Source organism: Roseivivax sp. THAF197b (assembly GCF_009363255.1).
Taxonomy (GTDB): Bacteria; Pseudomonadota; Alphaproteobacteria; order Rhodobacterales; family Rhodobacteraceae; genus Roseivivax.
This window is the reverse complement of the sequence record NZ_CP045318.1, coordinates 3,396,372-3,452,125: the sequence shown is the minus strand read 5'-3', so window position 1 is coordinate 3,452,125 and position 55,754 is coordinate 3,396,372. Positions and strand designations below refer to the sequence as shown.

54 protein-coding genes (1 of these 54 only partly in view) are annotated in these 55,754 nt (G+C 66.0%); 27 read left to right on the top strand and 27 right to left on the bottom strand.

The window, feature by feature from the left end; all coding sequences use genetic code 11:
* The 3 genes in view from FIV09_RS16605 to dxs are tightly spaced (at most 48 nt apart) and all read left to right on the top strand, a layout consistent with a single transcriptional unit that may run on beyond the window.
* A protein-coding gene (locus tag FIV09_RS16605; RefSeq protein ID WP_152451692.1) for an exodeoxyribonuclease VII small subunit crosses the window boundary here: on the top strand, positions 1-21 show its 3' portion. The gene continues 228 nt to the left of window position 1, outside the view; 21 of the gene's 249 nt are visible here — the last part of the coding sequence; the start codon falls outside the window, past its left edge; the stop codon is at positions 19-21.
* A gap of 6 nt (positions 22-27) precedes the next feature.
* Entirely contained in the window at positions 28-891 is an 864-nt protein-coding gene (locus FIV09_RS16600) for a polyprenyl synthetase family protein (protein WP_152451690.1), read from the top strand.
* Between the two features lie 48 nt (positions 892-939).
* Complete coding sequence (gene dxs, locus FIV09_RS16595; RefSeq protein WP_152451688.1) at positions 940-2,865, top strand: 1-deoxy-D-xylulose-5-phosphate synthase; 1,926 nt, start codon at positions 940-942, stop codon at positions 2,863-2,865.
* 244 nt (positions 2,866-3,109) lie between these two features.
* Here the strand turns inward: dxs and FIV09_RS16590 are convergent, their stop codons facing one another.
* Positions 3,110-3,973, bottom strand: coding sequence for an SDR family oxidoreductase (locus FIV09_RS16590; RefSeq protein WP_152451686.1), 864 nt, complete (start codon positions 3,971-3,973; stop codon positions 3,110-3,112).
* A 228-nt stretch (positions 3,974-4,201) separates the two neighbouring features.
* Here FIV09_RS16590 and FIV09_RS16585 point away from each other — a divergent pair, with 228 nt between their 5' ends.
* Positions 4,202-4,621, top strand: coding sequence for a lytic transglycosylase domain-containing protein (locus FIV09_RS16585; protein ID WP_254702362.1), 420 nt, complete (start codon positions 4,202-4,204; stop codon positions 4,619-4,621).
* Between the two features lie 3 nt (positions 4,622-4,624).
* On the opposite strand, the gene FIV09_RS16580 is transcribed toward FIV09_RS16585, so the two are convergent.
* Positions 4,625-5,380: a class II aldolase and adducin N-terminal domain-containing protein gene (locus tag FIV09_RS16580; RefSeq protein ID WP_152451684.1), complete on the bottom strand. Its 756-nt coding sequence runs from the start codon at positions 5,378-5,380 to the stop codon at positions 4,625-4,627.
* On the bottom strand, positions 5,377-6,603 hold the full coding sequence (locus FIV09_RS16575; protein WP_152451682.1) for a UbiH/UbiF/VisC/COQ6 family ubiquinone biosynthesis hydroxylase: 1,227 nt from the start codon (positions 6,601-6,603) through the stop codon (positions 5,377-5,379). Before FIV09_RS16575 ends, FIV09_RS16580 begins: the two co-directional genes overlap by 4 nt.
* A gap of 83 nt (positions 6,604-6,686) precedes the next feature.
* Between FIV09_RS16575 and FIV09_RS16570 the strand changes: the two genes are divergently transcribed.
* The 4 genes from FIV09_RS16570 (at position 6,687) to FIV09_RS16555 (ending at position 13,434) form a co-directional block, all read left to right on the top strand.
* Positions 6,687-8,018: an amidase gene (locus FIV09_RS16570; protein WP_152451680.1), complete on the top strand. Its 1,332-nt coding sequence runs from the start codon at positions 6,687-6,689 to the stop codon at positions 8,016-8,018.
* 150 nt (positions 8,019-8,168) lie between these two features.
* The gene (locus FIV09_RS16565; RefSeq protein ID WP_152452689.1) at positions 8,169-9,383 is read left to right on the top strand and encodes an aminotransferase class I/II-fold pyridoxal phosphate-dependent enzyme; all 1,215 of its coding nucleotides are present in this window, start codon (positions 8,169-8,171) and stop codon (positions 9,381-9,383) included.
* A gap of 37 nt (positions 9,384-9,420) precedes the next feature.
* Entirely contained in the window at positions 9,421-12,621 is a 3,201-nt protein-coding gene (locus FIV09_RS16560; RefSeq protein WP_152451678.1) for a DNA translocase FtsK, read from the top strand.
* Between the two features lie 219 nt (positions 12,622-12,840).
* On the top strand, positions 12,841-13,434 hold the full coding sequence (locus tag FIV09_RS16555) for an outer membrane lipoprotein carrier protein LolA (RefSeq protein ID WP_152451676.1): 594 nt from the start codon (positions 12,841-12,843) through the stop codon (positions 13,432-13,434).
* Positions 13,435-13,588: 154 nt separating this feature from the next.
* Here the strand turns inward: FIV09_RS16555 and FIV09_RS16550 are convergent, their stop codons facing one another.
* Positions 13,589-14,182 carry a lytic transglycosylase gene (locus tag FIV09_RS16550; RefSeq protein WP_152451674.1) on the bottom strand — a complete coding sequence of 198 codons (594 nt, stop codon included), beginning with the start codon at positions 14,180-14,182 and terminating at the stop codon, positions 13,589-13,591.
* 260 nt (positions 14,183-14,442) lie between these two features.
* Here FIV09_RS16550 and hspQ point away from each other — a divergent pair, with 260 nt between their 5' ends.
* Entirely contained in the window at positions 14,443-14,769 is a 327-nt protein-coding gene (gene hspQ, locus FIV09_RS16545) for a heat shock protein HspQ (protein WP_152451672.1), read from the top strand.
* Positions 14,770-14,896: 127 nt separating this feature from the next.
* On the opposite strand, the gene FIV09_RS16540 is transcribed toward hspQ, so the two are convergent.
* From FIV09_RS16540 to FIV09_RS16500, 9 genes are all read right to left on the bottom strand, one after another.
* Positions 14,897-15,940: a low specificity L-threonine aldolase gene (locus tag FIV09_RS16540; RefSeq protein WP_152451671.1), complete on the bottom strand. Its 1,044-nt coding sequence runs from the start codon at positions 15,938-15,940 to the stop codon at positions 14,897-14,899.
* Positions 15,941-15,972: 32 nt separating this feature from the next.
* On the bottom strand, positions 15,973-16,446 hold the full coding sequence (locus FIV09_RS16535) for a YcgN family cysteine cluster protein (protein WP_152451670.1): 474 nt from the start codon (positions 16,444-16,446) through the stop codon (positions 15,973-15,975).
* Positions 16,447-16,453: 7 nt separating this feature from the next.
* The gene (locus FIV09_RS16530) at positions 16,454-17,386 is read right to left on the bottom strand and encodes a bifunctional riboflavin kinase/FAD synthetase (protein WP_152451669.1); all 933 of its coding nucleotides are present in this window, start codon (positions 17,384-17,386) and stop codon (positions 16,454-16,456) included.
* 68 nt (positions 17,387-17,454) lie between these two features.
* The gene (locus tag FIV09_RS16525; protein WP_152451667.1) at positions 17,455-17,898 is read right to left on the bottom strand and encodes a MaoC family dehydratase; all 444 of its coding nucleotides are present in this window, start codon (positions 17,896-17,898) and stop codon (positions 17,455-17,457) included.
* 155 nt (positions 17,899-18,053) lie between these two features.
* A complete protein-coding gene (locus FIV09_RS16520) occupies positions 18,054-18,926 on the bottom strand; it encodes a TIGR01459 family HAD-type hydrolase (RefSeq protein ID WP_152451666.1) in 873 nt (290 codons plus the stop codon).
* Positions 18,927-19,367: 441 nt separating this feature from the next.
* Positions 19,368-20,288, bottom strand: a complete 921-nt coding sequence (locus FIV09_RS16515; RefSeq protein WP_152451665.1) for a manganese-dependent inorganic pyrophosphatase — start codon at positions 20,286-20,288, stop codon at positions 19,368-19,370.
* Positions 20,289-20,404: 116 nt separating this feature from the next.
* Positions 20,405-21,058 carry a YggS family pyridoxal phosphate-dependent enzyme gene (locus FIV09_RS16510; protein WP_152451663.1) on the bottom strand — a complete coding sequence of 218 codons (654 nt, stop codon included), beginning with the start codon at positions 21,056-21,058 and terminating at the stop codon, positions 20,405-20,407.
* Complete coding sequence (locus FIV09_RS16505; protein WP_152451658.1) at positions 21,049-22,536, bottom strand: sulfotransferase; 1,488 nt, start codon at positions 22,534-22,536, stop codon at positions 21,049-21,051. The genes FIV09_RS16510 and FIV09_RS16505 overlap by 10 nt, the downstream gene beginning before the upstream one ends.
* A gap of 80 nt (positions 22,537-22,616) precedes the next feature.
* Positions 22,617-23,672, bottom strand: a complete 1,056-nt coding sequence (locus FIV09_RS16500; protein WP_152451656.1) for a porin — start codon at positions 23,670-23,672, stop codon at positions 22,617-22,619.
* A 299-nt stretch (positions 23,673-23,971) separates the two neighbouring features.
* Here FIV09_RS16500 and FIV09_RS16495 point away from each other — a divergent pair, with 299 nt between their 5' ends.
* Positions 23,972-24,478, top strand: coding sequence for a DUF3576 domain-containing protein (locus FIV09_RS16495; protein WP_152451654.1), 507 nt, complete (start codon positions 23,972-23,974; stop codon positions 24,476-24,478).
* Positions 24,479-24,545: 67 nt separating this feature from the next.
* Here FIV09_RS16495 and FIV09_RS16490 read toward each other — a convergent pair whose 3' ends face one another.
* Positions 24,546-25,805, bottom strand: a complete 1,260-nt coding sequence (locus tag FIV09_RS16490) for a glycosyltransferase (RefSeq protein ID WP_152451652.1) — start codon at positions 25,803-25,805, stop codon at positions 24,546-24,548.
* A 183-nt stretch (positions 25,806-25,988) separates the two neighbouring features.
* On the opposite strand from FIV09_RS16490, the gene leuS reads away from it, so the two are divergent.
* The 4 genes from leuS (at position 25,989) to FIV09_RS16470 (ending at position 30,755) form a co-directional block, all read left to right on the top strand.
* Positions 25,989-28,577, top strand: a complete 2,589-nt coding sequence (gene leuS / locus FIV09_RS16485; RefSeq protein ID WP_152451650.1) for a leucine--tRNA ligase — start codon at positions 25,989-25,991, stop codon at positions 28,575-28,577.
* A complete protein-coding gene (lptE, locus tag FIV09_RS16480) occupies positions 28,564-29,070 on the top strand; it encodes an LPS assembly lipoprotein LptE (RefSeq protein ID WP_152451648.1) in 507 nt (168 codons plus the stop codon). Before leuS ends, lptE begins: the two co-directional genes overlap by 14 nt.
* Complete coding sequence (gene holA / locus FIV09_RS16475; RefSeq protein ID WP_152451646.1) at positions 29,067-30,092, top strand: DNA polymerase III subunit delta; 1,026 nt, start codon at positions 29,067-29,069, stop codon at positions 30,090-30,092. Before lptE ends, holA begins: the two co-directional genes overlap by 4 nt.
* Before the next feature lie 72 nt (positions 30,093-30,164).
* Positions 30,165-30,755, top strand: coding sequence for a glutathione S-transferase family protein (locus FIV09_RS16470; RefSeq protein WP_152451644.1), 591 nt, complete (start codon positions 30,165-30,167; stop codon positions 30,753-30,755).
* On the opposite strand, the gene FIV09_RS16465 is transcribed toward FIV09_RS16470, so the two are convergent.
* Positions 30,731-31,936: a TIGR03862 family flavoprotein gene (locus FIV09_RS16465; RefSeq protein ID WP_152451642.1), complete on the bottom strand. Its 1,206-nt coding sequence runs from the start codon at positions 31,934-31,936 to the stop codon at positions 30,731-30,733. The genes FIV09_RS16470 and FIV09_RS16465 overlap by 25 nt on opposite strands.
* A 62-nt stretch (positions 31,937-31,998) precedes the next feature.
* Here FIV09_RS16465 and FIV09_RS16460 point away from each other — a divergent pair, with 62 nt between their 5' ends.
* Positions 31,999-32,292, top strand: a complete 294-nt coding sequence (locus FIV09_RS16460) for an HNH endonuclease (protein WP_152451640.1) — start codon at positions 31,999-32,001, stop codon at positions 32,290-32,292.
* Positions 32,293-32,544: 252 nt separating this feature from the next.
* Here FIV09_RS16460 and FIV09_RS16455 read toward each other — a convergent pair whose 3' ends face one another.
* From FIV09_RS16455 to ubiA, 3 genes are read right to left on the bottom strand one after another with little or no spacing between them, the layout of a single operon-like run.
* On the bottom strand, positions 32,545-32,874 hold the full coding sequence (locus tag FIV09_RS16455) for a hypothetical protein (RefSeq protein ID WP_152451638.1): 330 nt from the start codon (positions 32,872-32,874) through the stop codon (positions 32,545-32,547).
* Positions 32,871-34,784 (bottom strand): OmpA family protein, encoded by a 1,914-nt coding sequence (locus FIV09_RS16450; protein WP_152451636.1) that lies wholly within the window; start codon positions 34,782-34,784, stop codon positions 32,871-32,873. The genes FIV09_RS16455 and FIV09_RS16450 overlap by 4 nt, the downstream gene beginning before the upstream one ends.
* A gap of 60 nt (positions 34,785-34,844) precedes the next feature.
* The gene (gene ubiA / locus FIV09_RS16445) at positions 34,845-35,804 is read right to left on the bottom strand and encodes a 4-hydroxybenzoate octaprenyltransferase (RefSeq protein ID WP_152451634.1); all 960 of its coding nucleotides are present in this window, start codon (positions 35,802-35,804) and stop codon (positions 34,845-34,847) included.
* 11 nt (positions 35,805-35,815) lie between these two features.
* Here ubiA and FIV09_RS16440 point away from each other — a divergent pair, with 11 nt between their 5' ends.
* The 3 genes from FIV09_RS16440 to FIV09_RS16430 all read left to right on the top strand — a co-directional run bounded on the left by FIV09_RS16440 (position 35,816) and on the right by FIV09_RS16430 (position 38,551).
* Entirely contained in the window at positions 35,816-36,559 is a 744-nt protein-coding gene (locus tag FIV09_RS16440) for a 16S rRNA (uracil(1498)-N(3))-methyltransferase (RefSeq protein WP_152451632.1), read from the top strand.
* Positions 36,556-37,089 (top strand): hypothetical protein, encoded by a 534-nt coding sequence (locus tag FIV09_RS16435; protein WP_152451630.1) that lies wholly within the window; start codon positions 36,556-36,558, stop codon positions 37,087-37,089. Before FIV09_RS16440 ends, FIV09_RS16435 begins: the two co-directional genes overlap by 4 nt.
* 91 nt (positions 37,090-37,180) lie before the next feature.
* Positions 37,181-38,551 carry a glutamate--cysteine ligase gene (locus FIV09_RS16430; RefSeq protein ID WP_152451628.1) on the top strand — a complete coding sequence of 457 codons (1,371 nt, stop codon included), beginning with the start codon at positions 37,181-37,183 and terminating at the stop codon, positions 38,549-38,551.
* A 72-nt stretch (positions 38,552-38,623) separates the two neighbouring features.
* Here the strand turns inward: FIV09_RS16430 and FIV09_RS16425 are convergent, their stop codons facing one another.
* The 4 genes from FIV09_RS16425 to FIV09_RS16410 form a co-directional block, all read right to left on the bottom strand.
* Complete coding sequence (locus FIV09_RS16425) at positions 38,624-40,198, bottom strand: gamma-glutamyltransferase family protein (protein ID WP_152451626.1); 1,575 nt, start codon at positions 40,196-40,198, stop codon at positions 38,624-38,626.
* Between the two features lie 227 nt (positions 40,199-40,425).
* The gene (locus FIV09_RS16420; protein ID WP_172975756.1) at positions 40,426-40,869 is read right to left on the bottom strand and encodes an ATP-binding protein; all 444 of its coding nucleotides are present in this window, start codon (positions 40,867-40,869) and stop codon (positions 40,426-40,428) included.
* Between the two features lie 49 nt (positions 40,870-40,918).
* Positions 40,919-41,257 (bottom strand): STAS domain-containing protein, encoded by a 339-nt coding sequence (locus FIV09_RS16415; RefSeq protein ID WP_152452687.1) that lies wholly within the window; start codon positions 41,255-41,257, stop codon positions 40,919-40,921.
* Positions 41,258-41,403: 146 nt separating this feature from the next.
* A complete protein-coding gene (locus FIV09_RS16410; protein ID WP_152451622.1) occupies positions 41,404-42,282 on the bottom strand; it encodes a zinc-ribbon domain-containing protein in 879 nt (292 codons plus the stop codon).
* Positions 42,283-42,437: 155 nt separating this feature from the next.
* Between FIV09_RS16410 and FIV09_RS16405 the strand changes: the two genes are divergently transcribed.
* From FIV09_RS16405 to FIV09_RS16370, 8 genes are all read left to right on the top strand, one after another.
* Positions 42,438-43,115 carry a cell division ATP-binding protein FtsE gene (locus FIV09_RS16405; protein WP_152451620.1) on the top strand — a complete coding sequence of 226 codons (678 nt, stop codon included), beginning with the start codon at positions 42,438-42,440 and terminating at the stop codon, positions 43,113-43,115.
* Positions 43,112-44,017 (top strand): ABC transporter permease, encoded by a 906-nt coding sequence (locus FIV09_RS16400; RefSeq protein ID WP_152451618.1) that lies wholly within the window; start codon positions 43,112-43,114, stop codon positions 44,015-44,017. Before FIV09_RS16405 ends, FIV09_RS16400 begins: the two co-directional genes overlap by 4 nt.
* A complete protein-coding gene (locus tag FIV09_RS16395; protein WP_152451616.1) occupies positions 44,017-44,754 on the top strand; it encodes a 1-acyl-sn-glycerol-3-phosphate acyltransferase in 738 nt (245 codons plus the stop codon). The genes FIV09_RS16400 and FIV09_RS16395 overlap by 1 nt, the downstream gene beginning before the upstream one ends.
* A complete protein-coding gene (locus FIV09_RS16390; RefSeq protein ID WP_152451614.1) occupies positions 44,741-45,343 on the top strand; it encodes a pyridoxamine 5'-phosphate oxidase family protein in 603 nt (200 codons plus the stop codon). The genes FIV09_RS16395 and FIV09_RS16390 overlap by 14 nt, the downstream gene beginning before the upstream one ends.
* A 273-nt stretch (positions 45,344-45,616) precedes the next feature.
* Positions 45,617-47,380: a dihydroxy-acid dehydratase gene (ilvD, locus tag FIV09_RS16385; RefSeq protein ID WP_152451612.1), complete on the top strand. Its 1,764-nt coding sequence runs from the start codon at positions 45,617-45,619 to the stop codon at positions 47,378-47,380.
* The gene (locus FIV09_RS16380; RefSeq protein WP_152451610.1) at positions 47,380-48,087 is read left to right on the top strand and encodes a dihydroxy-acid dehydratase; all 708 of its coding nucleotides are present in this window, start codon (positions 47,380-47,382) and stop codon (positions 48,085-48,087) included. Before ilvD ends, FIV09_RS16380 begins: the two co-directional genes overlap by 1 nt.
* Before the next feature lie 60 nt (positions 48,088-48,147).
* The gene (locus FIV09_RS16375) at positions 48,148-48,945 is read left to right on the top strand and encodes a DUF6478 family protein (RefSeq protein WP_254702257.1); all 798 of its coding nucleotides are present in this window, start codon (positions 48,148-48,150) and stop codon (positions 48,943-48,945) included.
* A gap of 10 nt (positions 48,946-48,955) precedes the next feature.
* Positions 48,956-49,333 carry a hypothetical protein gene (locus FIV09_RS16370; RefSeq protein ID WP_152451608.1) on the top strand — a complete coding sequence of 126 codons (378 nt, stop codon included), beginning with the start codon at positions 48,956-48,958 and terminating at the stop codon, positions 49,331-49,333.
* Positions 49,334-49,541: 208 nt separating this feature from the next.
* Here the strand turns inward: FIV09_RS16370 and FIV09_RS16365 are convergent, their stop codons facing one another.
* From FIV09_RS16365 to FIV09_RS16345, 5 genes are all read right to left on the bottom strand, one after another.
* On the bottom strand, positions 49,542-50,861 hold the full coding sequence (locus tag FIV09_RS16365) for an FAD-binding oxidoreductase (protein ID WP_152451606.1): 1,320 nt from the start codon (positions 50,859-50,861) through the stop codon (positions 49,542-49,544).
* Complete coding sequence (locus FIV09_RS16360) at positions 50,861-51,679, bottom strand: ABC transporter permease (protein WP_152451604.1); 819 nt, start codon at positions 51,677-51,679, stop codon at positions 50,861-50,863. Before FIV09_RS16360 ends, FIV09_RS16365 begins: the two co-directional genes overlap by 1 nt.
* Positions 51,680-51,737: 58 nt before the next feature.
* Positions 51,738-52,628 carry an ABC transporter permease subunit gene (locus FIV09_RS16355; RefSeq protein WP_152451602.1) on the bottom strand — a complete coding sequence of 297 codons (891 nt, stop codon included), beginning with the start codon at positions 52,626-52,628 and terminating at the stop codon, positions 51,738-51,740.
* 3 nt (positions 52,629-52,631) lie between these two features.
* Positions 52,632-53,753 carry an ABC transporter ATP-binding protein gene (locus FIV09_RS16350; RefSeq protein ID WP_152451600.1) on the bottom strand — a complete coding sequence of 374 codons (1,122 nt, stop codon included), beginning with the start codon at positions 53,751-53,753 and terminating at the stop codon, positions 52,632-52,634.
* A gap of 71 nt (positions 53,754-53,824) precedes the next feature.
* Entirely contained in the window at positions 53,825-54,910 is a 1,086-nt protein-coding gene (locus FIV09_RS16345) for a polyamine ABC transporter substrate-binding protein (protein WP_152451598.1), read from the bottom strand.
* 145 nt (positions 54,911-55,055) lie between these two features.
* Between FIV09_RS16345 and FIV09_RS16340 the strand changes: the two genes are divergently transcribed.
* Positions 55,056-55,754 carry a GntR family transcriptional regulator gene (locus FIV09_RS16340; protein WP_254702256.1) on the top strand — a complete coding sequence of 233 codons (699 nt, stop codon included), beginning with the start codon at positions 55,056-55,058 and terminating at the stop codon, positions 55,752-55,754.

Here is a 55,754-nt window from a genome sequence, read left to right as displayed (position 1 = left end):
AAGCCCGTCGATCCGCAGTAATCCGCGATGTTCGAGGCCGGGCTGAAGCAGGCACAGGCCCGGATCGAGGCCGGGTTCGACGCATGGGCCGCGCGCGCGCCGCGCCTGCCCGTGACCGATGCCATGCGCTATGCGGTACGAGGCGGAAAACGTCTGCGTGGCTATCTGGCCCTGGAAAGCGCGCGCTTGCACGGGATCGAGGGAGGCCTGAACCCCGCGCTCGCGATCGAGGCCATCCATGCCTACAGCCTCGTACACGACGATCTGCCCTGCATGGATGACGACGATCTGCGTCGCGGTCAGCCGACCGTGCATCGCAAATGGGACGAAGCGACCGCCGTGCTGGTGGGCGACGCGCTTCAGAGTCTGGGCTTCGAGATGTGTCTTTCGCCTGAATGCCATGCGGATGCGGCTGTGCGTGCCGATCTGGCGCTGAGCCTCGCGCGCGCCGCGGGGGCCGAGGGCATGGTGCTGGGGCAGGCCCTCGATATCGCGGCGGAAAGTGCGGCAACGCCACTGACGCTGGACGAGATCACCGCCTTGCAGGCAGGCAAGACCGGGGCGCTGATCGTCTGGCCCGCGGAGGCAGGCGCGCGGCTTGCGGGCGCGAACCCCGCGCCAATGCGCGCCTATGCCGAGGCGCTGGGACTCGCTTTCCAGATCGCCGACGATATCCTCGATGTCGAGGGCGACGCGCAGGCCATGGGAAAGGCCGCGGGCAAGGATGCGGCGCGCGGCAAGGCCACCTTCGTGTCGCATCTGGGGCTTGATGGGGCAAAAACGCGCGCATCCGAGCTGGTGGACAGCGCTTGTGACGCCCTATCTCCTTACGGGGCAGAGGCGCGCGGCTTGATTGACGCGGCACGCTTCGTTATCGCCCGCAAGACCTGAGACCGCGTCCGCCGCACAGGGCGCGACGCCAAGGAGAGCCGAACGCCCATGTCCGACCGACCGCAAACGCCGCTGCTTGACCGGGTCCAGGTGCCTGCCGATCTCAAGGGGTTCTCCGACCGCGAATTGCGCCAGGTGGCCGACGAGCTGCGGTCAGAGACGATTTCGGCGGTGTCGGAAACGGGCGGCCATCTGGGCGCAGGGCTCGGCGTGATCGAGTTGACCGTCGCACTCCATGCGGTCTGGGACGCGCCGCGCGACAAGATCATCTGGGATGTGTCGCATCAAAGCTACCCGCACAAGATCCTGACCGGCCGCCGTGACCGCATCCGCACGATCCGCCAGCAGGACGGCTTGTCGGGCTTCACAAAGCGCTCCGAAAGCCCCTATGACCCGTTCGGTGCGGCGCATAGCTCCACCTCGATCTCGGCGGCGCTGGGCTTTGCTGCTGCGCGCGATCTGGGCGGTGCGTCAGAGACCGGGCATGGCGATGCGATCGCCGTGATCGGGGATGGCGCCATGTCGGCGGGCATGGCCTACGAGGCGATGAACCATGCAGGTCATCTGGGCAAGCGGCTGATCGTGATCCTCAACGACAACGAGATGTCCATCGCGCCGCCGGTGGGGGCGATGTCCTCCTACCTGTCGCAGCTTTACGCGGAGGCGCCGTTCCAGTCGCTGAAGGATGCCGCCAAGGGGGCGGTGTCGCTGTTGCCGGAGCCCTTCCGCGAAGGCGCCAAGCGGGCGCGGGACATGGTCAAGGGCATGGCCGTGGGCGGCACCTTGTTCGAAGCGCTCGGGTTTTCCTATCTCGGCCCGATCGACGGGCATGACATGGACAGCCTGCTGCCGGTCCTGCGCACCGTGAAGGCGCGGGCGCATGGCCCGATCCTCATTCACGTGGTGACCCAGAAGGGCAAGGGCTACGCGCCCGCAGAGGGTCGGCCCGATCGCGGGCATGCCACCGCGAAATTCGACGTCATCTCGGGCGAGCAGAAGAAAGCGCCGTCGAACGCGCCGTCCTATACCAAGGTCTTCGGGGAAACGCTGGTGCAGCTGGCCTCCGAGGACAGCCGCATCTGCGCGGTGACGGCGGCGATGCCGGACGGCACGGGGCTGAACCTGATGGCCGAGCGCTACCCGTCGCGCACCTTCGATGTGGGAATCGCGGAGCAGCATGGCGTGACTTTCGCCGCGGGCCTCGCGGCGGGGGGCATGCGGCCCTTCGCGGCGATCTATTCGACCTTCCTGCAGCGCGGTTATGACCAAGTCGTGCATGACGTGGCGATCCAGCGCCTTCCGGTGCGGTTCGCCATTGACCGTGCGGGACTCGTGGGTGCGGATGGCGCGACCCATGCGGGATCCTTCGACACGGCGTTTCTTGCGAACCTTCCGGGCTTTGTCGTGATGGCGGCGGCCGACGAGGCGGAGCTGAAGCACATGGTCGCCACGGCGGCGGCGCATGACGACGGGCCCATCGCCTTCCGGTATCCGCGTGGCGAGGGCGTCGGTGTCGAGATGCCTGAACGCGGCGAGGTGCTGAAGATCGGAAAGGGCCGCATGATCCGGGAGGGCAGCCGGGTGGCGCTTCTGTCCTTCGGGGCGCGGCTCAAGGAAGTGACAGAGGCGGCAGAGGCGCTCGAGGCGCGGGGTATCAGCCCCAGCGTGGCCGATGCGCGCTTCGCAAAGCCGCTCGACCGGGATCTGATCCTGAAACTCGCCGCAGAGCATGAGGCGTTGATCTGCATCGAGGAAGGCGCCGTCGGCGGCTTCGGCAGCCATGTCGCGCAGCTTCTGGCCGAGGCGGGTGTCTTCGATACCGGGCTCAAGTACCGCTCCATGGTGCTGCCGGATATCTTCATCGACCAGGCGAGCCCTGCGGATATGTACCACGTGGCCGGGCTCAATGCGGCGGATATCGAGGCCAAGGTGCTCGAGACGCTGGGTGTCGCCCAGATGGGGCGGCGCGCCTGATCGCCTGATCCGCTGGGTCACTTATCCGACTGTTTCTTATCTGAATGTGCGCGTGCCGCGCGCATTTCTGGCCCGCTGATCGTGCCGATCATCGGGCGGTCAGAGGGGCCTTGCCCCTCTCTTGGCGGCAGGCCGCCAATTCACACCCCGCGCGTTTCTTCGGAAAGGTGAAGATGCCACGAGTTTGGTCGGGGCCGGACAGGGCGCGCCCGGCACGGGCACCGGCGGGAGCCGATGCGGCAAATTAGGGCGCCCCGTCTTCGCCCTTCAGGAGAGCGGCGAGGCCTGCGCGGTAATCGGGATAGAGAAGCCGGAAGTCGAGATCGCCCTTGATCTTCGCATTCGAGACGCGCTTGTTATCGGCATAGAAGCTGCGCGCCATGTCGGACATCTCGGCCTCGGCGAAGGGCACTTCAGGGGGCACGGGCAACCCCAGCAGCTTGGCTGCATGGGCGATGACGTCTTGCGGCGGGGCGGGTTCGTCGTCGCAGAGATTGTAGACCGCGCCGGGATCGGGCGCTTCGATCGATGCGTGAAGCGCGCGGGCGATATCCTCCACATGGATGCGGCTGAAGACCTGACCGGGTTTCACGATGCGCTGCGCGCGCCCCGCGCGGACCTTGGCAAAGGGGCCACGGCCTGGCCCATAGATGCCCGCGAGGCGGAAAATATGCATGGGCAGGTCCGGGATCGCGGACCAGGCGGCTTCGGCTTCGACGCGGGCCTGCCCGCGCGCGCCGGTGGGCGCGAGAGGGGCGGTTTCGTCGATCCATGCGCCATCCGCATCGCCGTAGACGCCGGTGGTCGACAGGTAGCCCGCCCAGTCGAGATGGGGCGCGCGCTGCGCGATCGCGTCATGGGCGAGCTGCAGGGCGGGATCACCATCCTCTCCGGGTGCGGCGGAGATCAGCAGATGAGTCGCGCGGAGCAGGGCCGCTTCGATGGCATCCTTCTCCCACAGGATCGGGGTGATGCCGGTGGCGCGCAGACCATCCATCTTGGCGGGATCGCGGGTCGTGCCGATCACCTCCCAGCCCTGGGGCAGAAGGCGCCGTGCAAGGGCCCGCGCGGAATAGCCGTGACCGAGGGAAAGCAAAATCTGTGTCATGGGCGCGACCCTGCGCGGATCGGCGCCGCTTGGCAAGCGATTGGGCAAGGGCCCGCCGAGGCCGCATCTCCGTCCTTTTCAAGCGGCACCGCCCTGCGCAAAGGTCGGCCTGTCTTCACCACCTGGAGTGCGCCGATGCGCCGATCTGCCCCCTGTCTTCTGACCGCGTTTCTGCTGTCCGCCTGTGCGCCTGTCTCGATGCCGGACATTTCCACCCGCGGCTTCCTGATGATGGAGCCCGAGACCCAGAGCGTGGTCATCCCCGACAGGATTCCGCTGCATCCGAACGAAACGCCGGAGTTGCGCGCGCTGATCAACGAATACGCGGATTTCTATGACGTGCCCCGCCCATTGGTGCACCGCGTGATCGTGCGGGAAAGCACGCACAGGCCTTGGGCGCGGAACGGGCCCTATTACGGCCTGATGCAGATCCTGCCCGAGACCGCGGGCACGATGGGCTTTCGCGGTCAGCCGTCGGACCTGCTCGATGCGGAAACCAATCTGAAATACGCGGTGAAGTACCTGCGCGGCGCCTGGCTTCTGTCGGACGGCTCCTATGACACGGCTGTCAAATGGTATTCCCGGGGCTATTACTATGAGGCCAAGCGGCAAGGCATGCTGGTCGAAACGGGTCTGCGGCCCGGCTGAGCGTCAGGTCGCGTAATCGGAGCCTTCTTCATCCAGAAGCGCGCGCAGCTCCGCCAAGTGGCGGATGTCCTGTTCGGGATAAGATTCGAGCTCGCGCGCGGTCTTTTCCGCGATCTCCGCGCTCAGCACCTTGAGCGGACGGCCGGTCTGCAGCGCGAGCATGTAGTTACGTGCCGCGCGTTCGAAGTAGTAGAGCCGGTTCCAGGTCTCGGCCACGGTATCGCCGATCACGAGGATACCGTGATTGCCCATCACCATCACCCGCGCCTTGGGATCGGTGAATTGCGCGGCACAGCGCGCGCCTTCATCCTCGAAGGCCAGTCCGCCGTAATCGCGGTCGATCACCACGCGGTCGTAGAACATCGTCGCGTTCTGGTCGACGGGCGGCAGCGTCGGATCCTCAAGCGAGGCGAGGGCTGTGGCGTAGGGCGAATGGACATGCATCACGCAGCGCGCCCAGCTCACATGCCGGTGCATGCCGCCATGCAGGCCCCAGGCGGTGGGATCAGGGGCGTCGGGGCCCTTCATCGTCGCCGGATCCTCGGCATCCACAAGGATGAGATCGGAGGCGCGGATGCGCGCAAAGTGCCTCTGGTTGGGGTTCATCAAGAAGCGCGTGCCGCTGTCATTGACTGCAACCGAGAAATGGTTCGCGACGCCTTCATGCAGGTTCTCCCGCACGGCCCAGCGAAACGCGGCGGCGAGATCGCAGCGCATCTCCCAATGATCAATATTGGCGATGGGGCGGGCGTCGTTCATGTCATGTCCTTTGCCATGAGGTCGGGCAGATCGCCGGTCAGCCCTGCGGCTTCACGCATGAAGCTGCGGCGCAGACCGGGCATGCTGTTCACCGCCTTCATACCAAGATCGCGCGCGGTGCGCAGCAGGCTCGAATCGTTGGAGAACAACCGGTTGAACACATCCGTCGCGATCCCGAGGGCCGCGGTGTCGAAGCGGCGCCAGCGGGCGTAGCGGTCCAGCACCGCATCGCTGCCCAAGGCCTCGCCCCGTCGCTTGGCCGCAGTCAGCACATGGGCGAGGGCGGCCACGTCGCGCAGACCGGCATTTAGGCCCTGGCCCGCGATGGGATGGATGCCATGGGCCGCATCCCCCACGAGCGCCACGCGCGGGGCGGTGAAGCTTTGTGCAAGCGTCAGGTTCAGCGGATAGGTATAGCGCGCGCCCGCCAAGGATATCTTGCCCAGGAAATCTCCGAAGCGCGGGCGCAGAACGCTGAGATATTCGGCATCGGAGAGCCCGTTGATCTCCTCGGCGAGGCCGCGCCGCTCGCTCCACACGATGGAGGAGCGATTACCGGTCAGGGGAAGGATCGCCAGCGGTCCCGACGGCAGGAAGAGCTGATGCGCCACGCCATGATGAGGCCACTCATGGGCGATGGCGCAGACCAGCGCCGTCTGCGGATAATCCCACCCGGTCCGGCCGATGCCTGCGCGCTGCGCGGTGCCGCTTTGGCGACCATCGGCGCCGACGATCAGATCGGCAGTCAGCTGCCCGCCATCCGCAAACGTCAGGGTCGCGCACCGATCGGTGACGCTTTGCGCCACGACGCGCGTGTCGTTCCGATGATCGATGCCGGGGGTCGCATCGAGCTTGTCCAGCATCGCCCGGCGCAGGTAACGGTCCTGGATCATGTAGCCCATCGGGCCTTCTTCCAGCTCGGCTGCGTCGAAATGGAGGCCAAGCGCCACGGCGGCATCGCCCACGCGCCCATCCGTGACCTTGATCTCGCGCATGGGCTGGGCGTCGGGCTCGAGGATGTCCCACAATCCCAGATTGCGCAGCAGCCGGGTGGAGGCCAGCGCCATGGCATAGCTGCGGCCGTCGAACTCGGGATCGTCCTGCACCGCGCGTGGGGCCGCATCCAGAAGCGTGACGGACAGGCCCGCCTGTGCGAGCGCGAGGGCCGTGGCGCCACCCGCGAGGCCGCCGCCGACGATGGCGATATTGGTATCATTGCTCATGGGGCCGAATATGCCTCGCGTGGTGGCATTGTCCATGAGGCGCAGCGCCGCTAGCGTGGCCGCGACAAGGAAAGGGCGCGCGGATGACGGATTGGACAGGCATGGAGGCGGTCGCACTGGGCCGTGGCATCGAGGCGGGCGAGATCGACCCCGTCGCGCTGACCGAGGCGTTTCTCGACAAGATCGACGCCCATCCGTTCCGCGACCGCATCTATGCCCGCGTGACCCATGAGCGCGCCCGCGCCGAGGCCCGGGCCGCTGCAGAACGGGCGCGGCTGGGCTTGCGTCGCTCGATCCTCGATGGCGTTCCGGTCAGCTGGAAGGACCTGTTCGATACGGCGGGCATCGTGACTGAAGCCGGGTCGGCCATGCTGAAGGACCGGGTGCCCAGCCGCGATGCGGAGGTCTTGCAGGCCGCGACGGCGATGGGGCTTGTCTGCCTTGGCAAGACGCATCTGTCGGAGCTGGCCTTCTCGGGGCTGGGCCTGAACCCGGTGATGGAGACGCCGCCTTGCGTGAACGACGAAGGGGCTGTCGCGGGGGGATCGTCCTCTGGCGCTGCGGCCTCCGTGGCTTTCGGGCTCGCGGCGGCGGGCATCGGCTCCGACACGGGGGGATCGGTGCGCGTGCCGTCGGCCTGGAATGACCTTGTCGGGCTGAAGACCACGTCGGGGCTCCTGTCGCTCGATGGTGCCGTGCCGCTGGCCAAGCGGTTCGACACGGTGGGTCCGCTTGCCCGCAGCGTCACGGATGCCGCGGCCCTTCTAGGCGCGCTGCAGGGCCGGGCCGGGCCGGATATGCGCGGGACGGGGAGCCTGGCCGGGCGTCGTTTCGCGCAGCTGACCACCATTGCGCAGGACGATCTGCGCCCGGAAGTGGCCAAGGGATACGCCGATGCGCTGGGCCGCCTGCGCGCGGCAGGGGCCGAGATCGTCGACATGGCCTTTCCGGATCTCGAAGGTCCGATGGGCGATGCGGGCATTCTCTACACCGGGGAGGCCTGGGGCCTTTGGGGTGATACGATCGAGGTCGCGGGCGACAAGATGTTCGCACCGATCAAGGCGCGGTTCGAAAGCGGGCGCGATGTCAGCGCGGGCCAATACGTGGCGGCCTGGGAGCGGCTCGAGGCGGTGCGCGTGACGTGGCACCGGGCCGTCGGGGGGTTCGACGCGGTGATCCTGCCCACGACGCCCAATATCGCCCCGAATACAACCCGGCTGATGGAAGAAAACGACTACTACGTCACCGAGAACCTCCTGACCCTGCGCAATACGCGGATCGGAAATCTCATGGGGGTGTCGGGCGTCACGCTGCCCACCGGGGCGCCCTCCGTTGGGCTTTCGCTGCTGGGCGCGCCCATGGCGGAGGCCCGGATTTTGCGCGTGGCCGCCGCGGTTGAGGCGGTCTTGCGGTAAGTTCCCCTTCGGGCCTTTGTGGCGGGCATGCGATTTTCCTGCCACAGGTGCCTGAACCTTCGGGGAAATTCTGGACGCGGGGCCGGCGGCTGACGTATCCTGCGGCCAAAGCGGGGCGTGAATGATCCCGTATCCATGAGGCAGTTGAGCATGTTTCCCGAACGGTTTTCGGACCTTCCGGCCTATGCGTTCCCGCGTCTGCGGGCGCTTCTTGACGCCCATCGTCCGGGCGGAGAGCCGGTACACATGACGATCGGAGAGCCGCGACACCCGTTTCCGGACTGGGTGGGCGACGTGCTGGCCGCGAATGTGGACGGATTCGCACGCTATCCTGTCAATGAAGGCTCGGACACTCTGCGCCGTGCGATCACCGATTGGCTCGGGCGCCGCTACGATGTCGATCTCGATCCCGAAACGCGGGTCATGGCGCTCAACGGCACGCGCGAGGGGCTGTACAATGCCGCAATGGCGCTCTGCCCCGAGACGAAGGATGGCCAATCGCCCATCATCCTGACGCCGAACCCTTTCTACCAGGTCTATGCCGTCGCGGCCCTGTCCGTGGGCGCGGAGCCCATATTCGTGCCTGCCACCGCCGAGACCGGCCATTTGCCCGATTACGCCGCCCTGCCGCCCGAGACGCTGCGCCGCACGGCGCTGGCCTACCTGTGCTCGCCTGCGAACCCGCAAGGCGCTGTGGCGACGCGCGATTATTGGCAAACACTGATCGGCTTGGCCGAGGAATACGATTTCCAGATCCTCGCCGATGAATGCTATTCCGAGATCTACCGCGATGCGCCGCCCACCGGCGCGCTCGAGGTGGCCCGCGACATGGGCGTGTCGCCCGAACGGGTCGTTGTGTTCCACTCGCTGTCCAAACGCTCCAACGTGCCGGGGTTGCGGTCGGGCTTCGTGGCAGGCGGACCCGAGACGATCCGGCGCATCAAGCAATTGCGCGCCTATGCGGGCGCGCCCCTGCCGATGCCCTTGCAGGCCGTGGCCGAAAAACTCTGGTCCGACGAGGCGCATGTGGCCGAGAACCGCGCGCTTTATGTCGAGAAATATGATATCGCGGACGAGATTTTCCGCGATGTGAAAGGGGCCGCGGCCCCCGAGGCGGGCTTTTTCCTGTGGCTGCCCGTCGAGGATGGCGAGGCCGCCGCGCTGAAGCTCTGGCAGGAAACCGGCGTGCGGGTTCTGCCCGGTGCCTATCTGTCGCGGGATGTGGGCCCGGTAGAGGCCTCCGAGGCGATGGGGCACAACTCCTCCGGCAATCCGGGGCAGGGATTTATCCGCGTGGCGATGGTGGCGCCCCGGGACGAGACACGGGACGGGCTGACGCGTCTGCGCGCCTGTCTCTACGACTGAACGACGACAAGAAAAAAAGACCAACGTGAGGCGATGAATGGCTTATCCGACACGGGGACGCGAACCGCTGTTTGACAGCGACATGCAGGCGGCGATCGAGAAGCGCGGCAAGGAACTGATGGGCATCCTGCTCGTCGCGGTCGGTTTGATGACGGCGGCGATGGTCGGCTCCTATGCGCCGTCCGATCCGTCCTGGATCGCGGCCACGGATGCGCCGGTGCAGAACTGGATGGGCAAGCTGGGCGCGGCTGTTGCAGCACCTCTTTACATGATCGTCGGGCGCGGCTCCTGGGCCATTGCCGCGGTTCTGGTGGTCTGGGGCCTGCGCATGATCCTGCATCGCGGCGAAGAGCGCGCGATGGGCCGGGTCATCTTCGCGCCGATCTGGATCGCGCTTCTGTCGATCTTCGCCGCAGGCCAGGTGCCGGGGCCCGACTGGACCCACAGCTTCGGCATGGGCGGTCTGTTCGGCGACATGGCCATGGGCTCCGTCCTGACCTTCCTGCCCTTGGGGGCGGGCGCATCGCTCAAGCTCGCCATGCTGGTCTTCGGCGTCTTCGTTCTGGTCTTCGGCGCCTTCGTTCTGGGCTTCACCCAGCGCGAGATGGCGCATGCCGGGCGTGCTGCCCTGATCGGTCTCGTGATGGCCTATGCCGCGTTCCTGCGTGTGCTGGGGCAGGGGGCGAATGGCGCGATGCGCGGTGCCCAGGCCGTGCAATCGGCCCATGAAGCCCGCCGTCAGGCCCGCGCCGAGGAGGCCGCGCAAGCCCAAGCCTTCGCCGCGGCCCAGGCGCAGGTGCCCGCACCGCAAGCCCGGACCGCACCGCGCGCAACCGACCGCGTCATCCGTGCCGAGCCGCAGCTGACAGCCAGCCGCAATCCCGGAGCGCGCGTGGTCCCCGCCGCGGGTGCTGCAATGCCGATGGCGGCCTCCCAAGCCGCTTATGCCGATGAGGACGACCTCTTCGAGCCCGACTGGCAGCCCGAACCGCAGCCGGAACGCGGCTCCTTCCTGTCGCGCCTGATGCCGCGCAGCGAACCCGTCGAGCCTCAGCCCGAATTGGTGGAGCCTGACCTGGCACCCGATGCCGATATGCCGGAGGATGCCCGCGTTTCGGCCAAGATCGCCGATGCCGTGAAAGCCAAGCTGCGCCGTGTGCCGGAGGCCCGTGTCGTTGCAGAGGCTCCGCTGACCAAGGGCCGCGGCCGTCGCCCTGATCCGCTGATCTATACTCCCGCGCCGACCGGTCTCCGGGCCGAGCCGCCGCTCACATCGGGCATGTCCAACGCGGCCGCCACTGCAGCGACGGGCGTTTCCGCCGCCGCGGGTTTTGCCGCCGGGGCCGCGACACGCGCGATGCCTGCCGCACCGCAAGACACCGCGGCACCGCAGGAGACCGCCCCTCGCAGCATGCCCGCCGCACCGCAGGAGACGGCAGCCCATCGCGTGCTGGAGCGCGCGCCCGTCGCCGTGCCGCCTGCGCCGCAAGACGAGCGTTTCGTCGCGGTCGAGGACGATGCCGACATGGAGATGGATGAGGACGGATACATCGCCCCCGATTTCGGCGATCACGCGCCCGAGCCTGCCGTGTCGCGTCCCGTCGTGCCGGTGGCCCAGCCCAAGAAGGTCGTGCAGCCCGCCGCGCGCAAGCCCGTGCAGCCCTCCAAGCGCGCTCGCGCCGAAGCGCAGCCGAGCCTCGCCTTCGAGGATGGCGCCGACGATTTCGAGCTGCCGCCGCTGTCGCTACTGGCAAATCCCGACGGGATCGAACGGCACCACCTCTCCGATGAAGCGCTCGAGGAAAACGCGCGGATGCTCGAGGTCGTGCTCGACGATTACGGCGTGAAGGGCGAGATCGTTTCGGTGCGTCCGGGCCCCGTCGTCACCATGTACGAGCTGGAGCCCGCGCCGGGTCTCAAGGCCTCCCGCGTGATCGGGCTTGCCGACGATATCGCGCGCTCGATGTCGGCGCTGTCCGCGCGTGTCTCCACCGTGCCGGGCCGGTCGGTGATCGGGATCGAACTGCCCAATGATAAGCGCGAGATGGTGTCCTTCCGCGAGATCCTCTCGTCGCGCTCCTACGGCGATGGCACGCAGCGTCTGCCCTTGGCGCTGGGCAAGGATATCGGCGGGGATCCCATGGTCGCGAACCTCGCCAAGATGCCCCACCTGCTGATCGCCGGTACGACGGGTTCGGGTAAGTCGGTGGCGATCAACACGATGATCCTGTCGCTGCTCTACAAGCTGACGCCCGAAGATCTGCGCCTCGTGATGATCGACCCGAAGATGCTGGAACTCAGCGTCTATGACGGCATCCCGCACCTGCTGAGCCCTGTCGTTACCGATCCCAAGAAGGCCGTCGTCGCGTTGAAATGGGTCGTGGGCGAGATGGAAGACCGCTACCGAAAGATGTCCAAGATGGGCGTGCGGAACATCGACGGCTATAATGGCCGGGTCGAGGATGCGCTCGGCAAGGGCGAGATGTTCTCGCGCACGGTGCAGACGGGCTTTGACGACGAGACGGGCGAGCCGGTCTTCGAGACCGAAGAGTTCGAGCCCAAGAAGATGCCCTATATCGTCGTGATCGTGGACGAGATGGCCGACCTGATGATGGTCGCGGGCAAGGAGATCGAGGCCTGCATCCAGCGTCTGGCGCAGATGGCACGGGCCTCGGGCATCCACCTCATCATGGCCACGCAGCGCCCGTCGGTCGACGTCATCACCGGCACGATCAAGGCGAACTTCCCGACCCGGATCTCGTTCCAGGTGACCTCCAAGATCGACAGCCGCACCATCCTTGGTGAGATGGGCGCCGAGCAGCTTCTGGGTCAGGGCGACATGCTCTATATGGCTGGCGGCGCCAAGATCACCCGCTGCCACGGTCCGTTTGTCTCCGATGAAGAGGTCGAGGAGGTCGTGAACCACCTCAAGGCCTTCGGTCCGCCCTCTTACGTGGGCGGCGTCGTCGAAGGTCCGGCCGAGGAGAAGGCCGAGAACATCGACGCCGTGCTGGGCCTCAACACCGGCGGAAATACGGGCAACGAGGACGCGCAATACGACGAGGCGGTGGAGATCGTCGCGCGGGACCGCAAATGCTCGACCTCCTACATCCAGCGCAAGCTCGGCATCGGCTACAACAAGGCCGCGCGGCTGGTGGAGCAGATGGAGGAGAACGGCGTCGTCTCCGCCGCGAACCACGTGGGCAAGCGCGAGATCCTGATCCCCGAGCCTGTTTAAACGATGCTTCGAAGCGTTCCGGCCCTGGGCCGGGACGCCCGATCGCCCGCCTCGGCGCGGAGACCTTGCCGCGCGCGCGAAGGCCATGCGAACCGGCGCAAAGGGCCCGTCCAAGCAATCGGATGCCGGTTTTATCGCATGGCGAAGCATCGATATCGCATATCGGCGCGTTGTACCCCATATCGATTGGCAAGAGACGCAATCAAAGGACGACACGACATGCGTATCACAGGGTTCATCGCGGCGCTGACATTCGGGCTTTCACTGGCCGCGCCTGCCTCGGCAGAGAAGCTGGGCCTCGGTCAGATCTCGAACTACCTCAATTCCATTCGCACCGCGCAGAGCGATTTCACGCAGGTGAATGCCGACGGCACGATCTCCACGGGTGAGGTGTCGCTGTCGCGTCCGGGCAAGATGCGCTTCGATTACAACCCGCCCGAACAGGCGCTTGTGATGGCGGGCCGCGGCACGGTGGTGATCATCGACAGGCGCGTGGGCAGCACCGAGACCTATCCGCTGGGCCAGACGCCGCTGTCGATCATCCTCGCGCCGAATGTAGATTTGAGCGAGCCGGGCGTGGTGGTCGGCCACACCTATGACGGCACTGCGACGACCGTGACCGCCCGCGATCCGCGGCGGCCCGAATACGGCACGATCGAGATGAAGTTCACCGATGCGCCCGCGGAGCTGCGCCAGTGGATCATCACCGATCAGAACGGTCAGAAGACGACGGTGATCCTGGGCGCGCTCCAGAAGAAGTCGCTGCCGAACTCGCTCTTCAACATCGACAGGGCGATTGCCGCGGCGAACTGATCGCGGCGTGATGCGAAGACGTCCCCGGGTTTGGCCCGGGGACGTTCGTTTGTTGTAGCGAAATGCACATGACCTGAAGGACAGCGCATCCCCCAACCCGTGGAAACGAACGTTTCAGACAGGGTTGGGCGATCCGGATCGCTGCATGCCCGCTTTAGCGGGCGTAACGACAGTTGCGCAGTTGCGACTGGTACACGAGAGAGCGTTGACCGACCTCGTCCGCGACCCGCAACAACCAGCTTTTCGAGTTGTAGCTGCCCCGGCGATAGCCCGTCCGGCCTTCGTGATAGGCGAGGTACTGGTTGCGCGCGTCAGAGGGCGAGATGCCCAGCTGCTGCGTGGTCTGCGCCATGTACCAGCCCATGAAATCCGTCGCATCGCGGATATCGTCGCGTTGGGTCCGGCGACCGCCATGCTGTTCCTGGTATTCCTCCCAGGTGCCGTTCAGCGCCTGGCTGTAGCCGAAGGCAGAGCTTTGCCGCCCCACGGGGATCACGCCGAGGCGATACCGAAAGGGTGTGCGCGCATCGCCGATGAACTTGCTTTCCTGGTAGATTGTGGCCATCTGCACGTGGACGGGGACGCGCCACTTCCGTTCGGTGGCGCTGAATGCACGGTAGTAATGGGGGCGCTCTCTCAGGATCGAACAGGCGTTTTCCAGGTCGGATGGCGCGGATTTGGGCCCGCCGCCGCCTCCACAGGATGCCGCCAGCAACACGATCACGAGTGCGCGAAAGAAACTGCTCATCTGCCTCTCGCTCTTTTTTGGCCGTTCTCGGCTCTTATCTTTGAGTTTAACCAAAAAGCGTCGGGGATGAAATCACAAACAGGGCAGGTGGCCGCAAGGGCGGTTGCAACCGGCCGAACTTCGCCCGACGCAAACGCAAATTCACCATGCTGATTCTTTGTCCCGCGCCCTGCCACAGAGTGTTTCCGGCGAAAGTTGGGCGGAAAAATGGACAAAGTTACATTGAAAGCGCTACTCTCCGAAGGTAGAGGATCATGCTCATGCACACACAACGCGCGAAATATAAGCTCGGCCAAGTGGTCCGCCACCGCAGACACCCGTTCCGCGGCGTGGTCTTCGACGTCGATCCCGAATTCTCGAATACCGAGGAATGGTACGAGTCGATCCCCGAAGACAGCCGCCCCGCCAAGGAGCAGCCGTTCTATCACCTGCTCGCCGAGAATGACCAAAGCTTCTACGTGGCTTACGTGTCGGAGCAGAACCTCGTTGCGGATTATTCCGGGGAACCGGTGGATCATCCCGACATTCCCGACCTCTTCGGGCAATTCAACGATGGAAGCTACGAGCCCCAGTTCCAGATGAACTGAGCCCGGCCGCGCGGTCCGTCTTTCGGATCGCTCTTTTGAAACTGTGATCAGGCGCACCTATCCGGGTGCGCCTTTGCTTTTTTGCTTATTCGGCGCGGTGCAGGGCAGGCCCCATGCCCGCCGCAGGCTATGCGCTGCCGAGCAGGTCCAGAAAGCGATCGATCTCCGCATCCGGGATGGACCAGTCGGTCACCAGACGTGCGCCGATCATCTCGTCGGGATCGCCTTCGGTGACATCGGCCTGCGCGTAGTAATAGGCCCCGGCTTCGAACGCGCGGGCATGCAGGCGGCGCGGCATCTCGAGGAAGATCATGTTGACCTGCGGATCGTTTCTGAGCCGCACCGCGTCGATCTTGCGAAGCCCGTCCGCCAGCTGCGCGCCCTTGGTATTGGCTTTCTCCGCCAGGTCGCGCCAGAGGTCGTCCTGAAGATAGCCCTGCATCTGCGCGGCGAGATAGCGATGCTTCGAGAAGAGATGCCCGCCGCGCTTTCGGCGCAGCTCGAATTCCCAGGCCTTCGCTGGATCGAAGAAGATCACCGCCTCGACCCCCATCAGCCCGTTCTTGGTGCCGCCGAAGACCGCGACATCGACGCCCGCCTTCCAGGTCATCTCGGCCGGGGTGCAATCCAGTGAAACGCAGGCATTGGCAAACCGCGCGCCATCAAGATGGACAGGCAAATTATGAGCGTGGGCCAGATCGCAGAGCGCGCGCAATTCGGCCAGCGTGTAGATATGGCCCTTTTCGGTGGCCTGCGTGATCGACACCGCGCCGCGCTGCGCGTTGTGCACCGATCCGCCGGTGCCCGCGATGGCGCGCTCCAACTCGCTCGGCACGAACTTGTCGCTCTGCCCCACGAGGTGCAGCTTCGCACCGCCGGTATAGAACTCGGGGCCGTTGCACTCGTCTTCCTCGATATGGGCGGGCGGGGTGCAGAAGATCGCGTCCCAGGGCTGCACGAGGGTCGCGAGCGCGAGGCAATTGGCAGCACTCCCCGTCGCCACGAGGTAGATCGCTGCATCGGGTGCCTCGAAGAGCGTGCGCAGCTGGTCCGCGACCGCGCGGCTCAGATCGTCATTGCCGTAGCCGGGCGTGTAGCCCTGATTGCTCGCCGCCAGGGCGTCGAGGATCTGCTGCGGGACGGGGCCGGAATTGTCGGAGGCAAAGAACATGGCTCAAGCGCCTTTCGGTCGTGTGGAGGTCTTCAATGGGGTTCTTCGATGATGTGGTCTTCCCAATCGTCATCGTCGATTTCAAACTCGGGCACGGTCATGCCGCGCACGGACACGCCCGCCTCGTGCACGCTGTCGGCGCGGCCCGAGATCAGCGGATGCCAGTCGTATAGCGGACGCCCCTGATGCAGCAGGCGGTAGGCGCAGGTGCGCGGCAGCCAATAGGCGTGCTGTTCAATCGTCTCGGGGCTCAGCACGATGCATTCCGGCACGAAGCTGTGGCGGATGTCGTATTGCGCGCAGCGACAGGTGGCATCGTCGAAGAGGCGGCAGGCAACGCGGGTCAGATCGACCTGGCCCGTCTCCTCATCCTCGAGCTTGTTGAGACAGCACTTGCCGCAGCCATCGCAGAGCGCTTCCCACTCGGTGGGCGTCATGTCGGACAGCGCCTTGCGCTCCCAGAAACGCGGGGCCAGCCCGTCGCGGGGGATGGGGTCGTCGCTCATGTCGCGCTCACGTCCGGGACAGGATCGACCGCGCCTTTGCGCAATCATCCTCCATCTGGGTGATCAGGGTCTCGACGCTGTCGAAGTTTTCCTCTGGGCGCAGAAACTCCACGAGTCCCACGGACAGATGCGCGCCGTATAGGTCGCCCTTGAAGTCGAAGAGGTAGGTTTCGATATTCGCGCGGTTCTCGCCGAACATGGGGCGCACACCGACCGAGGCCGCGCCGTGATAGGTGCCCGCATGCGGCCCATCCAGAACATCGACCAGCACAGCGTAGACGCCGAAGCGCGGCGGATGCAGCCCGTCGATCGACATGTTGGCCGTCGGGTAGCCCAGTTCGCGCCCGCGCTTTTCCCCGTGCAGGACCGGGCCTTCGATCCGGTGCCAATGGCCCAGAAGGTCGGCGGCATCGCGCGGACGGCCCGCCCCCAGCGCGTCGCGGATCGCGGTCGAGGAGATCTGGCCCGTGCCGTTGCTCATCAGGGGCGCGATGGTGACGCCGAAGCCCATTTCTGCGCCGAAGGCCTTCAGGTCCTCCGCCGTGCCCGCGCGGCCCTTCCCGAAGCAGAAATCGGCGCCGATCACCGCATGGGAGAGGCCAAGACCATCGGCCAGCACGTCGCGCGCGAAGGCTTCGGGCGAGAGGGCGGAGAGCTCCGCATCGAAGGGCAGCTCGAACAGCGTCTCGACGCCCAGCTTGCCAAGTCGCGAGGCGCGCGCTGCGGCGGAGGTCAGCCGGAAGGGCGGCGCGTCGGGGGCGAAGAATTCGCGCGGATGCGGCTCGAAAGTCAGAACGCCCAGCGGCGCATCCGGCGCGGCGGCGCGCGCCAGCTCCAGAACCGAGCGGTGGCCGCGATGGACGCCATCGAAATTGCCGATCGCAGCGCTGGCGCCGCGGGCATCGTCTGGAACGGAACGGTGATCGCGGAAAATGCGCATGACCGGGAATTAGCTTTGCGACCCCGGCTGTGCAAGCGCTGCGGGCCGTTTCGCCAATCTCCGCGGGATCAGTCGAGCTTGCGGGTGGGCGCCATCACGGTCGCTTCGCCGACGAGCACCTTCTTGCCCGCGACCTCGCAATGGCAATCCAGCGTCACGCGCCGCTTGCCGACCTCGATGCCGGTGACCTTCACCTCGGCATGGACCAGATCGCCGGGCCGCACCGGAGCGAGGAACTTCAGCGTCTGGCTCATGTAGACCGTGCCATGCCCCGGAAGCTGTTCGCCGATCACGGCCGAGATCAGGCCCGCCGTCAGCATGCCATGCGCGATCCGCCCGCCGAAGATGGTGTCCTGGGCATATCCCTCGTCGAGGTGAACCGGGTTCCGGTCGGTCGAGACATCAGCGAACAACTCGATGTCGCGGTCGGTGATCTCTTTCTGGAGGTACCGGGTCATGCCCATCTCGATATCTTCGATGGGGATCGTGCCCCGCGGCTGATTGTCGAACATGGGTCGCCTCCTGAACGCCGCATCGGCAAAGCTTGAGTAACAAAATACGCGGCAAGACCCGTGTATGCGTAACAATATTGCTTTGCAAGCGCAGAAAGCAAGGCGTCTTTGGTCGTAAGGTGAATGGCTGTGGCGCAGGGGACGCGCCGGATGCCCTAGCGCAGGAAGCCGATCGAGAATGTGGGGGAGATGCCTTCCTTGCCCAGATAGGCCGTCAGAGCGTCCGGATCGGGCTGCGTGCGGGTCTGCGTTTCGGCCGCCGCCAACCCGCCCGTGATGAAGAGCGAATCGATATCCTCGCCCATGGCGCCTGCGATATCGGTCTGCGGGCCATCCCCGATGGCCAGGATATTGGAATCCGACGGGGCCGCGCCCAACTCGGCCAGCCGGTTGCGGGCCAGATCGTAGATCGGCGGGTGTGGCTTGCCGAAATAGAGGCTCTCGCCCCCCATCTCGGTATAAAGCGCCGCGACCGCGCCTGCGCAATATTCCCGCGTCTCGCCCCGGTCCACGACGATATCGGGATTGGCGCAAAGGAGTTTCAGGCCCTTCTGCTTCGCATAGAGCAGTTGCGGCCGCAGGGTTGCAGGCTCCGCATGGGGATCGAACGGGCCGCAGCAGACGATGCCATCGGCCTCTTCCAGTTCCACGCGCGTGATGTCGACCGGGTCCTCGACGATCTGCAGCGGGGAGAAGAAGGTCTCGTCATGCGCCTCGCCCATGAACCAGACCTTCCGGCCCACGGCACCGCGGAACATCGCCGCGCGCGCCGAATCGCCCGATGTGGCGATGGTGTCCCAGGCATCTTCCGGCACGCCCATCTTCGCGAGCTGCCGTGCGACGCTGTCGCGGGGGCGCGGCGCGTTCGTCAGAAGCACCACCTTGCCGCCCGTGGCGCGGAAGGCCTGCAGTGTCGTGATCGCCTCGTCATAGGCTTTGACGCCGTTATGCACGCAGCCCCAGAGATCGACGAACAGCGCGTCATAGCGCGCGGAGATATCCGACAGGGATTGGATGATCTGGGTCATGGGGCGGCTCCTTTGGGTTGCCGCCTTCCTAGGCCGATGATTGGCGAATGGGAAGCGGAGGTGAGGGAGCGAGTGCGCCTTGCCAACAAAAGAGTCTGTAGGTCCGGCGAAGGGCGATAACGCCCCGGGATAACGGCTCTCGCCTCTAACGTTCGAACTCAACAACCCTGAGCGCGGAATCAAGGCTGTTTGCAGCCGCCGCGCTCAAGCGCCTGCCCGGCCCCACCGGGCTGGCGCTGTGGTGCCGTATGCGCGCCGCTCGACCTGTGCTCGGATTTGGCTAGCATAAAGCGCGCCGCTCGACGCTGGGCTGCGCCATCCCGCCGGGCAGGCTTGGTCCGCGTGGTGAGATTGGACGGCAGAGCCCGTCGCCATTTCTCGGCACACAATAAAACGCCGGCCCCCGAGGACCGGCGTTTCAATCTCAGGATGCCGATACCCTCAGGCCTTCAGGTTCGGAATGATCTGCTTCTTCCGGCTCATCACACCCGGCAGGACCACCGTGTCGGCGGAAACCGTCGCATCGAAGCTCTTCTCGGCGATGGTCTTCACCCGGTCGTTCGGGATCAGCATCGTCGCCTCTTCGTTCAGGATGTCGACCACGAACAGCGTCACCTCGTCGACGCCGTCCTCGGCACAGACATCCTTCATCGACGCCATCAGGCTGTCCTTGCGCGACAGAACCTGATCGGGCGCGGTGGTCTCCAGCACGGAGACGCGCAGCTTCACGCCGTCGACGGTGTATTCCTTGGAATCCATCCGGATCAGCTCCGCGTCGGAGAAGGCGGAGACGTCGGATTTCGCGGCGAACATCTCGGCGGCATATTCGGAGATGTCGAGGCCCAGATCCTCGGCGAGGCTATGGGCGATGGCCTTGTCTTCCTGCGTCGTCGTGGGCGAGCGGAATTCCAGCGTGTCCGAAAGGATGCAGGTCAGCATCGCGCCTTTGACCGCCTTGGGCGCCTGCGCCATGTCCTTGCCGATCATCTTCCACATGATGGTGGCGGTGCAGGCCAGCGGTTCGACCCGGATCTCGATGGGGCCCTTGGTCTCGAGCCCGCCCACCAGTTTGTGGTGATCGATGATGCCCTGGATATCCGCCGAATTGATCGAGGCGGGCAGCTCTGCGGGGTTGTTGGTATCGACGATGACGACGGGTGCGTCGGCCTCGACATCCGCGATGATCTCGGGCTTGTCGAAGCCCCAGCGCTCCAGCATGAAGGCAGCCTCGGTGTTGGGCTCGCCCAAGAGGACGGGCTTGGCGGCCTCGCCCTTGATCTCGTTCAGGTACCAGGCCCAGATGATCGGGCTGCCGGTGGAATCGGTGTCGGGCGATTTATGGCCGAAAACCTGGATCGTCATGGATGTCTCCTCGTCACGCATATGAATTTGCGCGCCTTATAGAAGCGCGTCCGGGCGATGTCACCCATGGCCTACGCCTAGACGGCGCATGCATAGGGGCCATGCGTCTGGCAGCGTCAGTCGTAGACGCGTTCGCCGAAGATGGCCGACCCCACGCGGATATGCGTGGCACCCAGTGCGATGGCTTCCTCGAAATCGCCCGACATGCCCATCGACAGGCCCGTCAGGCCGTTCCGCTCCGCCAATTTCGCCAGAAGCGCGAAATGCAGGCTGGGCGTCTCGTCCACGGGCGGGATGCACATCAGCCCCGCGACGGGCAGGTCGAGATCGCGGCATTCCTCGACGAAGGCGTCGATCCCGTCCGGGCCGATCCCGGCCTTCTGGTCTTCCTCACCCGTATTGACCTGCAGGAAGATGTCCGGGCAGCTGCCCAGTTCCTGCGCGATGCGCGCGATACTCTTGGCAAGCTTGGGCCGATCCACCGAGTGGATGGCCGAAAACAGCTCCATCGCGCGGCGGGTCTTGTTGGATTGCAGCGGGCCGATCAGGTGCACCTTCGCGTCGGGATAGGTCTCCTGGAAGCCGGGCCATTTGCCCTCGGCCTCCTGCACCTTGTTCTCGCCGAAAAGGCGATGACCCTCCTTCAGAACGGCCTCGACCCGTTCGTTGGGCTGCACCTTGGACACGGCGATGAGGTGGATGTCGGCGGCCTCCCGGCCCGCTTCCTTGGCCGCCTTCGCGATGCGGTCTTGGATGTCTGTCAGTCCCATGGTGTGTCTCCCCAGGCCTCGATGAAGGGGGCCAGTTCGGCCTCGAATTTGGTCCAGGCGGCGGCGCGTCCGGCATGGATCGGCTGACGCACCTGCGCGATGCTGAGTGTTTTCACCGCCGCTGTCGATTCGTGGAAATTGAGGCAACCCTCTTCCCAATCAAGCCCCGCCGCCGCGATCATACGCCGCGCCTCGGGCTCCGGTGACCGCACGAGGTCTTCGTAGCGAAACTCGACGAGCTGTTCGCCCAGCCGCCCTTTCCAATACTTGACGCTCGCTCGGAAGTCTTTGATCGCACTGGCAATATCCGCCAAATCATTGCCGTATCGATGGGTGCCCGTGGCGAAGTGATTGCGATAGATAGAGAGCGCGATATCGCGCGGATCGCGGTGAATGACGATGAACTTCGCGCCGGGCAGGGCACGGGCCAGGAACCCGTAGATCAGGTGGTTCTGGATCGACTTGTCGGTGAACACACCCGCTTGCGCGCCGGTGTCGCGCCGTGCGCGGGCCCGGTAGGCGCGGGCCAATTCGGCGATCTGGGCATCCGGGATCTTCCGCAGCGGCGCCATCTGCCCGTTCTTGACGAACCCGTCCCAGACGAGCTTCAGCGCATGGGCCAACTCACCCCCGGCGGTGCCCCGACTGTGCGCGGCGATGATCTGTTCGGCGAGCGTCGTGCCCGAGCGGGGCATCCCGGTGACGAAGACCGGATAAGGCTCCACCGCATCCCCGACGGGCGCGAGGTCCGCTCCTTCCTGCGCCGCGCGGATCGAGAGTTGTTCACTGCGCCGCGCGGCATCGTCATAGGGCGCCATCTTGCGTTGCAGGCGGTTGCCCTTGTGGAGCGCCTCGAAGGCCTTCGCGCCCGCGCCCTGATCGAACAGCGCCTTGGCCAGCGCGAAATAGCCCTGGGATCGGGCCTCATCCGGCGTTTTGGGGCTCTTCAGGGTCTTGCGCAGCTCGGGCAGCAGGGGATCATCCGCACTGATCTTTTGGGCTGCAAAGAACATCCGGTAAAGCGACCCTTCGCGCGGATGGCGGCGCAACAGGTCGCGGAAGATGGCCTCCGCCGCGTCGAAGCGTCCGATCTGCTGCAGATAGAGCGCCTTGTCCGCGCGCGGTTTGATCTTCGACGGGGCCGCCGCGATCGTCCGGTCATACGCGGCGAGTGCGGCATCGGGATTGCCCGCCGCGGCAAAGGCGGCGGTGGCGGCATCCAGAAGTGCAGGCTCGTCGGGTTTTGCCGCAAGCGCACGCTCCAGATGCGCGGCGCGGGCGGCGAAATCGCCCGACAGATGCGCGACGCGCGAGAGCTGAAACTCGATTTCCGGCTGGTTCGGTCGCTCTTTGGCCAGCGCCGTGAAGGCCGTGCGGGCCGCATCGATCCGACCGCTGTTCAACGCGGAAAGGGCCGCCTGGTACCGGGCGGTCAGCGTGCCGCCTTGCGGGCGGCGGGGCGGTGGAGGAATGGCCATGACCTTGGTCTAGGTCCGGTCGCCCAAAAAGAAAAGAGCGGGCACAAGGCCCGCTCTTTCCGATACAATCTCCGGGGAGATTAGAAGTTCATGCGTGCACCCAGCGAGAAGGTGTCGAAGTCATCTTCGGTGCCGCCGATGTCGGTCTCGTTGTAGCTGTAGCCAGCGCGGAGCTCGAAGCCGCCGCCGAGATCGTAGGTTGCTGCGAGGCCGTAGCCTTCCAGCGTGTCGTCCTCGTCCACGGTGTAGATGCCGTAGTTCAGGCCAACGGCCAGAGCGTTCATCTCGTAGCCGATGCCGACACCAACGTGGTTCGCATCGTCAACGCCCGGGAGGCTGGTGTTGTTGTCGTCGAGGTTCCACGAGCTGTAGGTCAGGCCCAGCGACAGGCCGTTGGCGAAGCCACCGGTGACTGCAACGGAGACGACTTCTGCTTCGTCTTCCTGTGCCTGGTAACCGATGCCTGCGTTCAGGTCGACGCCGGACAGGTTGGTCGCGTAGCTCAGGCCGACTGCGTAGATGTCGTCGCTGTCGTCTGCGCCGTTCATTTCCTGCTCAGCGGAGAACGATGCGGTGACTGCGCCGAACGCGTAGTCGAAGCGTGCGATCTGGCCGTCGCCGTCGTTCAGCAGGCCGCCTTCGAAGGCTTCACCAGCGTCGAAGCCGACGTGGGTGGTTTCGTCGTCTGCAAGCGAGCCGCCAGCAAGCGCCATCTCGGGAACGCGTGCGTCGAGTGCGCCGTCGGTGTCACCCATGGTCAGGGTTGCGCCGCCGAAGGAGACGAAGATCGACTCGCCGCCCTGGGTTGCTGCGCCGAATGCGCCCGATGCGCCGTTGCTGACGCAGATGTCGGTGCCGCCAGCTGCGTTGTCGCCGAGGCCAGCTGCGTCGACGATCGTGCAGGTGCTGTTGGAGCCGTCGGACTCGTCGAGGTCGATCGACGCGCCGAAGGTCAGGCCGTTGTCTGCTTCGCCGGACATGGTGAAGGTGACGTCAACGTCGGTGAAATACTGGGTGTCGGTGTCGCTGCCACCGAAGATGCCCATTTCCGCCATACCGGACAGAGCAATATCCTGAGCCGATGCGACGCCTGCAGTTGCAACGAGCGCGGTCGATGCAAGAAGAAGCTTTTTCATTGTTTCCCTCATGTGTTCGTAAGGCACGTACCAATCCGGATATCCGGCCTTGATGTAGCGTCTATGCGCCGAGGGGGGTGGGCCTTGCAAGCGAGCGCGCGGGGCGTGCCGGAACATTCAATTCCGTGATGCACATTTGCCACAAGCGTTTTGCCGCCCCGGGCACGCTGCGCATCCCATCATGCTGACCCTGGGGCATCCGGGGCTATCCTGCGCTGGGGCCGCGGAATTATTGACGACTTGTTCACACAGGGCGCGGCTTGTAAGGAATATTGCGACAACGGCGAAGGGAATGGAAAATGCCAGCCAAAAGGATCGCAAAAGCGTTCGGTCTGATCAGCCTCGCGGCACTCGTTGCGGGCTGCGGCATGTTCCAGCGCGATGCAGATGCACCGCCCATCGAGACGCGCCCCGCGCAGGAGATCCTCGACCAGGAAATCTACGGCGACGAAGGCCCGCCCTCGTCAACCATCTGGGACTTCTTCCGGGGTAGCCGCGATTCCGAAGATGTGGGCGCGGTGAATCGCTACATCTGGAATGCGTCGCTCGAAACGCTGAGCTTCCTGCCGTTGGATAGCGTTGATCCCTTCACGGGGGTCATCTCCACCGGATACGGCACCCCGCCGGGTGGCGGCCGCGCGTACCGGGCAACGGTGTACGTGTCGGACCCCGCGCTCGACGCCCGGTCGCTGAACGTGGCGCTGATGACCCGTTCGGGTCCGGCAAGCGCTGCGACCGTGCTTGCGGTCGAGGATGCGATCCTGACCCGCGCCCGGCAGCTGCGTCAGCGCGATTCTCGCTTCTAAGGCGTTGGTCCCGCAAGTTTTCGTTTGCCGTGGGGTGACGCCGCACGCTCTGCAAGGCCCTGCGTGATCAATCCATCGGAGGCCGGGCAGGCCGCGCCGCCAAGTCCTCGACCCAGCTGACCAGTCGCGGCAGGCAGTGTGTCCTGAGATCGTAATTCGCGATCACATGCGCCCGCGCGTTCTCGCCCAGAAGCCGCCGGGTCTCCGGCGCATCGGCAAGGCGCGCGACCTTCTCGACCAGCGCTTCGGTGTCGAAGAAATCCGTCAGCCAGCCCTGCACGCCATCCTCCAACGCTTCGCGGACGGGGGGCGTGTCGCTGGCGACGATGGCGGCGCCTACGCTCATGGCTTCCAGCAGGGACCAGCTCAGCACGAAGGGATAGGTCAGGTAGACATGCACGCGGCTGACCTGAATGAGCGACAGGTACCTTTCATAGGGCACGCGGCCCAGGAAATGCACGCGCGCCCAATCGGCCTCGGAAATCTGGTCCCGCACCTCGTCGATGAAGATCTGCTTCCAGCTTTTCCCGTCGGGTGCCTTCGCGCCGTAGCTGACCTCGTCCCCGCCCAGAAGCACGACCTGCGCCTGAGGCCGGGCCGCCAGCAGGGCGGGCAGGGCGCGCATGAAGACGTGATAGCCCCGGAACGGCTCAAGATTGCGATTGATGAAGGTGATGACCTCGTCCGCGCGGGTCAGAACGCGCCCACCCTCGAGTGGCAGGGCCGCATCCGCGTTGGGACGCACGAGTTCGGTATCGACGCCGTCATGAATGACGCTCATGCGGTCCTGGAATCGCTCCGGAAACGTGTCCGCCTGAAAGCGCGTGGGGCTCAGGCCCGCATCCATGATCTCTTCATGCAGGCGGTTGTTGATGTTCTTCATCCGCAGCTTCAGCGGCACGTCCGCCGGCACCTTGGGCGCAAATTCCGGATCGAAGGCGGAAAACATCGGGTCCGACAGATGGTACAGCTCGCAATAAAGGCCCATCCGGGCATCGGGCCAGACATCCTTCAGGAACAAGGGCTCGCCCCAGCCGTGATGCGCGAGGATCACGTCCGGCCGGTAGCCCTGCTGCCGAAGCCCGAGGGCCGCGCGATAGCAGGCGGTCGCGCGCAGGAGCTTGGTTTCGAAATCGGCGAGCAACGGGAAGATGCCCTTGGTGGATTTGCCTTTGATCTCGTAGGGCAGAATCCGCACGCCCTGCCACAGGGTGGGCTTTTTCACCTTTGGTGTCAGCGCCGTGACCTGATGGCCCTGGCGCGCGAGTTCCGGGGCGAGGTGCTTGTACTGGCCGGGGAAGTTCTGGTGGATGCAAAGGATGTTCATCGGGCGTCCCGGTCGTGTCCGTCGTCCCTTCTGTGGCACGGACGGCCCGTGATCGCCTAGCATCCTCGCATCCGAGATGCCGCGCCTGTGCCCATCCTGCCGCCCTTATGGGTGGACGCCCGGTGCCGCGCGCCCTATCACGCCCGGTGAGTTGAAGATGACGCCCGCGAGAGGGGAGTTTCCATGCAGCGCTACGCACCCGCCGAGATCGAGCCGAAATGGCAAGCCGCCTGGGACGAGGCCCAGACCTTCCGCGCCGTGCGCTCGGACGACAAGCCGAAGTACTACGTCCTCGAGATGTTCCCCTATCCGTCGGGCCGCATTCATATCGGCCATGTGCGGAACTACACGATGGGCGACGTGATCGCGCGCTACAAGCTGGCCACCGGCCATAACGTGCTGCACCCGATGGGCTTCGACGCCTTCGGCATGCCCGCTGAGAATGCGGCGATGGCGAGCGGAGGGCACCCCAAGGACTGGACCTACGGCAATATCGACACGATGGTCGCGCAGATGAAGCCCCTGGGCTTCGGCCTCGACTGGTCGCGCATGTTCGCCACCTGCGATCCCGAATATTACGGCCAGCAACAGGCTCTGTTTCTCGATTTTCTGGAAAAGGGCCTCGTCTACCGCAAGGAAGCGGTGGTGAACTGGGATCCCGTCGACATGACCGTGCTCGCCAACGAGCAGGTGATCGACGGCAAGGGCTGGCGCTCCGGCGCGGATGTGGAACGCCGCGCGCTCACGCAGTGGTTCTTCCGCATCTCGGATTATTCCGAGGAGCTTCTGGACGCTCTGGATCGCCTCGACGACTGGCCCGCCAAGGTGAAGCTGATGCAGGCCAACTGGATCGGCAAATCGCGCGGGCTTCAGTTCGCCTTCTCTACCGTCGATGCACCCGACGGCCATGACCGGATCGAGGTCTACACGACCCGCCCCGACACGCTTTTGGGCGCCTCCTTCGTCGGCATCTCGCCCGATCATCCGCTGGCCCGCCATCTCGAGCGCGACAATCCTGAGATCGCCGAGTTCTGCGCGGAATGCCGCCGCATGGGCACCTCGGAAGAGGATATGGAGAAGGCCGAGAAGCGCGGCTTCGACACGGGCATCACCGTACGCCATCCCTTTGATACGTCGTGGGAATTGCCGGTCTACATCGCCAATTTCATCCTGATGGATTACGGCACGGGCGCGATCTTCGGCTGCCCCGCCCATGACCAGCGCGACCTCGATTTCGCGCGCAAATACGAGCTGCCGGTCACGACGGTCTACGCCCCTGCCATGGGCGAGGAAGGCACCTTTATCCTGCCCGAAGAGGGCGGTCCGGCCTACGTTCCGCCAAAGTCGGAAACCGTGCGCTACATCAAGGGCTTCGCGGGCGCGGAGGCGCAGACCGGCGAGGAAGGCGTCGATGCGGCGATTGCCTTCTGCGAGGAAAACGGCGTCGGCCAGGGCGTGACCAAGTTCCGTCTGCGCGACTGGGGCCTCTCGCGTCAGCGCTACTGGGGCTGCCCGATTCCCGTGGTGCATTGCGACACCTGCGGCGTGGTGCCCGAGAAGAAGGAAAACCTTCCGATCCAGCTGCCCTACGATGAGGACGGCACCGCGATCGACTTCAACGTGCCGGGCAATCCGCTCGATCGTCATCCGTCCTGGCGCGATTGTGCCTGCCCGTCCTGCGGCGCGCCCGCGCAGCGCGAGACGGACACGATGGATACCTTCGTCGATTCGTCGTGGTATTTTGCCCGCTTCACGGCCCCCCGCGCCGAGACGCCCACGGACATGACCGAGGCGTCCTACTGGATGAACGTGGACCAGTATATTGGCGGGATCGAGCACGCGATCCTGCACCTCTTGTATTCGCGCTTCTTCGCACGCGCTATGAACCTGACGGGCCATTTGCCGGACACGGCGAAGGAGCCCTTCGATGCGCTCTTCACGCAAGGCATGGTGACGCACGCGATCTACCGGACGAAAAACGCCGAGGGCCGCCCGGTCTACCATTACCCGGAGGATGTGACCCTGCGCGATGGCGGCGCGTTCCTTGCGGACGGCACCGAGGCCGAGATCATTCCTTCCGCCAAGATGTCGAAATCGAAGAACAACGTCGTCGACCCTGTGGCGATCATCGAGCAATACGGCGCCGACACCGCACGCTGGTTCGTGCTCTCCGACAGCCCGCCCGAGCGGGACGTGGAATGGACCGCGTCGGGCGCAGAGGCCGCGAACAAGCACCTGGCCCGCGTCTTCCGCATCGCCACTGACGCGGCCACCTCCGAAGAGCCCGCGCAAGAGGGCGATGAGGGCCTGCTCCGCGAGATGCACAAGACCATCGACGAGGTCACGAAGGGCGTCGAAAGCTTCGGCTTCAACGCGGCCATCGCGCGGCTCTATGCCTTCACCAACACGCTCAACAAGGCCAAGGCAGGTGCTGCCGCCAAGCGCGAAGCCGCGAAGACCCTCACGCAGCTCATGTCGCCCATGACGCCGCATCTCTCCGAGGAGATCTGGCAGATCTTGGGCGGCGAGGGCCTCATCGCCAACGCGCCCTGGCCGGTCGCGGATGAGACGATGATGGTCGAGGACACGGTCACGCTGCCCATTCAGATCAACGGCAAGCGCAAGGCGGAGATCGCCGTGCCGAAGGACATGGACAAGGCCGAGGTTGAAAAGACCGCGCTGGCTCATCATGCTGTGGTCAAGGCGCTCGAGGGCGCCGCCCCCAAGAAGGTCATCGTCGTGCCCGGACGGATCGTGAATGTCGTCATCTGATCGCCGCTCGTTTCTTTCCGCCTTCGCGGGGCTGGGGCTGGCTGCTTCCATGCTTTCGGCCTGCGGCTTCACGCCCGCATACGGGCCCCAGGGCGGGGCGTCCGCGATCCAGGGCACGATCGCGGTCCAGGCGCCCAAGAATCGCAACGGGTATCTCCTCGTTCGCAGGTTAGAAGAGCGGCTTGGCCGGGCGACCGGGCCTTACCGCCTCGACTATCAATACGGCCTCGAGGAGCAGGATTTCGGCACCACGTCGGCGGGGTTCACCACCCGTTACCGGCTCGTGGGCACCGTGACCTACGAGTTGAAGGACGCGACGGACCGCCTCATCACCCGCGGCACGGTCGAGGAATTCGTGGGCTATTCCGCCACCGGCTCCACCGTCTCCACGCCCGCCGCGCGCGCCGACGCGCAGGAGAGGCTGGCCACGATCCTCGCCGACCGGATCGTCGAGGAGATGATCTTCGCCGCCGACCTTCTGCCCGCCTCATGAAACTGTCGGCCCGCGACGCGCCGGCCTATTTCCGAAAGCCCGACCCGGACGCGGCGGGCCTTCTGATCTTCGGCGAGGACGCGATGCGGGTGGCCCTGCGCAGGCAGGAGGCCATCGCGGCGCTCGTCGGTCCCAATGGCGAGGAGGAAATGCGCCTCACGCGGATGCCCGGCGGTGAGTTGCGCAAGGACCCCGCGCGGCTTCTGGATGCGGTCAAGGCGCAGGGTTTCTTCCCGGGGCCCCGCGTGGCCTTCGTCGAGGACGCGAACGACACCGTCGCGGAGGCCATCACCAACGCGCTGTCGGATTGGCAGCCGGGCGATGCCCAGATCGTCGTGACGGCGGGCGCACTGAAGGCCACATCCAAGCTGCGCAAGCTGTTCGAGGCGCATCCCAGCGCCTATGCGGCCGGCATCTACAACGATCCTCCGAGCCGCGCGGAGATCGAGGCGGATCTCGAACGCGCGGGTCTGACCGGGGTGGATCGCAGCGCGGGCGATGCGCTGCACGCCCTGGCCCGCACGCTCGATCCCGGCGATTTCCGCCAGACGGTGGAGAAGGTCGCCCTTTACAAGATCGGGGATGAAGCGCCGCTCACCGCCGAGGAGGTCGCGCTGATGGCGCCCACCTCCACCGAGGCGGATGTGGACGACATCCTGCACGTGGTCGCCGAAGGCCAGGTCGATCAGATCGGCCCCGTGATGCAGCGCCTCGGTGCGCAGGGCACCAATCCCGTGACGCTGGTCATCATGGCCACGCGGCACTTTCGGGCGCTCCATGCAGCGGCCTCGGATCCCGGTGGCGCGGCGGCGGGCATCGCCCGCGCACGACCGCCGATCTTCGGGCCGCGGCGGGACCGGATGCTGCGGCAGGCCCAAGGCTGGGGCGCGCGCAAGCTCGAACAGGCCCTGACCGTGCTGACGGATACCGATCTCAGCCTGCGTTCCGCAGGGCAGAAGGCGCCGCAGATGGCGCTGGTGGAGCGCGCGCTCATCCGTCTCGCGATGCTGGCACGCCGCTAGCAGTCCGCGCGCTTTCGCTTGTGACTGCCGGGGCGCCGCGCCATCCTCGCGCCGAGGCAGAGGAGGACATGCATGCCCTATACCGTCATCGGATCCGCCAAGACCCGGGCGTTCCGGCCGCTTTGGCTGCTGGAGGAGCTGGGGCTCGACTATGACCACGTGCCCGCGGGGCCCCGCTCTGACGAGGTGCGCCGCGTCAGCCCGCTTGGCAAGGTGCCGGTCCTTGTCGCGGACGGAGAGGCGATCCCCGATTCGGGCGCGATCCTGCACTACCTTGCGGATCGCCACGGCGGTTGGACCCATCCCGCGGGCAGTATCGCCCGTGCGCGACAAGATGCCTGGACGTTTCGCATTCTCGATGAGCTCGACGCGCTCTTGTGGACCGCAGCGCGGCACTCTTTCATCCTGCCCGAAGAACATCGCGTGCCCCAGGTGAAGGACAGCCTGCGCGCGGAATTTGCACAGAACCTCGACCGGATCACCGCCGAGATGGACGGGCCGTATCTGACCGGCGAGACGCCGACCGTGCCGGATATCCTGCTGTGTCATTGCGGTGGCTGGGCGCGGGTCGCGAAATTTCCCGAGTCGCCCGAGGCGTTCAAGGCCTATTCGAAGCGGCTGCGCGACCGGCCCGCCTATCAGCGCGCCGCGGCTCTGGGCTGATCCTCACGCGGCCAGGCGGCGGCATGGCGTCCGGCCCAAAGCCCGGTCGCAAGGCACGCCGTCAGCAGGTAGCCGCCCGTGGGCGCTTCCCAATCCAACATCTCGCCCGCGGCGAAGACGCCGGGACGCGCGCGCAGCATCAGGCCTTGATCGAGCGCTTCCCGCGCGATGCCCCCCGCGGTCGAGATCGCCTCATCCATCGGGCGCAGCCCGTCATGGGGAATGTTCAGCGCCTTGACGCGATGGGCCAGCGCGGCCGGATCGTCCGGCAGCGGGCGCGCGCATTCCATCAACAGGGCCTGCGCCGCGGGCGGCAGTTTCAACGTCTTGCGCAGCCAGTTCGTGCGGCTGTCCTTGCCGCGTGGTCGGCTGAGGCGCCGGGTCAGCGTCGCGGCATCGAGATCCGGGGTCAGATCGATTTGCAGCGCGGCACCGTCCCGAAGCGCGGGCGAGAGCGGGTAGAGCCCGCCGCCTTCCAGCCCGGTTCTTGTGACGACCGCCTCACCGCGCGAGGTCAGATCGCCCGCAGAAAGGCTGATATTCTTCAGCGGGGCGCCGAAATGCCGCTTCATGTGATCGGACCAGCTGACGTTGATCCCGACATTGGCAGGGGCGAAGGGCGTGAGCGTCACGCCGTCCGAACCAAGCCAGCCCGCCCAATCCCCATCCGAGCCGAGCCTGCGCCAGGACGCGCCACCCAGCGTCAGCACCGCGACACGCGGCGTGATCTCCTGCGCGCCCTCCGGGGTGTCGAAGCGGAAGGGCGCCGTGCCGCCGGTCCACCGCCAGCGCGTGTGGGTCTCGAGCCCCTTCGCGCCCAGCCGCGCAAGCCAGGCGCGCAAGAGTGGCGAGGCTTTCATCGCCTTCGGAAAAACCCGGCCCGTGGAGCCTGCGAAGACCTCCTGGTCCAGCGCCGTCGCCCAGGCTTCGACCCCGGACGGCGGAAGGGCGTCGAGCATCGGCGCAAGCCAGTCGGAGGCAGCGCCATAGGCGGCGCGGAAGATTGCGGCGTCTTCGCGTTTCGTGAGGTTGAGGCCGGATTTGCCGGCCATCAGGAATTTACGCGCGAGGCTCGGTTTCTGATCGACAAGAAGGACCCGCCGCCCGGCATCGAGCAAGGCCTCGGCGGCCATCAGGCCGGCCGGGCCGCCGCCCACAACCAATGCGTCGCAGTTTGTCATCCTTGATCCTTCGCGCGCGGGTCCCATCCTCTTGGCGGAGCATGCGCCGAGGCACAAGCACCATGTCCGACCCGATCTGCCCGCTCTGTCTGCGTCCGATCCCGCCCGAGGCGAAGCAGAGCCTGCACCATCTGATCCCGAAGCTGAAAGGCGGCAAGGGCGGCCCGGTCGTGCGGCTGCACCAGATCTGCCACAACGAGATTCACAGCACCTTCACCGAGGCCGAGCTTGCGCGCGAATACAATACGCCTGAGGCGCTGCGGGCGCATCCGCGCATGGCCGCGTTTCTGGCCTGGGTGGCCAAGCGGCCGCCAACCTTCCACAGCCGGTCCTCCGGCGGGCGACGCAAGCGCTGAGTGATCCGAAAGTGCGCGTGCCGCGCGCATCTCTGGCCCGCTGATCGTGCCGATCATCGGGCGGTCAGAGGGGCCTTGCCCCTCTCTTGGCGGCCTTGCCGCCAATTCACACCCCGCGCGTTTTTTCGGAAAGGTGAAGATGCGGCGGGTTTGGTCTGGGCGGGTTGGGGCGCGCCCGGCATGGGCACAGGCGGGAGCCGATGCGTCAAACACGGGCACCTCGGTCATGCGGGCGCGCGTGCGGCGCTGGGGTCAGCCCGCGGCCTGGCTGCGTTCGAGATAGGCGCGCAGCTCTTCAGCCTCGTGGCGGGCTTCGCGCAGGCCTTCCATCGCCGCCGACAGCTCCGCCTCGGTCTGGGCCAGCTGGTTGGTCAGCTCCGCCTCGCGCTGCTGCAGATAGGTGATCGCCTGATCGCGCGTCTCTTCGGCCTCGTGCAGCTCCTGGCTCATCTTCTCGAGCTCGGACAGGTCGCTTTGGCTGACGCGGGTGAAGCGGTGCACCAGCCAATTGGCAAACCAGCCGAGGCAGAAGGCCACGAACAGGATGATCGCCGTGGTGATGATAAACTCGATGCGGTTCACTCGCCTGTCTCTTCCGTGTCGGAGCTGCTGTCCTCTTGTGCCTCATCTTGGGCAGGGGCTTCAACGCTTTCGAGCGTTGTTTCTTCCTCTGCGGGCGTTTCGCGGGGGATCAGGGTGAACTCGATCCGGCGATTGGCCTCGCGCCCGTCCGCCGTGCCGTTATCGGCGATGGGCTGCGCCTCGCCATAGCCGACCGCGCGGTAGGAGGCGGTCAGCACGCGCCGTTCCGTCAGGGCAAAGAGCACGGCTTGCGCGCGTTCCTGGCTGAGTTGCTCGTTCATGACCTCGCGGCCCTGGCTGTCGGTATGGCCCTGGATTTCGAGCGGGATGTCGCCGCAGATCTTCAGCAGGTCGGAGACCTCGTCGAGGATGTCCTTGGCCGAGGCGTCGAGCGTCGCGGAGCCCGGCTCGAAGGTGATCTTGCGGGAGCCGATGATGACGCTGATCTGGGCCACGCATTCCTCGGGCGAGGGGATGCCCAGGGTTGGGTCGAGGCGTTCGCGATAAGTGATATCGAGCAGGAATTCCTCGCTGCCGAGCTTGTCGGTCAAAAGGGCCGCGATCTCTGCGGAGGCCTCGGCATTGCCGGTATCGCCCGTGACCTCGATCGTCTCGGGCGTGACGCGCGCGGCCCCGTTCTTGAGCCGGGACAGGGCTTCAAGCCCCGCGAGCACCCGGGCGCGCCATCCGCGCGGCAGCTCGTCGTCAAAGCGGGTGCCGACGCGCACCGCGTCCGAGCCGAAGGCCGCGCGGGCAAAGCTTTCGGCCGCGACGCGCGTGACCTCGTCGTCGATCAGGCCGCGCAGGGCGACCTGGCCCTCGGGGCTGACGGTCGCCACGAATTCGACCGGGCCGCGCTCCTCGGCGTCCTCGGGCGGGGTGGGCAGGACCGCGTCGAGCACGAACGCCTCGGGCAGGGTATTCTCGAGCCGCCCGACGGCGGTGGCGAAGCGGTCTGGATCGCTGCCTTCGGCGGCCAGAAGTGCTATGTCGGTGTTGGAGAAGGTCACGGTCCCCGCGCCGATTTCGCCCAGGGCCCGGATCGCATCGGCGGCCACCTGGCCCCAGGCGGGCGAGGGTGTGCCGAGGGCGAGACGGCACTCGGTCTCCTCGGCGGCGCCCGCATCGCGCGCGGCCGACAGGATCGCTGCCTGCGCGGCCTCCGTGTCGGCGGCGCAGGTATCGAATCGCGCGCCCTCTTCGTCGATCAGGAAGCGCAGGGCGAAGGGCGACACGACCGGGCGCGGCGCCTTGAGATCGAGGGCCAGCGTGATGCCATCAGGCACGATCCGGTCGAATTTCGTGGTGATATCGCGGCTTTGCGCGCGGCTTTCGGTCATGGCCTCGATCGCCACGCGCTCCGCATCGACGGAGATCTTGGCGCGGGGCAGATCCTCGAGCGCGCGGGCGGCAAAGCGCATCGCCTCGGCCCAGCCATCGGGGGTCGGGTAGGCCGCGGATTCCAGCAGGTCCGAGATCGTCGTGTCGTCGCCCACCAGGTCCTGCAGCGTCTCGATCAGCCGCTCGCGGTCGAATTCCTCGGGCACGAGGCCGATGAGCGACAGGCGGCCCTCGTTGCGCAGGATCTCGACCGAGAAGCGGGGCGCGGCAATCTGGGCCTCGTCCTCGACGATCAGCTCATCGATCACGCGAGCGGCGTCGACGACCTGGCCCGCGACGGACAAGGCACGGAAGCGGTCCGCCTCCGAGGGGGCTGCGCCGTAGACGAAGACCTGGAGGCCGTTGGCGTCCACCTCCGCCCAGGCGATGCCGTTCTGTTCCAGCGCGCGGGCGACGCCGGTGATGGAGCTGTCCTCGACCACCCGGGCCGACAGGCTGGCCGCGGCGAGCGACAGGCCCGCGGCGGCGAGGAAGGTTCCGGAAAGGGTGGCGAGGGCGGACAGGCGCATGAACTATCTCGATTTTTCCTGCGATCTCTTTGTCATAGGCTGCGCGCGGAGGCGGCGCAATCAAGCCAGCAGGGCAGCGGCGAAAAACAGCACAGGCATGAGGCCCGCATTCCGGTTCGACCGGAAGAGCCGCAGCAGGCCGTCATTGTCATCGAGGTCGAGCTGACGCAGCTGCGCGTAAAGATGCGCGCCCATGGCAAGAACACCGCCCAAGCATAGCACAAGTTGCAATGTCGCGCCCTCGGGAACGGCCAGCAGAACCGCCGTGCCCAGAAGCGCCATGGTCAGGCCGAGAAAGATCGCGAGGTAGCGCGGGGTCGCATCGCCGAAGAGCCGCGCGGTGGATTTCACCCCGATCAGCGCGTCGTCTTCCTTGTCCTGATGGGCATAGATCGTGTCGTAAAAGAGCGTCCAGGCCATGCCGCCCGCATAGAGCAGCACGGCGGGCAGCCCCAGCGCCCCGGTATGCGCGGACCAGGCCAGAAGCGCGCCCCAGTTGAAGGCGAGGCCCAGGAAGATCTGCGGCCACCAGGTGAAGCGCTTGGCAAAGGGATAGATCGCCACCGGCAGGAGCGCGAGGATACCGAGCCAGATCGCGGTCGTGCTGTAGGTCAGCAGGATGCCGAAGGCCACGAGGCTTTGCAGGACCGCCCAAGCCAGCGCCTGACGCACGGTCACGTCGCCCGCGGGAATGGGGCGGAGTGCCGTGCGCGCGACCGATCCGTCGATGTCGCGGTCGGTGATGTCGTTCCAGGTGCAGCCTGCGCCGCGCATCAGGATCGCGCCGATGCCGCAGCTCAGCCCAATCCACAGATCGTAAAGACCGAACCAGCCAGAGGAGACGCCGGCCAGCGCCAGACCCCACCAGCATGGCAGGAGCAAAAGCCAGGTGCCGATTGGCCGGTCGAGCCGCGAGAGCCGCAGATAGGGTTTCAGGCGCGCGGGCGCGCGGCGATCCACCCAGTTTCCGGTGACCGCATCTGCGATCTGGCCCTCTGGCACTTCGTGTCGGTCGGTCATAGGGTCCGCCCATGTCAGGAATTCGCTTGTTTGTATCAGCGCCCTTGGCCGAGGGGCAACCGGTCGAGATCGGACGCGACGACGCGCATTACCTCTTTGGGGTGATGCGGCAGGCCGTGGGTGCGACCGTGACCCTGTTCAACGGCACCGGCGGGGCGTGGGAGGCGGAGATCACTCAGGCCGGCAAGCGGGGTGGCGTGCTGACATGTCGCGCGCAGACCGCGCCGCAACGGGACCCGCCGGATCTGTGGCTCCTCTTCGCGCCGGTGAAGAAGGCGCGCACGGATTTCATCGTCGAGAAGGCGGTGGAGATGGGTGTTCGGCGGCTGGTTCCGGTGGCGACCGAGTTCACCAATTCCGAGCGTCTGCGGCAGGACCGGTTGCAGGCCCATGCCAAGGAGGCGGCCGAGCAATGCGGCGCGGTCTTCGTGCCCGAGGTGGCGGAATTGCAGAAGCTGCGCGCCGTTCTCGATGGCTGGGACAGCCAGCGGCGTCTGATGTTCTGCGATGAGGCGATGGCGCAGGAGGGCGGCAGCTCATCGGCCCGGGCGGGCCTTTTCGCAGAGGCGCAAGGCTCAGGGCCATGGGCGATCCTGATCGGACCCGAGGGCGGGTTCTCGGAGGGGGAACGCGCGCGGCTGCAGGGCATGGCGGAGGCGCATGTGGCCAGCCTTGGCCCGCGCATCCTGCGGGCCGATACGGCGGCGGTGGCGGCCCTGACCTTGTGGCAGATGCGATTCGGGGATTGGCAATGAGCGGTTCCATCCGACCCGAGGCGCGCGCCTTCCTGCTGCGCTGGCGCGAAGCGCTGATCGGTGCGGGGACAGGGGCGCTGGGCCTGTTGATTTATGCCGCCGCGCTTGGCTGGGTCGTGGCGGGGTTCGGGCTCCTTGTCGCGGTCGCGGGCCTCGGCCTGATGGCGCTCGGTGTGCAGCGCGGCCGGTTCCGTAGCGGCGAGGACGGGCCGGGCATCGTCACCGTGACCGAGGGGCGGCTGATGTATTTCGGCCCGCTTTCGGGCGGAGTCGCGGATCTCGACGATGTGACGGAGCTTGCGCTCGATCGCGATGGGCAGCCCGATCACTGGCTGATCACCCATCGCAGCGGCCCGCCCCTGCATATCCCCGTGACCGCGTCCGGTGCGGACGGCCTGTTCGACGCCTTTGCCGGGCTGCCCGGATTCGACACCGAAGCGATGTTGCGGGCCATGCGCGCACCGGGCACCGGGCGCGTGCAGATCTGGATGCGCGCGGATGCAGCCCCCCTGCGCCCGCGCCTGCATTGACACCTGCCATAATCCTGACCATGGCTTGACGCCAAAGACGGGCCGACCAGTTTGGCCATGATCCGAGGCCCAAAGACGGAGCGCCCTTCCCATGTCCATCCCTCAAAGCGGCGGCGGATTGATCGAGGATCAATCTCAACTGGCGGAATACCTGGAAGCGGGCTGCAAGCCCAAGGAAGACTGGCGCATCGGCACCGAGCACGAGAAGTTCGGCTACCTCAAGGGCACGCTGGAGCCCCTGCCATATGAGGGCCGCCAATCGGTGCATGCCGTGCTGAGCGGTCTGCGGGACCGGCATGGCTGGGCGCCGGTCGAGGAGGCAGGCCACCTGATCGGGCTGGAGAAGGCGGGCGCCAACATCTCGCTCGAGCCGGGCGGGCAGCTGGAATTGTCGGGCGGACCGCTCGAGACGATCCACCAGACCTGCGACGAGGTGAACCAGCATCTCGCGGAGGTGCGCGACGTGGCCGATGCGCTCGATGTGGGCTTCATCGGGCTTGGTGCGGCACCGCATTGGACCCATGACGAGATGCCGATGATGCCCAAGGGGCGCTACCGGCTGATGACGCGCTACATGGACGAGGTCGGCACCATGGGGAAATCCATGATGTACCGGACCTGCACGGTTCAGGTGAACCTCGATTTCGCGTCCGAGGCGGACATGGTGAAGAAGATGCGCGTGGCGCTGGCGCTGCAGCCCGTGGCCACCGCGCTCTTTTCCAATTCGCCGTTCTTCGAAGGCAAGCTCAACGGTCACAAATCCTGGCGCTCGCGCATCTGGCGCGATCTCGATCCCGCCCGCACCGGGACGCTGCCCTTCGTCTTCGAAGACGGCTTCGGTTTCGAGGCCTGGGTGGATTACGCGCTCGATGTGCCGATGTACTTTGTCTACCGCGACGGCGAATACGTGGACGCGCTGGGCCAGTCCTTCCGCGATTTTCTGAAAGGCGAATTGCCGGCCCTTCCGGGCGAGAAGCCGACCCTGTCGGACTGGGCCGATCACCTGACGACGATCTTTCCCGAGGCGCGCGTGAAGAAATTCATCGAGATGCGCGGTGCCGATGGCGGCCCGTGGCGCAGGCTGTGCGCGCTGCCCGCTTTCTGGGTCGGGCTGATGTACGATCAGGGCGCGCTCGATGCGGCGTGGGATCTGGCCAAGGGCTGGGATGCGGAGACGCGCGAGGCCTGGCGTGTTGCGGCCTCGGTCGACGGTCTGGCCGCCGAGGTGAACGGATTGAAGATGCACGACCTTGCCCGCGACGTGGTTGCCCTTGCCGAGGGCGGGCTGCGCGCGCGGGCTCGACCGGGCGCGGGCGGTTTGCTGCCCGACGAGACGCATTTCCTGAACGCGCTCAAGGACAGCCTTGAAAGCGGGGAGACGCCTGCGGATGAGCTGATCCGCCGCTTCGAGACCGATTGGGGCGGCGACGTCACCAAGGTCTTCGCGGAATATTCCTACTGATCCCCTGAACGGGTTTCGACCCGGCTGCGCCGGGCCGATCCGCGCGGGGGCTGCGCCCCCGCGTTTCAGTCCCTAGTAGCCGAGCGCGGCACCATCCTTGCGCGGGTCCGACGCGCCCTCGAGCGTGCCGTTCTCGTGGATCAGGATCGCCTGCGCGCCACCGATCGGACCGTCCGGGATCACGACCTCGTGGCCCATTTCGGCCAGTTCCTCGCGCACTTTCGATGCGTAGCCGCGTTCGACCTGTAGCTGCGTGCCCTGGGCGAAACTGCGCGGGGCGTCGATGGCGGCCTGCGGGTCGAGGCCGAAGCCCACCCGGTTGGTCAGAAACCGTGCGTGTCCCGTCGACTGGTACTGCCCGCCCATGACGCCGAAGGGCATGGTGACCGCGCCGCCTTCGCGCAGCATGCCTGGGATGATCGTGTGCATCGGGCGCTTGCCCGGAGCGAGCTCGTTCGGGTTGCCCTCGGTGAGCGAGAAGCCCGCGCCGCGGTTCTGCAACAGGATGCCGAACTTTTCGGAGGCAAGGCCGGACCCGAAGCCGTGGAAGATCGAGTAGATCAGCGACACGGACATGCGGTCCCGGTCGACCACGGTGATGTAGATCGTATCCTTGTGGACCGCTTCGGTGATCTGGGTCACGGCCCGTTGGGCGCGCTTTGGATCGATCAGGCCGGCCAATTGCTCCGCCGTCTCGTCGCTGAGCATATGATCGAGCCGGGACATGTGGTCGGGATCGGACAGGAAGCGGTTGCGCGCATCGTAGGCGAGCTTGGTGGCCTCCGCCTCGATATGGGCGCGCTCCGTGCCCCAGGGGTCCATCGCCGCCAAATCGAAGCGCTTGAGGATGTTGAGAAGCAGGATCGCAGTCGCGCCCTGACCGTTGGGCGGATGCTCCAGAAGGTCGACGCCCTTGTAGCTGCCCTCGATCGGGTCACCGAGCGTGGCCTCGACGGCGGCGAAATCATCCGCGGAATGAGTGCCGCCCGCCGTTTTGAGCGTGGCGAGCATGTCTTCGGCGATTTCACCCTCGTAGAAGGCGCGTGGGCCGTCCTTGGCGATGCGGCGCAGGACCTCCGCCTGTCCGGGCAGGGCAAAGAGGTCGCCGCAGCCATAGGCGGCGCCGTCCTTGAGGTAATGATCGCGCGCGGCACCTTGGAGCGTTTCGGCCTGCTGGGCCCAGTCGAACGCCACGCGCGGCGCGACGGGCACGCCCTCATCCATGTAGCGGATCGCGGGGGCGAGGCTGTCGGCAAGGCCGATCTTGCCCCAACGCTCCGACATGCGGGCAAACGCGTCGATGGCGCCCGGGATGGTCACGGCATCGGCGCTGTGGACCGGCACCGTTTCGTGGCCCGCCTCGCGCAGCCGGTCGGCCGAGGCTCCGGCCGGCGCGCGGCCCGATCCGTTGATCGCGACCACGTCTTCACCGGGCTTCGAGATCAGCGCGAAGCAATCCCCGCCGATCCCGGTCATCTGCGGTTCGCAAAGGCCCAGAAGGACGCCGCCCGCGATGGCCGCATCCAGAGCGTTGCCGCCGGATTTCAGGATGTCGATTGCGGCTGCCGCGGCCAGCGGATGGGACGTCGCGGCCATTCCGTTCGCGGCAAAGACAGCGGAGCGACCCGGCTTTTGGAAATCGCGCATCGGCCATGTTCCTTTCTAATGATGAGAGTCGTGTATGACTTTCATCGGGCGGAACAACAATGGGGGGATAAGAGCCTCGACGCCACACACTGGGTGGGGGCTAAAAACTGTGCGGCGCCGAGGGAAGCTTATTGCAGCTACGCATAGAGGTTTGACCGTTCACTGTGTCGCGAGTGCGAAGGGAATAGGGTCTTTTTGGGGCGTGACCCGCGCCCTGACGTCCGCGTTCAGGACAGGTCCGGCGGCAGGGTGATGCGGACGCTGTTTTTCCCGTCGGTGCGGTCATATTCGACATGTTCGGCAAGGCTGCGGATCAATAGCCAGCCATACCCGCCCTCGGGCAGCGTTTCCTTCGGGCCGTTCATGTCCGGCGGGCAGGACATATCGGGGTCCGAGATCTGCCTGCGCCCGCCATCCGGCATCGGGGCGCCGTTGTCGAGAAAGGTCAGGCGACCGGGGGCGGCGAGGTCGATCTGCAATTCGATCCAGCCATCGGGCTGACCCGGCATCGCGTGTTCGACGATATTGTTCAGGACTTCGGCACAGATCAGCTCCATCCGGGCGGCGGCACCCGAGGACACGCCCGCCGCGCGCAGGTCCGCTTCGACCGCAACACAGGTACGCCTCACATCGCGCGGGTTATTGGCCACGGGATAGCGCCAGGGGGACATTCGGCCGGGCCTCCATTCGCCGCAGGGGACGGGGTGACGGAGCAGCGATTCAAGCGGCATTCTTGGACAGGCCGTCATCGAGGGTCGGGTGGATGCGAAAGATCGTATCCATGCGGGTCAGCCGGAAAACGGTATCGACCAGCGGATTGAGCGCGGCCAGTTCCAGTTGTTGCCCCGATTCGAGCTGTTTCATCGCGGCGACAATGGCGCCGAGCCCGCTTGAATCGATGAAGGTGACCGCGCTGAGATCCAGCAGCACGCGTGGCCCGGCCGCGTCGCATGCGGCGCGCATCGCGTCCTTGAATTCCAAGGCGACCGCCGCATCGATCCGGTCAGCCTTGACCGTGATGACCCGCGCGGATTCCGCATCCCTGGCCACAAGCTCCATCATTCATGTCCCCGTTCAATATCGGGGATCACGCTAGGCGCTATTCTTTACCAACCGGTTTTCCGCAGCCGCTTAAATCCCGCGAAATGCGAAAAATTGGACGCATTTCTTGTGGGCCCGCGCTCGAAATTCCCTGTCTGAACCGATCACTCCGGCGCGGGTGCCGCCGCCCCGCCGATCATCTCTCCGAGGCGTTCCAGCGCGACTTGCAGCCAGACCCGCAGATCGTTGACCTGCGCCACATAGGCATCGAGGGCGGGGGCCAGCGCAGGCACGGCTTCGGCAATCGGGGCTGCGAAGATGTAGAGCGCCAGCGCGAGCACCGCGATCAGGATGCCGATGGCCAGACCTCGCGAGAACCCGCCGCTCTCCTGCCCCGGATCTTCGGGCGCGCGGCCTTCCGGGGTTTCGGCGGGGCGCCGGTCCGTCGCGGCGCGCAGCGTCTGGTTGATCTCTTCGATGTCCGGCAGCATTTCGCTGCGCGAGGACGGGCTCGCAGCCCGTTCCGCACGCGGTGCGGGCGATGGGCCGTCGTCGGGCGCAGTCTCTGGTGCACGATCGGACGCCTCTGTTGCCGCGGGGCCGCGCATCTTCGCCATTCGCTCCCGGGCCTGCCGGGCGCGCCGCTCCTCTTCCGTTTCCGCCGCACTGTCGAGACCCAGTTCCGGCTGGCTTTCCAGCGGATCGCCGCCCGCACGCCGGGCCTTTGCTTCGCGCTCGGCCTCTTCGCGCAGAACCTCGGCGACGGAGGGATCGAGGCCGCGCCGCCGGGCTGTGGGCGGTGTCTCGGGGCCGGTGGCTTGGGGCGGTGCGGCCTCGGCATCTGCAAGGTCGTCCTCGAAATCCGCATCATCCGCGACCGGATCGGGCAGGTCGTCCGGATCCTCGGCCTCGGGCGCGTGATCGGGATGATGCTGGAACCAGGTATGCCCGCAATTGGAGCATTGCACATCCCGCCCCGCATCGGGGATCACATCCACCGGAACTTCGTATTGCGCGTTGCAATTTGGGCAGGTCAGCCGCATTGCTTGCTCCGCTTGTCTTTTGCCACCCGAAAACCCCTTGTTTTGGCAACAATAAGCTGCTGCGGCATGTGTTAAAAGACGTTTTCGTCACAGCCATGGATTGAAACCATGCCGATGCTCGGGCACAACATCGCGCAATCCGAAGGGGGCCCTGCGTGATCGAGTTCGACAAGGTGGCGTACAGCTATGGCGGCGGAGAGCTTCTGTCCGATATCTCGCTGGCTTTGCCGCCGGGGTCGTTCCATTTCCTGACCGGGCCCTCGGGGGCGGGCAAGACCACGCTGATGAAGCTCTGTTATGGCGCGCTGATGCCCACGGCCGGCCATGTGCGCCTGTTCGATCAGGACGTCACCCAGATGGGTCGCGATGGCGTGGCCATGGCGCGCAGGCGGATCGGCGTGGTGCATCAGGATTGCCGGTTCCTCGATCACCTGCCCGTGGCCGAGAACGTGGCCCTGCCGCTGGCCGTGTCCGGCGACGAGGCCGGGGCGCATCAGGGCGATCTGCAGGAATTGATGACCTGGGTTGGCCTCACGAACCGCGCCAATGCCCTGCCGCCCGAGCTTTCGGGCGGGGAGCGGCAGCGCGCCGCACTGGCCCGTGCGGTCATCATGTCGCCCGACGTGATCCTTGCCGACGAGCCTACCGGCAATGTCGACTGGGAGATGTCGCAACGCCTGTTGCGGCTCCTGATCGAGCTCAATCGCATGGGCAAGGCGGTGATGATCGCCACCCACGATCTGAGCCTTATCCGCGCGGCCAAGGCGCATGTGCAGGCGCGGGTGCTGCGCATCTCGAACCGGCGGCTCATCTCGGCGGGGGCGGATCTGTGAAGGCGCTCCTGTCCGATCTCCGCACGGTGCTGTCGCGCGATGCAGGCGCGGACCGGGTCGTGCCGCCTGCGGGGTTCACGGTTCAGCTCACGCTCTTTTCCGCCGCCGCGATGGCGTTCCTCGCGGTCTTCGCCCTTGCGCTGTCTCTGGCGGCCGGGCGCCTCGCGGAGCGTTGGGGCGAGGAGCTTGCGCGTTCGGCCACGATCCGCATTTCCGCCCCGGCCGAGGAGATGGCCCGCCAGACGGCCGCCGCTCTCGCGCTTTTGGAAACGACACCCGGCGTGGCCTCTGCCCGCGCGCTTGACGAGGCCGAACAGCGCGGCCTGCTGGAGCCGTGGTTCGGCACCGACCTGCCGCTGGACGACCTGCCGGTGCCGCAGCTGATCGAGGTGACCGAGACCGAGGAGGGGCTGGATCCCGCCGGTCTGCGCCTGCGCCTTCAGGCCGAGGTGCCGGGGGCGGTGCTGGACGATCACGCCCGCTGGCGTGAGCCGCTTCTCGAGGCGGCAGGCGGCTTGCGGCTTCTGGGCTGGACCGCGCTGGTGCTGATCTTCGGCGCGCTTGCGGCGATGGTGACGCTGGCGGCCAATGCGGCCCTTGCGGCCAATGCGCAGGTCATCGCGGTGCTGCGCCTCGTGGGCGCGACCGATGCCTATATCGCCGGGGCCTTCGTGCGCCGCTTCACCTTGCGGGCGCTGGGCGGTGCAGCAGCGGGCGTCCTTCTCGGCATGATCGCGGTCACGCTGATGCCCGATACCGGCGATGCGGCGGGTGTGCTGACCGGTCTGGGCTTTCGCGGCGCGGGCTGGATCTGGCCCCTTCTGGTGCCGCCCCTTGCCGCGCTGGTCGCCCTTCTGGCCACCCGCGCTTCGGCCAAACGTGTCCTTGAGGAGCTTGCCTGATGGCCTACGCGATCCAGTGGCTGCGCTCTCTCGCGCATATCATCGTCATTTATATCGCCATGGCCGTGATCGGCCTTTTGTGGTTCCCCTGGGCGGTCTTTTCGGAGCGCGGCGCCCGCTCGGCCTGCAAGACCTGGTGTCGGTTCACCCTCTGGACCGCGCGCTGGATGATCGGCCTGCGCTATGAGATCCGGGGCAATCCACCCATCGACGAGGTGATGATCGCGGCCAAGCATCAAAGCTTTCTGGATATCATCCTGATCTTCTACGCGATCCCGGCGGGCAAGTTCATCATGAAGCGCGAGCTCATGTTCGCGCCCATCATCGGCCAATACGGGCTTCGTATCGGCTGCGTGCCCGTCGATCGCGGCAAGCGCGGTCAGGCCATCAAGAAGATGGTCGCCGATGTCGCCAAGGGCCGCGCCAAGCCCGGCCAGCTGATCATCTATTCGCAGGGCACGCGCGTGCCGCCGGGCGTCAAGGCGCCCTACAAGGTGGGCACCGCCGTCCTGTTCAGCGAGATCGGTCAGGATTGCGTGCCCGTCGCCACGAATGCGGGCGTCTACTGGCAGCGCAAGGGCATCTACCGCAAGCCTGGCGTCGCGGTCGTGGAGTTCCTGCCGCGGATCGAGGCGGGTCTGCCGAAGGACGCGTTCCTCAAGACGCTGGAGGCCGAGGTCGAGACCGCTTCGAACCGGCTGCTCGATGAGGCGGGGGTCGACTATGCAAAAGATTGACAGCATCGCGGCGCTCGAGGCGCTTTACGAGGCACCGGTCCCGGCCTCGCTTGGCAAGGTGATGACGAAGCTTGGCCCCGCGCATCGCCAATGGATCGAAGCCGCGCGGTTCTGCGTGCTCTCGACCGTCGGACCCGAGGGCAATGACGGCAGCCCGCGCGGGGATGATGGCCCCGTTGTGCAGATCGCCGATGACCACACGCTCCTGATGCCGGATTGGCAGGGGAACAACCGACTCGACAGCCTGCGCAACATCGTCCGGGATCCGCGCGTCGCGCTGATGTTCATGGTGCCCGGCTGCAAGACGATCCTGCGGGTGAACGGCACGGCCTTCCTGACCGACGACCCGGCCATGCGGGAGCGGTTCGCGCAACGCGGCAAACACCCCAAATGCGTGATCGTCATCGAGATCGCCGAAGCCTACGGGCAATGCCCGAAATCCATCATGCGCTCGGGTCTCTGGTCGCGCGATGACGGAGACATGGTGCCCAGCATGGGCACGCTGATCGCCGAAGCCTCGGACGGGGCGATGGGCGGTGCGGCCCATGACGACGGATACGAGGAGCGCGCGCAGCCGCGGATGTGGTAGCGGCGCGTCTCAGGCCCTGCTTGTCTTGGTCGCTGCGCAAAGGTGTCGTGCGTAATCCGCTCGTGCCGTGGCGTGCGCTCGTCCAAAACATCGCGCGGCGGAAGAGCGGCGCACAAGTCGGCCATCCGGCGCCGAAGATGAACCAAGAGCAGGGCCAGGCGCACCATTCGCGCCCTGACACGTCCGGCATGATCCCGCCTTGCTTCTTGTGAAGCGGCAGGCGCTTTTGTATGCCCGTCGCAAAGAGCCGCATATTCCGCCCGGGAGGACACCATGCTCAAGCGCCCCTTCGACAAGACCAAACTGCCCAGCCGCCACGTGACCGAGGGCCCCTCGCGCGCGCCGCACCGGTCCTATTACTACGCCATGGGCATGTCGGAGGAGGAGATCCACCAGCCGCTCGTCGGTGTTGCGACCTGCTGGAACGAGGCCGCACCCTGCAACATCGCGCTGTCGCGTCAGGCGCAGGCGGTGAAGCTCGGCGTGAAGGCCGCCTCGGGCAGCCCGCGCGAATTTACCACCATCACCGTCACCGACGGTATCGCCATGGGCCACGAGGGCATGCGCTCCTCGCTCGCCTCGCGCGAAGCCATCGCCGACACGGTCGAGCTGACCATGCGCGGGCATTGCTACGATGCGCTCGTGGGCCTTGCGGGCTGCGACAAGTCGCTGCCGGGCATGATGATGGCCATGGTGCGCCTGAACGTGCCGTCCGTGTTCATCTATGGCGGTTCGATCCTGCCGGGCAAGGCGCCCGCCGGGGCCGACATCCCCGCCGATTTCGCCAGCCGCGACCTGACCGTGCAGGACATGTTCGAAGCGGTGGGCCGTCACCAGAACGGCGAGCTGTCGGATGCCGCGCTCGACGTGCTCGAACGCGTGGCCTGCCCGTCGGCGGGCGCCTGTGGTGGTCAGTTCACCGCCAACACCATGGCCTGCGTCTCCGAGGCAATCGGCCTCGCGCTCTTCAACTCGTCGGGCATGCCCGCGCCTTACGAATCCCGCGACCAATACGGCGAGGCGTCGGGCCAGGCGGTCATGAACCTCATCGAGAAGAACATCCGCGCCCGCGATGTCGTCACCCGCAAGGCGCTGGAGAATGCAGCGCGCGTCGTGGCCGCGACGGGCGGCTCGACCAATGCCGGTCTGCACCTGCCCGCCATCGCCCATGAGGCGGGAATCGAGTTCTACCTCGACGATGTCTGCGAGATCTTCCGCGACACGCCCTATTTCGTCGACCTCAAGCCCGGCGGTCAGTTCGTCGCCAAGGACCTCTACGAGGCGGGCGGCCTTCCGGTCGTGATGAAGGAGTTGCGCAAGGCGGGCCTCATTCACGAGGATTGCATGACAGCCTCGGGCCGCAGCATCGGCGAAGAGCTCGATCGCACCACGCGCGAAGCCGACGGTACGGTCATCCACACCATTGCCAACCCGATCACCAAGACGGGCGGCGTCGTGGGCCTCAAGGGCAACCTCGCACCCGAAGGCGCCATCGTGAAGGTCGCGGGCATTTCGGCGGAAGATCAGGTCTTCACAGGACCCGCGCGCGTCTATGAATGCGAAGAAGACGCCTTCGAGGGCGTGAAGAACCGCGAATACGAAGAGGGCGAGGTCATCGTCATCCGCAACGAAGGCCCTGCAGGCGGGCCGGGCATGCGCGAGATGCTGTCCACCACCGCGGCCCTGTCCGGTCAGGGCATGGGCAAGAAGGTTGCCCTGATCACCGACGGGCGTTTCTCCGGTGCGACGCGCGGTTTCTGCGTGGGCCATGTGGGTCCCGAAGCGGCGCAGGGCGGTCCCATCGCGCTTCTGAAGAACGGCGACATGATCACCATCGATGCGGTCACCGGCGCGCTGACGGTCGATATCTCCGACGAGGAGATGGAAGAGCGCCGCAAGGCCTGGACCGGCCCGCGCGACACGATCTACGCCACGGGTGCTATCTGGAAATTCGCGCAGCTCGTGGGTGCGACCTACAAGGGCGCTGTGACCCATCCCGGCGGGGCGGCTGAAAAGCACGTCTACATGGATCTTTGATGCAATCACCACGCGCATATCTCTGTGCAGGGGCCGCAATTGCGGCCCTTTCGCTCGCTGGCTGCGAGGTCACGCCTGACGGCGATCTTGTCCCGAACCGGGGCTTTCTCGCGGGGTTCAACTCTCCGGGGTCCGAGGGGGGCAATGCGGCGCTGGCGCAGCCCGATGCCTCCCGGGCGCTTGTCGAGGCGGTGGAGATCGCAGGCGGCGACGTGATCGTCGCGGGACCGTTCGGCTATTGTGTCGATCCCACCACGGTCAAAAGCGGCCGCTCGCGCGGTTTCGTCGTGCTGGCAAGCTGCAATATCCTGTCGAACGGAGCGGCGGGATCTGCCGTGCCGCCGGCACTCATCACCGTGACTGTCGGCCCGAAGGAACAGCGCGTCGCCCAGCCCGACGCCGCGACCCTGGCGCAGCTTGCCGAGGCGCCGCTCCTTGAGGCGCGGGATCAGGACGGGCTGGCGCTGGCCTATCTGGGCACCGGCGGGGATGCTCTGTTCGACGGGGGCGATCCAAGCTACTGGCGCGGCGCGTTCCTGCTGGGCAACCGGCTGATCGGGCTTGCGATCTATGCACCTGCCGAAAGCGGGATCGAGGATCGCGACGGCGCGCGGCTCCTGCAGGAGACCTTCGCGAAGATCCGCGATGCGAGCCCCGATCCCGCCCGGCCGGTCTCCGCCGGGGGCGGCGAAGGCTCCAACGGCTGAAAAGACTGTTTATCATTTCGAAACAGTCTGTACTAAAATGAAAGACGAAGACCGGACCGCATGGGGCGGAACACGGCGGCGGGACAGATGGCAGAGCGGCAGAATTTCCTAGACGGATTGGTGCAGCGAACGGCCTTGCGGCGGCTGAAACGTGTGGCACAGGGCGCGCATGCGGCCGATCTGCGTGCCTTGCGGCGTCAGCGCGCGCAGGCCCGTCAGCTCAAGCACCAGATCGACGAAATCCTGCACGTGGCCGATAACCGCCTCGCCCTGCCCATGATCGGCAACCAGGCCTTTCCGCGTCCGCATGACGCCGATTGGGCCTGGCGGCCGGAGCTGTGGACCGGGCCGCTGCCGGTGAAGGGACTGTCGTCTGTGCAGTCGAAATCCATGCTGGGCCGCGAGGCCACGCTCTTTCACGATTGCACCCATTCGGAGCTGACCCTGCGCCAGCTGCGCAATACGCGCGAGGCGGATCTTGCGCCCTTCGGTCTGCGCCTCGACGTGTTCCGGTTCACCGGCTCTTATCTGTCGCTTGCCATCGACCTGCCCGAGGAGGCAGCGCGCGGGCTCAAGCGGCGGCACCTCATCCGGCTCGAGACGATCATCGAGTTGGAAAAGCCGATCGAGATCTTCGCGCGGCTGAACATCAAGCACGGGCCCAATACGGAGCAGCTCGTACGCGAGATGCCGTTGCACGAGGACGACGTCATGATCGAGTTCGATCTCGCCTATACCAAGCTGAACGAAAAACGGGTCGAGAAGCTCTGGCTCGATATCATCTTCGAGGGGCCGCAAATGAACCAGATGACGCTGCGCGACCTGACCTTCAGCCGCCGCCCGCGGGCAGAGCTGTGAGGGGCGCGCGATGAGTGGCTACACGCTGACGAAAACCCGCTTCAAGGAAGGCGTCTGGGAAGGGCTGATCACCGCCGTGGCCAGTGATGCGCCCACGCCCGAGGTGGCCGTGTCGCTGGACGGCAAGGCCGTGGGCGCCGTTCGGGTCAGCGCGCTCGGTGCGGCCGGGCAGTGGCTTCTGGAAATCCCCGTGCCGGTGGAGGCCATCGGCGATGGCGTGCAGACCATCCTCGTCACCGATGCCAATGCGGATGTCACGCTGGGCGCGTTCACGATGATCGCGGGCGACGCGCTGGCCGAGGATATCCGCGCCGAGATCGAGCTTCTGCGCGCCGAGCTCGACATGCTGAAGCGGGCCTTCCGGCGCCATTGCCTCGAGACCGGGTAGGGCGCGCGGGCAGGTGATCCGGCGGAGCGCGCGTGCCGCGCGCGCATCGCTGGCCGCCTGTCGCCTGCGGCGCCCGTCGGCAGCCGGGGGCCCTGCCCCCGGACCCCCGGCGTTTTCGGGAAAGGTGAAGAGCGGGATATGAGCCCGGTGCGGAGAAGCGGCGCCCGGTTTTTTATTGCGGAACCCGCTTTTGGCAAAAGTCCGGCACCTAGAGATCGAACGCCTCGGCGGCGAGGTAGGCGGGGGCGAGAAGCGCCCGGCGGAACCGGCCGAGCGGAAACCGTGCGGGTGGCGCGGCCATGGCGGCAGGGATGTCTGCTTTACCCTTACGGATGAGATCCGCCGCGAGCGTGCCGGCATGGCTGGCCATCGCAACACCGTTGCCGTGATAGCCAAGGGCTGCGTAAAGCCCCGGATGCTCCGGCACGGCGCCCACGAACGGTGTCAGCCCGCGCAAGAGGCAGACGAGCCCGGACCATTCATGGGTGATCTCGATACCCTGCCATTCCGGAAACATCCGCGCGAAATCCCGCCTGATCCGCTTCGATATCGCCGCCTGTGCGCGGGGCCGGGCGGTCAGCCCACCGCGCATGCCGAAGAGGAAGCGGCCATCGGACAGGCGGCGGAAATAATGCAGCAGGACGCGGCTGTCATAGGCCATCTGGCGCGTGGTCCAGCCCTGTCTCGCAGCCTCATCTTCGGTCAGGGGCCGGGTGACGATGATCGAGGATTGCACCGGCAGCGTGCGTGCGCGCATCCAATCGGGCAGCGTCTCGGTGCTGTAGCCATTGGTGGCGATCAGAACCTGCGTCGCCCTGACCTGCCCTTCGGGCGTGCCGAGGTGCCAGCGCCCGCCGTCGCGCGTGAGTGTCGTGATCGGGCTTCGGCCATGACAGGCGACACCGGCATCCGACGCGGCGCGGGCGAGGCCGTGATGGTATTTGCGGGGGTGAAGGGCAAAGCCCAGAGGCGTGGTCAGAGCGCCGTGGAAATTGCCGCCGAAACCGTCCTGGGCCAAGGCATGGGCGGGGGTGATATGCGGGGTGACGCCATACGCGTCCTCGATCTCGCGCGCGTCAGCCTCGAAGGCACGGGCCGCGCGGGGCGTATGGGCCAGAAGCGTCTCGCCCTCGGAATGGCGGTCGACATCCAGGCCGTGGCTGTGGATCAGGCGCGACGCGGTCTCGATTGCGGCGGCCTCGGTGGCGCGCCACTCCGCAAGACCCGCCGCACCGAAGCGGCGGCGCAACTGGCCTGCGCCCGCCTTCGCACCGCCCAGACAGCAGAAGCCGCCATTGCGCCCAGACGCGCCCCAGCCCGGCATCTCTGCCTCGAGAAGCGTGACCTTCGCGCCAGCCTCTGCAAGGCGCAGCGCCGCGGCGAGGCCGGTATAGCCCCCGCCGATCACCGCGACATCGCAGCTTTGGGCACCGTGCAGAACAGGCCAGTCCGGTGCCGTCAGCCCGTCCGTCCAATAGCAGCCCTGCGGCGTCGCATAGGCCGCGTCTTCGTAAAGGCGCTGCGTCATCACGCGCCGCGTTGCGCGATCTGCTCATCCCGGGCCTGCGCCACCGCTGCGCGTTTGGAGACGAGCGATGCGGTGATCACGCCGATCGTCACGATGGCGATCATCAGCGTGGAGAGCGCGTTGATCTCCGGACTGACGCCAAGCCGCACGGCCGAGAAGATCTTGATCGGCAGCGTGGTGGCCGAGGGGCCGGTGGTGAAGCTCGCGATCACCAGATCATCGAGGGACAGGGTGAAGGCCAGAAGCCAGCCCGAAATGACCGCAGGCGCAATGATCGGCAGGGTGACGAGCCGGAAGGCCTGGAACGGTGAGCAGCCGAGGTCGAGCGCGGCCTCCTCCAGCGCCTGATCGAAGCCTGTGAGCCGCGAGGAGACGACGACCGACACGTAGCACATCGCGAAGGTCGTATGCGCCAGCACGATGGTGAAGATGCCCCGGTCGAGCCCGATACCGATGAAGAGAAGCAGCAGGGACAGGCCGGTGATTACCTCGGGCATGACGAGCGGCGCGTAGATCATGCCGGAAAAGAGCGTGCGCCCACGGAACCGGCCCGCCCGGACAAGCACCGTCGCCGCCATGGTGCCCAGCACCGTGGCGATGGTCGAGGAGAAGACCGCAACCTGGACCGTCACCCAGGCCGCATCGAGGAATTCCTGATCGCGGAACAGCTCCCCGTACCACTTGGTGGAGAAGCCCGCCCAGACCGTGACCAGCTTCGATTCGTTGAAGCTGTAGATCACGAGGATGATCATCGGCAGATAGAGAAAGGCAAAGCCCAGCGTCAGTGAGGTCGCGTTGAAGAGCGAGAAGCGTTTCATGCCAGCGCCTCCGCTTTCGGGCACGCAGTCCGGGCGTGGCAGGTGGAGATCGCGTCGTTCATCCGTCCGCCTCCCGCGCCTTCTGTTCGTTGCGCTGGAACAGCACGATGGGCACGATCAGGATGATCAAGAGCACGATCGCCACCGCCGAGGCCACGGGCCAGTCGCGGTTGGAGAAGAACTCCTCCCACAGGACCTTGCCGATCATCAGGGTGTTCGAACCGCCCAGAAGGGACGGGATCACGAACTCGCCGATGGCAGGGATGAAGACCAGGAAACAGCCCGCGATGATGCCGTTCTTGGACAACGGCACCGTCACCAGCCAGAAGGCTTCGAGCCGCGAGCAGCCAAGATCCTCCGCCGCTTCAAGAAGCGACTCGTCCATCTTTTCGAGCGCCGCGTAGATCGGCAGGATCATGAAGGGCAGGTAGGTATAGACGATGCCGATATAGACCGCCGTATTCGTCGACAGGATCTGCAACGGCTCGGAGATCACGCCGATGCCCATCAGGAACTGGTTCAGCACGCCTTCGGAAGACAGGATGCCCATCCACGAATAGACCCGGATCAGGAACGAGGTCCAGAAGGGCAGGATGACCAGCATCAGCAGCGTCGGCCGCCATTCCGGGGCGGCGCGGGCCATCGCATAGGCGATGGGGTAGCCCACGGCGAGAGTGATCAGCGTCGAGATCGCCGCGATCCTGAGCGAGGATAGATAGGCCTTCCAATAAAGATCGTCGGTGGTCAGGAAGACGAAATTCTCGAAATCGAGCGCCGCGATGAAGTCCCTCAGGCCCGCCCAGCCTTCGGAGAAATCCAGTGTCGGCGTATAGGGCGGGATCGCCAGCGCGATATCCGACAGCGAGATCTTCAGAACGATCAGGAACGGCACCAGGAACAGCAGCAGAAGCCACAGATAGGGCACCGCGATGAGGAAGGCCTTGCGCATCGCTCAGCCCTCCAGAATCACGCCGGCGGTTTCGGTGAAGGACAGCCAGACGCGATCTTCCCAGGTGATGTCGCGATTGATGAGCCGCCGCGTGTTGGCGGTCTGCGCCTTGAAGATGCGGCCATCGGCGATCTTTACATGATAAGTCGAGGAATTGCCGAGATAGCCGATATCGATCACCTCGCCTTCCAGCAGGTTGCGACGGCCTTCGGGCTTCTCCTTCGAGATGGCGACCTTCTCGGGCCGGATCGCGAAGGAGACCCTGCCGCTGGCAGGCCCGCTGCGCGGTGTACCCCAGATGGGCGGCTGGCCCTCGGTCCAGTCGATGCGGGCGCGCTCGCCCTCGGGGCTGGCATGGCCTTCGATGATGTTCACGTCGCCGATGAAGTCCGCGACATAGACCGAATTCGGCGCCTCGTAGATGACGTCAGGCGTGTCGACCTGCACGATCCGGCCCTCATCCATCACCGCCACGCGGGAGGCGACGGTCATCGCCTCTTCCTGGTCATGGGTGACGATGACGAAGGTGGTGCCGGTCTTTTCCTGGATATCCATCAGCTCGAACTGGGTCTCTTCGCGCAGCTTCTTGTCGAGCGCGCCCAGAGGTTCGTCGAGCAGCAGAAGCTTCGGCGCCTTGGCGAGGCTGCGCGCAAGCGCCACGCGCTGGCGCTGGCCGCCGGAGATCTGGTGGGGTTTGCGCTTGGCGAACTTGGTCAACCGCGTGAGGCGCAGCATCTCTTCGACCCGCGCGGCGATGGCGTCGCTGTCCTTCGATTCGCGCTTGAGCCCGAAGGCGATGTTTTCCCAGACCGACAGATGCGGGAAGAGCGCGTAGCTCTGGAACATCATGTTCACGGCGCGCTTGTTGGGCGGTACGGCCCCGATATTCTGGCCAGACAACTCGATGATGCCCTCGGTCGGGGTCTCGAACCCTGCCAGCATCCGCATCATCGTGGTCTTGCCGCAGCCAGAGGGGCCCAGAAGCGCGAAGAATTCCCGCGTGTAGATGTCGAGCGTCAGATCGTCGATGGCGGTGAAATCGCCGAACCGCTTGGTGACGCCCTTGAACCGGATCAGCGGTTTTTCATTCGGGTCGTCCCAGGGGGCGAAGACGTTCTGGCTCATGGTCTCATCCATTGGGCAAGGGGCGGACGAAAAAGGCCCGCGCACGGGGGCGCGGGCCTCGTCTCAGGGCATCAGACGCCCGATTTGATCTCGGTCCAGAGGCGCGTCACCGTGCGCTGCACGCGCGGCGGATAGGGCGTCGTGGTGAAGAGGTTCTCGAGCGCGGCAGGCGTCGGGTAGATCGCCGGGTCGTCGATCACGTCCTCGACGAGGAATTCCTGCGATGCCTCGTTGCCGTTGGCGTAATAGACGTAGTTCGACGCCTGGGCCATGTTCTCGGCATCCATGATGAAGTTCAGGAAGGTATGCGCGGCTTCCGGGTTGGGCGCATCCGCGGGGATGGCCATCTGGTCGAACCACATCTGCGCGCCCTCGTCGGGCGCGTTGTACGCAATCTCGACGCCGTTCTCGGCCTCGGCTGCGCGGTCGCGGGCCTGCAGGATGTCGCCCGACCAGCCCACCGCGACGCAAATATCGCCATTGGCGAGCGCGTTGATGTATTCCGACGAATGGAACTTCTGGATGTAGGGGCGGATCGGCTCGAACACTTCGCCCGCCTTGGCGATGACGTCCGGGTCATGGCTGTCCGGGTCCTCGCCGATATAGTTCAGCGCGGCGGGGATCATCTCTGCGGGCGCGTCGAGGAAATGCACGCCGCATTCCGCGAGCTTCTCCATGTTGGCGGGATCGAAGACCAGATCCCAGGACGAGATCGGCGCGTCCTCGCCCAGGATCTCGGTCACCTTGGGGACGTTGACGCCGATGCCGGTCGTGCCCCACATGTAGTTGATCGAATATTCGTTGTCCGGGTCATACTGCGCGGTCCGGCTGGAGACGACGTCCCACATGTTCTCGAGGTTGGGGAGTTGTTCCTTGTCGAGCTTCTGGAACGCGCCCGCCTGGATCTGGCGCTGCAGGAAGGTGCCCGTGGGCACGACGACGTCGTAGCCCGACGAGCCCGCGAGCATCTTGGTCTCCAGCACTTCGTTCGAATCGAAGACGTCGTAGATCAGCTCGATCCCGGTCTCTTCCTCGAACTGCGTCAGCAGGTCTTCATCGATGTAATCGGACCAGTTATAGACGCGCACTTCCTGCGCGCCGGCGGTTCCGGCGGCCAGCGCGAGGGCCGCAACACCGGTCAGCTTGGTGAAACTCATGCGTTTCGCTCCCTGATATGTCCGGGGTCTTTGCCCCGTGAGCTTGAATTTGATCAAAATTTGCCGAAGCTGGCAATAAGCGATGCTTCCACGCCGCCTTGGCATGTGCAAGACGGGTCGTGATCGGAAGGGGACAGAGGGCGCAATGAGCAGGATTTCAGCGCAATTTTCGCACGATCCCGCCCCTGCGGAGGCGGGGCTGCCCGCGCATGAGCGGGTCTACCGGCAGATGCGCGACATGATTCTCTTCGGGGCGCTGGCCCCCGGTCAGCCCGTCACCATCCAGGGCCTGACCGAAACGCTGGGCGCGGGCATGACGCCCGTGCGCGAGGCGTTGCGGCGGCTCACGGCGGAAGGTGCGCTCGATTTTCAGGGCAACCGGCGGATTGCGGTTCCCGTGCTCGATGCCAGCGCAATCGCCGAGCTGACCGTGGCGCGGCTGGCGCTAGAGCCGGAGCTGGCGCGCCGGGCTACGATGCGCATGGATGCGGACGGGATAGCGGCGCTGGGCCAAGCGGATGCGGCGATCGACACGGCCATCGCGGCAGGCGATATCACCGGCTACCTGACCGGAAATCACCACTTTCATGCGCTTCTGAACAGCTATGCCGATGCGCCGATCCTGACCGGCCTTGTCGAGACGCTCTGGCTGCGCTTCGGCCCGTCCCTGCGCGTTGTCTGCGGGCGGTTCGGGACGGAAGGCCTGCCCGACCGGCACAAGGATCTTCTGGCCGCGCTGATTGATCGCGATGCCGAGGCGGCCGCGCGCGCCATGTCCGAGGATGTCCGCCAGGGCATGGAGCAGATCGCGCAGGGCATCGCGCCCCCGTCGGAGGCAGGCTGA

Coding starts and splice junctions, on each gene's coding strand:
- FIV09_RS16440 (WP_152451632.1), top strand. CDS start 35,816: ATGTCAGGAATTCGCTTGTTTGTATCAGCGCCCTTGGCCGAGGGGCAA.
- FIV09_RS16345 (WP_152451598.1), bottom strand. CDS start 54,910: ATGAGTTTCACCAAGCTGACCGGTGTTGCGGCCCTCGCGCTGGCCGCC.
- FIV09_RS16550 (WP_152451674.1), bottom strand. CDS start 14,182: ATGAGCAGTTTCTTTCGCGCACTCGTGATCGTGTTGCTGGCGGCATCC.
- FIV09_RS16510 (WP_152451663.1), bottom strand. CDS start 21,058: ATGGGACTGACAGACATCCAAGACCGCATCGCGAAGGCGGCCAAGGAA.
- FIV09_RS16470 (WP_152451644.1), top strand. CDS start 30,165: ATGCCCTATACCGTCATCGGATCCGCCAAGACCCGGGCGTTCCGGCCG.
- FIV09_RS16535 (WP_152451670.1), bottom strand. CDS start 16,446: ATGAGCGACGACCCCATCCCCCGCGACGGGCTGGCCCCGCGTTTCTGG.
- holA (WP_152451646.1), top strand. CDS start 29,067: ATGAAACTGTCGGCCCGCGACGCGCCGGCCTATTTCCGAAAGCCCGAC.
- FIV09_RS16415 (WP_152452687.1), bottom strand. CDS start 41,257: ATGGAGCTTGTGGCCAGGGATGCGGAATCCGCGCGGGTCATCACGGTC.
- ubiA (WP_152451634.1), bottom strand. CDS start 35,804: ATGACCGACCGACACGAAGTGCCAGAGGGCCAGATCGCAGATGCGGTC.
- FIV09_RS16505 (WP_152451658.1), bottom strand. CDS start 22,536: ATGGCCATTCCTCCACCGCCCCGCCGCCCGCAAGGCGGCACGCTGACC.
- FIV09_RS16355 (WP_152451602.1), bottom strand. CDS start 52,628: ATGCGCAAGGCCTTCCTCATCGCGGTGCCCTATCTGTGGCTTCTGCTG.
- FIV09_RS16350 (WP_152451600.1), bottom strand. CDS start 53,753: ATGAGCCAGAACGTCTTCGCCCCCTGGGACGACCCGAATGAAAAACCG.
- FIV09_RS16395 (WP_152451616.1), top strand. CDS start 44,017: ATGGCCTACGCGATCCAGTGGCTGCGCTCTCTCGCGCATATCATCGTC.
- FIV09_RS16530 (WP_152451669.1), bottom strand. CDS start 17,386: ATGCGCATTTTCCGCGATCACCGTTCCGTTCCAGACGATGCCCGCGGC.
- FIV09_RS16380 (WP_152451610.1), top strand. CDS start 47,380: ATGCAATCACCACGCGCATATCTCTGTGCAGGGGCCGCAATTGCGGCC.
- ilvD (WP_152451612.1), top strand. CDS start 45,617: ATGCTCAAGCGCCCCTTCGACAAGACCAAACTGCCCAGCCGCCACGTG.
- FIV09_RS16390 (WP_152451614.1), top strand. CDS start 44,741: ATGCAAAAGATTGACAGCATCGCGGCGCTCGAGGCGCTTTACGAGGCA.
- FIV09_RS16410 (WP_152451622.1), bottom strand. CDS start 42,282: ATGCGGCTGACCTGCCCAAATTGCAACGCGCAATACGAAGTTCCGGTG.
- FIV09_RS16370 (WP_152451608.1), top strand. CDS start 48,956: ATGAGTGGCTACACGCTGACGAAAACCCGCTTCAAGGAAGGCGTCTGG.
- FIV09_RS16465 (WP_152451642.1), bottom strand. CDS start 31,936: ATGACAAACTGCGACGCATTGGTTGTGGGCGGCGGCCCGGCCGGCCTG.
- FIV09_RS16565 (WP_152452689.1), top strand. CDS start 8,169: ATGTTTCCCGAACGGTTTTCGGACCTTCCGGCCTATGCGTTCCCGCGT.
- dxs (WP_152451688.1), top strand. CDS start 940: ATGTCCGACCGACCGCAAACGCCGCTGCTTGACCGGGTCCAGGTGCCT.
- FIV09_RS16435 (WP_152451630.1), top strand. CDS start 36,556: ATGAGCGGTTCCATCCGACCCGAGGCGCGCGCCTTCCTGCTGCGCTGG.
- FIV09_RS16560 (WP_152451678.1), top strand. CDS start 9,421: ATGGCTTATCCGACACGGGGACGCGAACCGCTGTTTGACAGCGACATG.
- FIV09_RS16570 (WP_152451680.1), top strand. CDS start 6,687: ATGACGGATTGGACAGGCATGGAGGCGGTCGCACTGGGCCGTGGCATC.
- hspQ (WP_152451672.1), top strand. CDS start 14,443: ATGCACACACAACGCGCGAAATATAAGCTCGGCCAAGTGGTCCGCCAC.
- leuS (WP_152451650.1), top strand. CDS start 25,989: ATGCAGCGCTACGCACCCGCCGAGATCGAGCCGAAATGGCAAGCCGCC.
- FIV09_RS16580 (WP_152451684.1), bottom strand. CDS start 5,380: ATGAACGACGCCCGCCCCATCGCCAATATTGATCATTGGGAGATGCGC.
- FIV09_RS16460 (WP_152451640.1), top strand. CDS start 31,999: ATGTCCGACCCGATCTGCCCGCTCTGTCTGCGTCCGATCCCGCCCGAG.
- FIV09_RS16340 (WP_254702256.1), top strand. CDS start 55,056: ATGAGCAGGATTTCAGCGCAATTTTCGCACGATCCCGCCCCTGCGGAG.
- FIV09_RS16420 (WP_172975756.1), bottom strand. CDS start 40,869: ATGTCCCCCTGGCGCTATCCCGTGGCCAATAACCCGCGCGATGTGAGG.
- FIV09_RS16590 (WP_152451686.1), bottom strand. CDS start 3,973: ATGACACAGATTTTGCTTTCCCTCGGTCACGGCTATTCCGCGCGGGCC.
- FIV09_RS16540 (WP_152451671.1), bottom strand. CDS start 15,940: ATGTTCTTTGCCTCCGACAATTCCGGCCCCGTCCCGCAGCAGATCCTC.
- FIV09_RS16360 (WP_152451604.1), bottom strand. CDS start 51,679: ATGAAACGCTTCTCGCTCTTCAACGCGACCTCACTGACGCTGGGCTTT.
- FIV09_RS16585 (WP_254702362.1), top strand. CDS start 4,202: ATGATGGAGCCCGAGACCCAGAGCGTGGTCATCCCCGACAGGATTCCG.
- FIV09_RS16365 (WP_152451606.1), bottom strand. CDS start 50,861: ATGACGCAGCGCCTTTACGAAGACGCGGCCTATGCGACGCCGCAGGGC.
- FIV09_RS16525 (WP_152451667.1), bottom strand. CDS start 17,898: ATGTTCGACAATCAGCCGCGGGGCACGATCCCCATCGAAGATATCGAG.
- FIV09_RS16575 (WP_152451682.1), bottom strand. CDS start 6,603: ATGAGCAATGATACCAATATCGCCATCGTCGGCGGCGGCCTCGCGGGT.
- FIV09_RS16515 (WP_152451665.1), bottom strand. CDS start 20,288: ATGACGATCCAGGTTTTCGGCCATAAATCGCCCGACACCGATTCCACC.
- lptE (WP_152451648.1), top strand. CDS start 28,564: ATGTCGTCATCTGATCGCCGCTCGTTTCTTTCCGCCTTCGCGGGGCTG.
- FIV09_RS16375 (WP_254702257.1), top strand. CDS start 48,148: ATGGGGCGGAACACGGCGGCGGGACAGATGGCAGAGCGGCAGAATTTC.
- FIV09_RS16600 (WP_152451690.1), top strand. CDS start 28: ATGTTCGAGGCCGGGCTGAAGCAGGCACAGGCCCGGATCGAGGCCGGG.
- FIV09_RS16430 (WP_152451628.1), top strand. CDS start 37,181: ATGTCCATCCCTCAAAGCGGCGGCGGATTGATCGAGGATCAATCTCAA.
- FIV09_RS16490 (WP_152451652.1), bottom strand. CDS start 25,805: ATGAACATCCTTTGCATCCACCAGAACTTCCCCGGCCAGTACAAGCAC.
- FIV09_RS16450 (WP_152451636.1), bottom strand. CDS start 34,784: ATGCGCCTGTCCGCCCTCGCCACCCTTTCCGGAACCTTCCTCGCCGCC.
- FIV09_RS16495 (WP_152451654.1), top strand. CDS start 23,972: ATGCCAGCCAAAAGGATCGCAAAAGCGTTCGGTCTGATCAGCCTCGCG.
- FIV09_RS16425 (WP_152451626.1), bottom strand. CDS start 40,198: ATGCGCGATTTCCAAAAGCCGGGTCGCTCCGCTGTCTTTGCCGCGAAC.
- FIV09_RS16500 (WP_152451656.1), bottom strand. CDS start 23,672: ATGAAAAAGCTTCTTCTTGCATCGACCGCGCTCGTTGCAACTGCAGGC.
- FIV09_RS16555 (WP_152451676.1), top strand. CDS start 12,841: ATGCGTATCACAGGGTTCATCGCGGCGCTGACATTCGGGCTTTCACTG.
- FIV09_RS16520 (WP_152451666.1), bottom strand. CDS start 18,926: ATGACCCAGATCATCCAATCCCTGTCGGATATCTCCGCGCGCTATGAC.